Annotated in this window: 42 protein-coding genes (2 of these 42 cut by a window edge); 18 read left to right on the top strand and 24 right to left on the bottom strand. The window is 52.6% G+C overall.

Features of this window, described 5'->3' with window-relative positions; translation table 11 throughout:
* Nucleotides 1-1,493, bottom strand: partial view of a matrixin family metalloprotease gene (locus P8N76_07435; protein ID MDG2381489.1) — the 5' portion only. Its footprint begins 1,429 nt before the window's first position; the window shows 1,493 of its 2,922 coding nt (coding positions 1-1,493); it begins with the start codon at nt 1,491-1,493; its stop codon lies beyond the left edge, outside the window.
* Nucleotides 1,494-1,831: 338 nt separating this feature from the next.
* Here P8N76_07435 and P8N76_07430 point away from each other — a divergent pair, with 338 nt between their 5' ends.
* Together P8N76_07430 and nagB are read left to right on the top strand one after the other, a co-directional pair.
* Complete coding sequence (locus P8N76_07430) at nt 1,832-4,549, top strand: c-type cytochrome (GenBank protein ID MDG2381488.1); 2,718 nt, start codon at nt 1,832-1,834, stop codon at nt 4,547-4,549.
* Between the two features lie 52 nt (nt 4,550-4,601).
* Complete coding sequence (nagB, locus tag P8N76_07425; protein MDG2381487.1) at nt 4,602-5,438, top strand: glucosamine-6-phosphate deaminase; 837 nt, start codon at nt 4,602-4,604, stop codon at nt 5,436-5,438.
* Between the two features lie 97 nt (nt 5,439-5,535).
* Here the strand turns inward: nagB and P8N76_07420 are convergent, their stop codons facing one another.
* Complete coding sequence (locus P8N76_07420; GenBank protein MDG2381486.1) at nt 5,536-6,738, bottom strand: VCBS repeat-containing protein; 1,203 nt, start codon at nt 6,736-6,738, stop codon at nt 5,536-5,538.
* Between the two features lie 142 nt (nt 6,739-6,880).
* Here P8N76_07420 and P8N76_07415 point away from each other — a divergent pair, with 142 nt between their 5' ends.
* Both P8N76_07415 and P8N76_07410 read left to right on the top strand, forming a co-directional pair.
* On the top strand, nt 6,881-8,578 hold the full coding sequence (locus tag P8N76_07415; protein MDG2381485.1) for an arylsulfatase: 1,698 nt from the start codon (nt 6,881-6,883) through the stop codon (nt 8,576-8,578).
* Nucleotides 8,562-10,049, top strand: a complete 1,488-nt coding sequence (locus P8N76_07410; protein ID MDG2381484.1) for a sulfatase — start codon at nt 8,562-8,564, stop codon at nt 10,047-10,049. Before P8N76_07415 ends, P8N76_07410 begins: the two co-directional genes overlap by 17 nt.
* A gap of 73 nt (nt 10,050-10,122) precedes the next feature.
* Here P8N76_07410 and P8N76_07405 read toward each other — a convergent pair whose 3' ends face one another.
* Nucleotides 10,123-11,304 carry an HlyD family efflux transporter periplasmic adaptor subunit gene (locus P8N76_07405; GenBank protein MDG2381483.1) on the bottom strand — a complete coding sequence of 394 codons (1,182 nt, stop codon included), beginning with the start codon at nt 11,302-11,304 and terminating at the stop codon, nt 10,123-10,125.
* Between the two features lie 119 nt (nt 11,305-11,423).
* On the opposite strand from P8N76_07405, the gene P8N76_07400 reads away from it, so the two are divergent.
* A complete protein-coding gene (locus tag P8N76_07400; protein ID MDG2381482.1) occupies nt 11,424-11,948 on the top strand; it encodes a GNAT family N-acetyltransferase in 525 nt (174 codons plus the stop codon).
* 23 nt (nt 11,949-11,971) lie between these two features.
* On the opposite strand, the gene P8N76_07395 is transcribed toward P8N76_07400, so the two are convergent.
* From P8N76_07395 to P8N76_07370, 6 genes are all read right to left on the bottom strand, one after another.
* Nucleotides 11,972-13,198, bottom strand: coding sequence for a glycosyl transferase (locus P8N76_07395; GenBank protein ID MDG2381481.1), 1,227 nt, complete (start codon nt 13,196-13,198; stop codon nt 11,972-11,974).
* Nucleotides 13,199-13,310: 112 nt separating this feature from the next.
* Nucleotides 13,311-15,011, bottom strand: a complete 1,701-nt coding sequence (locus tag P8N76_07390; GenBank protein MDG2381480.1) for an alpha-amylase family glycosyl hydrolase — start codon at nt 15,009-15,011, stop codon at nt 13,311-13,313.
* A gap of 26 nt (nt 15,012-15,037) precedes the next feature.
* Nucleotides 15,038-16,318, bottom strand: coding sequence for a glycosyltransferase family 4 protein (locus P8N76_07385; protein ID MDG2381479.1), 1,281 nt, complete (start codon nt 16,316-16,318; stop codon nt 15,038-15,040).
* Nucleotides 16,319-16,333: 15 nt separating this feature from the next.
* A complete protein-coding gene (locus P8N76_07380; GenBank protein MDG2381478.1) occupies nt 16,334-17,215 on the bottom strand; it encodes an HAD family hydrolase in 882 nt (293 codons plus the stop codon).
* Complete coding sequence (locus P8N76_07375; protein ID MDG2381477.1) at nt 17,212-18,756, bottom strand: glycosyltransferase family 4 protein; 1,545 nt, start codon at nt 18,754-18,756, stop codon at nt 17,212-17,214. Before P8N76_07375 ends, P8N76_07380 begins: the two co-directional genes overlap by 4 nt.
* A 163-nt stretch (nt 18,757-18,919) precedes the next feature.
* On the bottom strand, nt 18,920-19,087 hold the full coding sequence (locus P8N76_07370; protein MDG2381476.1) for a hypothetical protein: 168 nt from the start codon (nt 19,085-19,087) through the stop codon (nt 18,920-18,922).
* 32 nt (nt 19,088-19,119) lie between these two features.
* Between P8N76_07370 and P8N76_07365 the strand changes: the two genes are divergently transcribed.
* On the top strand, nt 19,120-20,565 hold the full coding sequence (locus P8N76_07365) for a tetratricopeptide repeat protein (GenBank protein ID MDG2381475.1): 1,446 nt from the start codon (nt 19,120-19,122) through the stop codon (nt 20,563-20,565).
* Between the two features lie 136 nt (nt 20,566-20,701).
* On the opposite strand, the gene P8N76_07360 is transcribed toward P8N76_07365, so the two are convergent.
* The gene (locus P8N76_07360; protein ID MDG2381474.1) at nt 20,702-21,385 is read right to left on the bottom strand and encodes a DUF1080 domain-containing protein; all 684 of its coding nucleotides are present in this window, start codon (nt 21,383-21,385) and stop codon (nt 20,702-20,704) included.
* Nucleotides 21,386-21,589: 204 nt separating this feature from the next.
* Between P8N76_07360 and nrdR the strand changes: the two genes are divergently transcribed.
* Nucleotides 21,590-22,066 (top strand): transcriptional regulator NrdR, encoded by a 477-nt coding sequence (gene nrdR, locus P8N76_07355; protein ID MDG2381473.1) that lies wholly within the window; start codon nt 21,590-21,592, stop codon nt 22,064-22,066.
* A gap of 14 nt (nt 22,067-22,080) precedes the next feature.
* On the opposite strand, the gene P8N76_07350 is transcribed toward nrdR, so the two are convergent.
* The 9 genes from P8N76_07350 to rnpA all read right to left on the bottom strand — a co-directional run bounded on the left by P8N76_07350 (nt 22,081) and on the right by rnpA (nt 35,443).
* On the bottom strand, nt 22,081-23,958 hold the full coding sequence (locus P8N76_07350) for a hypothetical protein (protein ID MDG2381472.1): 1,878 nt from the start codon (nt 23,956-23,958) through the stop codon (nt 22,081-22,083).
* A 491-nt stretch (nt 23,959-24,449) separates the two neighbouring features.
* A complete protein-coding gene (locus P8N76_07345; GenBank protein ID MDG2381471.1) occupies nt 24,450-25,073 on the bottom strand; it encodes a PEP-CTERM sorting domain-containing protein in 624 nt (207 codons plus the stop codon).
* Between the two features lie 882 nt (nt 25,074-25,955).
* Nucleotides 25,956-26,948 (bottom strand): polyprenyl synthetase family protein, encoded by a 993-nt coding sequence (locus P8N76_07340; protein ID MDG2381470.1) that lies wholly within the window; start codon nt 26,946-26,948, stop codon nt 25,956-25,958.
* Nucleotides 26,949-26,999: 51 nt separating this feature from the next.
* Nucleotides 27,000-27,503, bottom strand: a complete 504-nt coding sequence (moaC, locus tag P8N76_07335) for a cyclic pyranopterin monophosphate synthase MoaC (protein ID MDG2381469.1) — start codon at nt 27,501-27,503, stop codon at nt 27,000-27,002.
* 304 nt (nt 27,504-27,807) lie between these two features.
* Nucleotides 27,808-28,380, bottom strand: coding sequence for a response regulator (locus P8N76_07330; GenBank protein MDG2381468.1), 573 nt, complete (start codon nt 28,378-28,380; stop codon nt 27,808-27,810).
* A 760-nt stretch (nt 28,381-29,140) separates the two neighbouring features.
* Entirely contained in the window at nt 29,141-32,815 is a 3,675-nt protein-coding gene (gene smc / locus P8N76_07325; protein MDG2381467.1) for a chromosome segregation protein SMC, read from the bottom strand.
* Nucleotides 32,816-32,966: 151 nt separating this feature from the next.
* Complete coding sequence (locus tag P8N76_07320; protein MDG2381466.1) at nt 32,967-34,697, bottom strand: flagellar basal body P-ring protein FlgI; 1,731 nt, start codon at nt 34,695-34,697, stop codon at nt 32,967-32,969.
* 114 nt (nt 34,698-34,811) lie between these two features.
* Nucleotides 34,812-35,003, bottom strand: coding sequence for a membrane protein insertion efficiency factor YidD (gene yidD, locus P8N76_07315; protein MDG2381465.1), 192 nt, complete (start codon nt 35,001-35,003; stop codon nt 34,812-34,814).
* A 44-nt stretch (nt 35,004-35,047) separates the two neighbouring features.
* Nucleotides 35,048-35,443, bottom strand: a complete 396-nt coding sequence (gene rnpA, locus P8N76_07310; GenBank protein MDG2381464.1) for a ribonuclease P protein component — start codon at nt 35,441-35,443, stop codon at nt 35,048-35,050.
* Between the two features lie 786 nt (nt 35,444-36,229).
* Here rnpA and P8N76_07305 point away from each other — a divergent pair.
* The gene (locus tag P8N76_07305) at nt 36,230-39,148 is read left to right on the top strand and encodes a glycoside hydrolase family 16 protein (protein ID MDG2381463.1); all 2,919 of its coding nucleotides are present in this window, start codon (nt 36,230-36,232) and stop codon (nt 39,146-39,148) included.
* A 125-nt stretch (nt 39,149-39,273) separates the two neighbouring features.
* Here the strand turns inward: P8N76_07305 and P8N76_07300 are convergent, their stop codons facing one another.
* Both P8N76_07300 and P8N76_07295 read right to left on the bottom strand, forming a co-directional pair.
* Nucleotides 39,274-42,147: a PQQ-dependent sugar dehydrogenase gene (locus P8N76_07300; protein MDG2381462.1), complete on the bottom strand. Its 2,874-nt coding sequence runs from the start codon at nt 42,145-42,147 to the stop codon at nt 39,274-39,276.
* A 250-nt stretch (nt 42,148-42,397) separates the two neighbouring features.
* Complete coding sequence (locus P8N76_07295; GenBank protein MDG2381461.1) at nt 42,398-43,357, bottom strand: J domain-containing protein; 960 nt, start codon at nt 43,355-43,357, stop codon at nt 42,398-42,400.
* A 796-nt stretch (nt 43,358-44,153) separates the two neighbouring features.
* Between P8N76_07295 and P8N76_07290 the strand changes: the two genes are divergently transcribed.
* The 5 genes from P8N76_07290 to P8N76_07270 all read left to right on the top strand — a co-directional run bounded on the left by P8N76_07290 (nt 44,154) and on the right by P8N76_07270 (nt 48,804).
* Nucleotides 44,154-45,758 (top strand): hypothetical protein, encoded by a 1,605-nt coding sequence (locus tag P8N76_07290; protein MDG2381460.1) that lies wholly within the window; start codon nt 44,154-44,156, stop codon nt 45,756-45,758.
* 111 nt (nt 45,759-45,869) lie between these two features.
* Nucleotides 45,870-46,535: a hypothetical protein gene (locus P8N76_07285; protein ID MDG2381459.1), complete on the top strand. Its 666-nt coding sequence runs from the start codon at nt 45,870-45,872 to the stop codon at nt 46,533-46,535.
* 36 nt (nt 46,536-46,571) lie between these two features.
* Nucleotides 46,572-46,958, top strand: a complete 387-nt coding sequence (locus tag P8N76_07280) for a hypothetical protein (protein MDG2381458.1) — start codon at nt 46,572-46,574, stop codon at nt 46,956-46,958.
* 109 nt (nt 46,959-47,067) lie between these two features.
* On the top strand, nt 47,068-48,030 hold the full coding sequence (locus tag P8N76_07275) for a HAMP domain-containing sensor histidine kinase (protein MDG2381457.1): 963 nt from the start codon (nt 47,068-47,070) through the stop codon (nt 48,028-48,030).
* Between the two features lie 33 nt (nt 48,031-48,063).
* Complete coding sequence (locus P8N76_07270) at nt 48,064-48,804, top strand: response regulator transcription factor (GenBank protein MDG2381456.1); 741 nt, start codon at nt 48,064-48,066, stop codon at nt 48,802-48,804.
* Between the two features lie 112 nt (nt 48,805-48,916).
* On the opposite strand, the gene P8N76_07265 is transcribed toward P8N76_07270, so the two are convergent.
* Nucleotides 48,917-49,912, bottom strand: a complete 996-nt coding sequence (locus P8N76_07265) for a fatty acid desaturase (GenBank protein ID MDG2381455.1) — start codon at nt 49,910-49,912, stop codon at nt 48,917-48,919.
* A 426-nt stretch (nt 49,913-50,338) separates the two neighbouring features.
* Between P8N76_07265 and P8N76_07260 the strand changes: the two genes are divergently transcribed.
* Complete coding sequence (locus P8N76_07260) at nt 50,339-50,755, top strand: hypothetical protein (GenBank protein MDG2381454.1); 417 nt, start codon at nt 50,339-50,341, stop codon at nt 50,753-50,755.
* Nucleotides 50,756-50,764: 9 nt separating this feature from the next.
* Here the strand turns inward: P8N76_07260 and P8N76_07255 are convergent, their stop codons facing one another.
* A complete protein-coding gene (locus P8N76_07255) occupies nt 50,765-51,508 on the bottom strand; it encodes a hypothetical protein (GenBank protein ID MDG2381453.1) in 744 nt (247 codons plus the stop codon).
* 170 nt (nt 51,509-51,678) lie between these two features.
* On the opposite strand from P8N76_07255, the gene P8N76_07250 reads away from it, so the two are divergent.
* Nucleotides 51,679-52,206, top strand: coding sequence for an MGMT family protein (locus P8N76_07250; GenBank protein ID MDG2381452.1), 528 nt, complete (start codon nt 51,679-51,681; stop codon nt 52,204-52,206).
* A gap of 89 nt (nt 52,207-52,295) precedes the next feature.
* Here P8N76_07250 and P8N76_07245 read toward each other — a convergent pair whose 3' ends face one another.
* On the bottom strand, nt 52,296-54,404 hold the full coding sequence (locus P8N76_07245) for a prolyl oligopeptidase family serine peptidase (GenBank protein MDG2381451.1): 2,109 nt from the start codon (nt 54,402-54,404) through the stop codon (nt 52,296-52,298).
* Nucleotides 54,405-54,786: 382 nt separating this feature from the next.
* Between P8N76_07245 and P8N76_07240 the strand changes: the two genes are divergently transcribed.
* The 3 genes from P8N76_07240 to P8N76_07230 all read left to right on the top strand — a co-directional run.
* On the top strand, nt 54,787-55,101 hold the full coding sequence (locus P8N76_07240; GenBank protein ID MDG2381450.1) for a hypothetical protein: 315 nt from the start codon (nt 54,787-54,789) through the stop codon (nt 55,099-55,101).
* 513 nt (nt 55,102-55,614) lie between these two features.
* Nucleotides 55,615-56,784: an alpha-hydroxy acid oxidase gene (locus P8N76_07235; GenBank protein MDG2381449.1), complete on the top strand. Its 1,170-nt coding sequence runs from the start codon at nt 55,615-55,617 to the stop codon at nt 56,782-56,784.
* Nucleotides 56,785-57,119: 335 nt separating this feature from the next.
* Nucleotides 57,120-57,671 carry the 5' portion of a hypothetical protein gene (locus tag P8N76_07230; protein MDG2381448.1) on the top strand. Its footprint extends 480 nt past the window's final position, so 552 of the gene's 1,032 nt are visible here — the first part of the coding sequence; the start codon lies at nt 57,120-57,122; its stop codon lies off the right edge, out of view.

Here is a 57,671-nt window from a genome sequence, read left to right as displayed (position 1 = left end):
GCCGACGCGTCAGACAGGACCAGATCTCCCGAAATGTCCAACGTACCGCGGTCGATTAGCACCTCGTGATCGATGACTCCGCTCACGATTTGAGGTGAAACGAGCAGGTCTGAGCTGCTTCTCGATACATTGAGTCCCTGGATTGCGAGTAGATTTCGACCCTCCACAAGTAGCGGCAACGCGTCCGAGATTTCGAAGAGTTGCGGAATGATGGCATCCTCGTCATCACGCTGGCCATCCGCCTCCGAATTCCAGGCGAGTTGATCGGGCGCGTTGGCAGCAGCAATCTCGACACCGTTCAGGTAGGCGACGAAGCCGTCATCATACCGCATGAAAAGTCCCAAATACTCGAGATCTCCTTTGTCCTCGACGTCAAAGCCGATCCGAGTGTAGAAACTTGATCTGCGATATTGCATGGAGGTTCGCACGTCTGTTCCAATGAAAGGGCGGAAATCTCGTTGATTGTCATAACCAACGCCCGTGCTGCCCTGGTCCCAGGCTGAATCGTCAAAGTTCGGATCGAACCACTCGTTCTCAAGGCTGGAGTTGGTTGCGACTCGAACGCGAGCTGTGTCGCCCTCCGAGACGAGTTCGTCTCCTCCAATCAACGAACCCAGGAGCATGTCATCACGCACGCTCAATTTGCCATTGCGATTGATTTCAAGCTTTGTTTTGCCCCCTCCCACGGTCAACGAACGAATCGTTTCCTCTTTCGATAGTCGCAGATCGGCGGAATTTTGGATCGTGACAGCGGAGGTGGCGGTAGGTCGCCATCCTTGATCCCAATTTTCGTGGGTGCTCCAATTCGTCGAGTTTCCGCCGGTCCAGACCCGTTTGGTGACGACTTGCCCCGCTCCGACGCCCCAGATTGCCTGGGCGGCATCAATGTCGGCTTGGAACAAGTAGCCGTCGCCAATTCCGGGCAGCAGGTTCCCGTTGGCCGAGCCCAGCGTCGTGTTCATGATCGCCGTTTTTTGATCAATATGATCGATCCCAATCGTATGCCCCAACTCGTGGGTGACGACGGTAAGGAAAAATTGCTCAGTCCACCGTCGGTCGGAACTGTCCATGTGAACGTCGTACGACAGGCCGTTTCCGCCCGGAGAATAGGCGTGTGCAAGCGTGTTCCCATCGATTCCGTGGTGTCCGATGCGAATCTGAGGAAGGCCGTTGTCGAGATAGGGTGCGTCGTTGATCTCGTCGTTTCCCCCGTCCGGCTGCTCAATGAAGTCGAGCGGGATGTAGTTTGCCCACAGACCTAAACCCTCTTCCACGGCTAAAACCATCTCGAAGGGTTCGAATTGGCTCGCCAGTTCGAGATTTCCATCGAGTAAATTGCTGTAACTGTAAGTTAACGACTCATTTTGAGCGGCGCTTTGCTTTGGCAAGCCAGTTAGGAATGCCAGAGCAAGGAATACCGACACGAATGACCAGTCGTGGATCGGTGAAAGTCGTCGGATGCGGGAGCCATCGTTTGCTCGAGAAAAAAACATGGTGTTCCTACACAATCACAATTCAAGCGAAGCAAACTCGGGAAAAGCCTACCGCCGCGATGTTAGCCTCTTCGTCTAAGTTTAGCTGCTTCACGCAGATCACGATACCAAAACGGCCCAATCGCCCTGCGGAAAGCGAGTGAACAACTCTTTGTTCACCTTGAAGAACCGCAAGTTGTTCCGATCACTTCACGCATGTTTCGGCGAATGAGCAAATTCTCGGCTTTTAAATCGTGTAGGAATGCCCTTAAAATTATGGACCAACAACCTAGCCCACCAATTGCATCCCCGTGCTCGCGTAGCGAGAATCACTGACTCAACGAAGGAGAGCCTGCCCGATGAATTCGAGTACGTTGCATTCGTATACGATTCGATCTTGTGTTTGTTGTGTTGTTTTGCTGCTAATCCCGACTCTTTCGCGCTTGCTCTCAGCAACGGAATCGGATGGTTGGAGCGAACAAATGCCCACCGTGGCCGATTCGCAGGTGATTGGTGAGTCTCCGGCGACCGACAGCAAGCCCTTTGTGCTGCAGCCGGGGTTTCAAGTGGAATTGCTTTACAGCGTGCCAAAAGACAAGCAAGGTTCCTGGGTGAGTTTAACGAAGGATGACCAGGGGCGATTGCTTGCCAGCGACCAGGGGGACAAAGGGATTTATCGCATCATGCCGGCACCGATTGGAAGCGATCAGCCAACCCGAGTCGAAAAGCTGGACGTGGCAATGACGTCGGCTCAGGGCATGTTGCATGCCTTCGACAGTCTTTTCTTTTGCGTGAACGGTGGCCCGGGAAGTGGTCTCTACCGTGCGAAAGATACCAACAACGATGATCAATTCGACGAAGTTGTGAAGCTCAAGCAGTTAAAAGGCGGTGGAGAACATGGTCCACACGCGATTCGTTTGTCTCCTGACGGCAAATCGATCTATGTGATCTGCGGGAACCATACCGATCCTCCTGCGGATTTCGACGCCAGCCGAGTGTTGTCGAATTGGGGTGAGGATCTTCTGTTGCCGAGGCAGTGGGATGCTAATGGGCATGCTCGAAATAAACTGGCTCCGGGGGGCTGGATTGCCAAAACGGATCCCGATGGAAAACATTGGGAAATTGTCAGTGTTGGCTATCGCAATGCGTACGATTTGGATTTCAATCCTGAGGGTGAATTGTTTGCCTACGACGCGGATATGGAGTGGGATCTGGGAACACCCTGGTACCGGCCCACGCGCGCGATGCACGCGGTCAGCGGCAGTGATTTTGGCTGGCGCAGCGGAACGGGCAAATGGCCCAGCTACAATGTCGATAGTTTGCCTGCAGCTGTGGACATCGGTCCGGGCTCGCCGGTCGGTGTGGCTTTTGGAACAGGAGCTAAGTTTCCTGCCAACTATCAACGAGCTCTCTACCTACTCGACTGGACTTTCGGCACGATGTACGCTGTGCACTTGAAACCCGAGGGAGCCAGCTATGTCGGTCAGAAAGAAGAGTTCGTCGCTCGTGTTGCGTTGCCCTTAACGGATGCGGTGATCGGTGATGATGGAGCGATGTATTTCACCGTGGGTGGACGAGGAACGCAATCAGCTCTTTATCGAGTGACTTATCAGGGCGATGAAAAAACGACTTTAACAAGCGGGCATGATCAGGTGGGAGCCGATTTACGTAAGCTTCGTCGAGAGCTTGAACAGTATCATCATTCCAACAGTGTCAAGCCGACGGATGCGGCGACCATGGATCTCATTTGGAAAAACCTTTCTCACTCGGATCGTCATATTCGTTACGCCGCCAGTGTTGCACTCGAACACCAAACGCTCGATCAATGGCGAGATCGAGTCGGGAATATGTCAGATGCCAACGGTCGTATTCAATCAGTCGTTGCACTCGCTCGAGCAGGGAGCCGAGCTCTCGCCGGCTCAGCGGAGGAATTGGCTTCGGCTCGTGCTGATGCGTTGGCTGTCTTGAATCAGATTAATTTTGAGAAGCTCACGGAAGCTGAGCGACTGGATGTCTTACGTGCCTACGCGTTGGTATTTATTCGTCTGGGCAAGCCGGATGTGAAACAGTCGGCCGCGTTGGTCGAGAAAATCAACCCACACTTTCCTGGTGAAAGCCACGATGTGAATATCGAGTTGGCGAGAATCTTGATTTATCTCAATGCGCCTGCGGTCGTGCAGAAGTCATTGAAATTGATGGATGAACCGTATGCGTTGCAGGCCGAGCAAATGAAAAAACTTCTTGCTCGTAACCCAGGTTATGGCGGCACGATTGCCAATATGATGGCGAATCATCCGGAGTTGCAGAAGCTGCAGTATGTATTTATGCTGCGGAATATGCGTTACGGATGGACGCTTGAGGAACGTAAACAATATTTTGATTGGCTTGAAAGGGCCAAGAAAAAGAGCGGTGGTGCCAGCTACGGCGGCTTCATCGAAAACATTCGCAAGGAAGCGATGGCAAATCTTTCCGAAGACGAAAAAGCGGCCTTGGTCGCTAAGTCGCCACCTAAGCCACTCCCCGTGGAAGAGCTGCCGAAAGCTCAAGGCCCCGGGAAACCCTGGACGATTTCCGATGTCGTCACCGCAGCGACCACTCAAGGCGAACGGCCAACAACGACCGGATTGAGAAAACGTGATTTTGAGAATGGTCGCAAGATGTTCGCAGCGGCAAAGTGCATGACTTGTCACCGATTTGATGGGCGCGGAGGTGCCACAGGACCTGATCTGACCAGCGTGAATGGTCGCTTCAGTGTTCGGGATTTGGCCGAGGCAATGGTCGATCCGAGCAAGGTGATCTCTGACCAGTATCGGGCGAGCGTGATTGAAACGTCGCAAGGCAAGGTGATATCAGGACGTGTGGTTGCTGAGAACGATGACGAATTGACCGTCCAGACGAACGCCGAAGATGCTAACCAAGTGGAAGTCGTTCGTAAGGGCGACATCGAAGAACAAACCCCTTCGCGCACGTCGCTTATGCCTGATAAACTTTTGGATACATTGAATCAGGAGGAAGTCTTGGACTTAATTGCTTATCTGTTGTCCCGAGGAAATCCGAACGATCTGATGTTCCAATAGCGGGTGCAAGTAGTGGTGAATTAGGATTTGTGAGTTTGGGCAAGGAGTGTAAATGGAAGTTGTAATTAATGATTCCTATGAAAGCATGGGAAAAGCTGCCGCACGTGTGGTTGCCAAAACACTGAACTCGAAACCGAATGCCGTCTTGGGGCTTGCGACGGGAAGTACGCCCCTTTCGCTTTATCAAGAGCTCGTGCGGCTACATCGAGAAGAAGGGTTGGATTTTTCTCAGGCCACCACTTTTAACCTGGATGAGTATGTGGGTCTCACGCGAAATAATCCGCAGAGTTACCACTATTTCATGCACCGTAATTTGTTTCAGTATATCAATATTCCACCGCAAAATACCTACATCCCATCGGGAACTACCGATAATTACCAGGCGTTTTGTCAATGGTATGAAAAAAGGATTGTCGAGTGCGGTGGGATCGATCTGCAAATTCTGGGAATTGGAACGGATGGTCACATCGCCTTCAACGAACCCTCCAGTTCGCTCGGGTCACGCACTCGCATTAAGACCCTTGCGAGGTCGACCATCGAAGATAATTCTCGCTTCTTCGAAAAGGCGGAAGACGTCCCAGCCTATGCGATTACGATGGGGGTCGGGACGATCCTGGAATCGCGGCGGATTTTGCTGATGGCGGCCGGACAAAATAAGGCCTCGGCGGTTGCCGCAGCGATTGAAGGTCCAGTCACCAGTATGGTCACCGCAAGCGCCTTGCAGTTGCACGAGGACATAATCTGTTTTCTTGATCAGGCGGCTGCCGCAGATCTTAAGATGAGTGAGTATTATCAGTGGATTCAGGAAAAACAGCCTGGAGCGCCCCAGACTGTTCCTCGCCCGCATTTCCGTAGAGCCTCGGTGATCGATCGTTATCTTGGATCCTAGACGGATCGACCGATCTTTTCCTTCTATTGGAATGAGGCGTTGGTCAGGAAGCCGTCGGACCCTCCATCCGACAGCCGGGGAATTCAACGCCGTCAGGCTATTTCTTTTGTGAATCATTCCAATAGATGACTAAGTTGTTCGTCGCACGACCGGCTGCGATGATTTCAGCTTGACCATCGTCATCCAGATCGGCAAGGCGTAGATCTTCGCACGCCATTTGATTGTCATCCACCGTGTGCTTGGTCCATTGCGACCCATCTTCGTTCGGAACGTAAAGGCGAATTCCTACGCGGTTTTGGGCGTCGGGTGAACGCCAGCCTGCCACGACTTGATCTTGTCCTAAGTTCAACAGATCGCCTGCCGCTAGTGCATGTCCCTGGTTGAGGCCGCTGTCAATCACGACTCGTTTGAATTCAAGTCCTTCGAGTTGTTGGTAGAAGACCACTTCGCTACCGTGCATGGGTTCGATCGAGATCGCTTCATGCTTGTCCGGCTTCACATCGAGGCGTCGGACTTCACCAGCGCCGCGACTCAGCGGTTGGGGTGCAAACAGCGTCGCCCCATTGGGGGAGATATACTTGAGGCCTTCGCTGCCAGCGACAAAGAGGCCTTCGGCGTCCGACGAATTCGGAAGGACATCGAAATTGTGGGTCATATGCATGCTCTCATCGATCGTTACTACTTCACGTTTTTCTGGTGTATCCAGGTCGATCCGATACGCCAGCAGGCGAACTGGATCACCTTTTCCAGCGCGATTATTCCGACCGTGTAATGGTAAAACGGCAAGCGCATAAACGTCTTCAGCTTGTTGGATCCAATGCATGCGGTGCACGGTTGGGTCGTGCGGTGCGATGGTGACGGGAGTCCACGATTGAGTAGGATCATTAGGGCGTTTGAGGTAGAAGATCGCACCACTCTGCTCGGGGTCCCCTGTTTCCCCAGGATTCCAGTTCGCCCCGACGGCGACTTCGACGAGGCCGTCATTGTCCAGATCACGGGCAGCAATGCACACATTATCCTTCGGTGTAAGATTGCGGGCCATCACGTAACGTGGCCAAGCGATGCCGCGTTTCCCGGGGTTTTTATACCAAGCAATTTCTGTCTTGTCGGCGATGAGCAGATCAGGTTTCTGGTCACCATCCACATGGCCGATTGTGATTCCGTAGCCAATTTTCACGTCGTTGTCGACCACTTGTCGCTCAAAGACAGGGTCGGTCGCAAATAGGTTGCTGAGCGGAAAGATCACAAATGCTGCGGTGATCAGGCATGGAAATCCTCGGTGGCGACTGGTTCGAGACATGGTTTTCCTCGATTTGAACAAGGGGGTGGCAGCCTTGCGGCCGGTGTTTTTGCTGCGTAATTATATCAGTCAGAAACATCTGTATCAGTCAGAAACATCCGCTAATATATTGAGGGTACTACCTAACCTGGAGAACAACGTGATGCAACCGATTCCTTCACGACTTGCCACGCTGTGGCTGCTGACTTGTGCGTGCAATGTTCTGGTAGCCGCGCCGCCATCGGACAGACCCAACGTGATCGTGATCATTACCGATGATCAAGGATACGGTGACCTGTCGGCGCATGGAAACCCGTTGCTGAAGACGCCCAATCTTGATGCGTTATATGCGGATTCGATCCGCTTGACGAATTATCATGTGGATCCCACTTGTTCGCCCACGCGATCCGCTCTGATGAGCGGCCGCTATTCGACCAAGACAGGCGTTTGGCACACGATCTGTGGCCGATCGTTGATGGATACGAACGAAGTGACGATCGCCGAGCGTTTGCGATCTGCTGGGTATCGGACTGCCATGTTTGGTAAATGGCATTTAGGGGATGCCTATCCGTTACGACCCCAGGATCAGGGATTTGATCATGTGGTGGCACACGGTGGCGGCGGTGTCGGACAGACTCCCGATTTTTTCGGGAATGATTATTTCGACGATACCTATTGGCGACAAGGTCGTGTTGAGCCGTTTCGTGGATACTGCACGGATGTCTGGTTTCGAGAAGCGGAGAAGTTTATTCAGCAACCATCGGACCAGCCGTTCTTCGTTTATTTGGCTACGAATGCACCTCATGGTCCTTTCCTAGTGGATGAAAAATACAGTCGTCCCTACCAGGAGGCCGGGGAGGGACCCAGTCGTTTCTTGGGCATGATCGCCAATATTGACGAAAACGTGGGCAAGCTGGTTGCCTATCTGAAAAAGTCATCTCAGTGGGACAATACGATATTTATTTTCACCACGGACAATGGCACAGCCGCTGGTGAGAAAGTTTTCAATGCGGGCATGCGAGGTAAAAAGGGATCGGAGTATGACGGTGGTCATCGGGTTCCGATGTTGATTCATTGGCCAAAAGGCGATTTGATCGGCGGCAGGGATGTGGATCAGTTGGCCGCACATATTGACATGTTGCCGACGCTGATCGAGTTTTGCGGTGTCGACACATCCGACGAAATCGTATCCGATGGAACGAGCTTGGCGACCGCATTGCATGGCGATGGGAAAACCCTTCGCGATCGAGAGTTGGTGGTTCACTCGCAACGTATTTTGCATCCGAAAAAATGGCGCCAATCTGCGGTGATGACGGATCGATGGCGGTTGGTCAATGGAAAGGAACTTTATGATATTCGTCTCGATCCGGGCCAAATCAAAGATTTGGCGGAAACTCATCCGGACGTCGTCAAGAAGCTGCGGTCGACTTACGACGGTTGGTGGGATTCCTTGCAGCCAGCGATTGGGCGGACGGTCCATGTTCAGGTTGGCTCGGATGACGAGCCAAGAACTCGATTAACAGCCCATGATTGGCTCATCGACAGTGGAACTCCTTGGCATCAAAATATGGTGAAATCAGGCATGATGAAAAACGGGCCATGGGCCGTCGAAGTCTTGCAGCCAGGTGAGTATGAAGTTGTGATTAGCCGTTGGGCGGACCACCTGCAACGACCGATAGAGGCAAAGTATGCCCGTCTTACCATTCAAGGCCAGGAGCTTGAGCAAGAACTGGATCCGAACTCGTCGGTTGCGACTTTCCGAGTGTCGTTACAGCCCGGCAAGACGGAACTGAAGACCTTTTTAACACTCCCGAATGACAAAGTACGAGGAGCTTATTACGCTTATGTTCGACGTCTTTAATTCGAGGCGCAGGTGTATCCTGGCTGTGTGGGGCTTGTTCGTATTTGCTGTTGTTATCGTGGGTGCTTGGGAGCCAGTACGTGCAGAACGCCCCAATATCCTGTTTGCCATTGCCGATGATTGGGGGTGGCAGGCCGGTGCGTATGGCGATCCGGTTGTCAAAACGCCTACCTTCGATCAACTTGCCACGGACGGAGTTCTTTTCACCCACGCATTCGTATCGTCGCCTTCCTGTACGCCCTCTCGAGCGGCGATTGTCACTGGACAGTATCATTGGCGGCTCAAGCAAAGCGCGAATCTGTATGGACCGTTGCAGAATGACTTTCCCGTTTATCCCGATTTGCTCAAGCAGGCGGGGTACCATGTGGGTGCCACTCGCAAGGGCTGGGGGCCGGGACAATTTGCGGCTGGCGGTCGTGACATCAATCCGGCAGGTAAGAACTACAAAAACCTCAAGCAGTTTCTCGATCAACGTCCGGCCGATGTTCCCTTTTGCTTTTGGTTTGGTAGTCAGGACCCGCATCGTGGATATCAAGCAGGTGTTGGAAAAGCCAGCGGAATTCAAATTGACAAAATTGAGTTGCCGGCATGCTTTCCCAATAGCGACGCCGTGCGCAGCGATGTGGCGGACTATTATTGGGAAGTACAGCGATTCGATCGCGAAGTGGGTGAGCTGATCGAACAGTTGCGAGATCGCCAGTTGCTGGATAATACCATTATTGTGATGACCGGTGATCACGGCATGCCATTTCCGCGTTGTAAAGGCAACCTCTATGACAGTGGGGTTCGAGTGCCTTTGGTGATTCGTTGCCCCGATCGGTTCTCACCCGGTCGTCGAAGCTCGGACTTCGTTAGTTTGGTCGATTTGGCACCGACGTTTCTGGAAGTTGCCGGAGTGCCTGTGCCGCCCGAGATGACCGGTCGCAGTCTTGCCGGTCGATTGCTTGATAATGCGGGATATCAAGCACGTGAATTTGTCATTACTGGAAAAGAACGGCATGTGCCCGGGCAGGAGGGAACGGATTCGGGGGGGACGCCCATGCGATCGATTCGTGAGCAAGACTATCTTTTGATTAAGAATTTCCGTCCCGATCGTTGGCCGGCGGGCACGCCTAATCATCAAGTGGCTTTTTTGTCAGGCGCCTGGTATTCGGATGTTGATAATGGTCCCACAAAAAACTACATGATCGATAATCGAAATCTTGATGATACTCATCAAGCTCTGTTCAATGCGGCTTTTGCAAAGCGCCCTGCGATGGAGCTGTATGACTTGAAGAAGGATCCCGACCAACTGCGAAATGTGGCACAAGAGGCAGCCTATGCAGATGTAGTTCAGCGGCTCGAGGAACAGCTGATGGGGCAACTGACTGCCACGCAGGATCCACGCGTTTCCGGAAACGGTGAACTATTTGACTCGTATCCCTATACCGGTGGGGCGCCAAAGTTTCGCAAATCGATTCGGCGTCCCTAACGCGGACACGGCTGAGTCTCTCAAGTGACTCAGCAACAGTTGAGTTTCCTGGCGCAGCGGGCAGCCGAGTTCGCTATGGACGGGGCTGAAGGTCAACCGTTGCGGTCATTCCGACACGCAGACTCGGGCTGGGGGAATCGACCGACACACGTACGTTATAAGTGCCCTGATTGGTCGCTTGGGCGCCCTGAGGGCGGCGATAGATGCGGTCGACTCGACCTGAAAAGGAGCTGCCTGGAGCTGCTTCGAATTGGATGGTGGCCGGTTGGTCAACGTGGACTTGAGCGAGGGTTCCCTCGTTAATTTGTAGTTCAACCTCAAAGCTGTCCGCTTTGACCAGTTGAAGGATTGGACGGCCGGGCCTGACGGCAGTGCCCGGGCCGATAGCAGGCAGGGCTGCGTTCTTAGCAGCGTTGTCTGGCCATTGAACAATTGCATCAAAGGGAGCAAAAATCTGACACTGAGCCAGGTATTCTTCATATTGCTCCAAACGCTTCGTCGCTGATTGAAGCGCTCGTTCTCGGCTCACCAACGTCTTGCTGACCTGCTGAATTGCCTCACGCTGTTTTCGTGAAATGGCAATGCGTTCGATCTTGGCTTGGAGTAGGCTCAGTTCGAGGGTGGTTCTCAGGAGGTCCAGCCCAGCCCCTTGTAAATGCTGCAGATTTTGCGTCGCGACTTGAAGCGATGTGTTTGCTTGGGTTGCCTCACGACGTGCCTTGAGCCATTCGACCGAGTCTGCTTCGGTCTGACCCTTCAGTTGTTCAAGCGTTCGATTAACTAGCTGTACCATTAAAAGTGATTCCTGATATTTGCCTTCGGCAAGAGTCAATGCCTGCTGATGATGTCCGTTCTCACCCAGTGCGTGGCTCCGTTCAAGTTCAGCGACTTCGATTGCTTTGTCAGCGATCTTAATTTCGAGTTGATGTTCGGCTGTCAACGATTCGACTTCCATTCTCGCGTCGGCGAGTGACTTCGCATAGTTCTTGGTGTTGACTTGCTGTTTGTCGAGTTGCTTATTGATGTCCGTGTCGTCAAGCGTTACGAGGAGATCCCCTCGTTTGACCACCGTACCCTCGGGTACAATAGTGCGTATCTTGGCTGCCAAGGTACTGGCGATGGGAGCGATTTGAGAACCAAGCAACACACCTTGATGCCTGAGTGCCTGCCGTTCATTTGCGGTCACGGCGGCAGTTACGAGGAAGACAGCCGAGAATGAAATGAGGTAGGCAATCCTAATTAATTGACCTGGCATGGGATTCTCCGATTGGGCATAGCGTACCCAATGCATTGTGAACAACCAGGTGATCCTGTGCAATGATCGAATTAAGTTTCGTGTCCTCGATCGTATGCGGAAGGCAAAAGGGAGAGGAAATGGCACCGGTTTCGACGAAGACAACCTACCTTGAGATGCTGCAATCGCCATGTCTTACGATTCCGTCATCGAACCAAGAATCGGTGGCGATTGAACGATCGGGAAAACTGTCGGCGACAGCTTACAGGTCACTGTATAACTCAGTTGGCAGTGACTATCATTGGACGGATCGGAACCTGCTTCGAGATGATGAGCTCGAGGCGATTGTTCAACATTCTTTGGTTGAGATATTTTTGTTGACCGTTAAGGGACGACAGGCTGGTTTTGCGGAACTCGATCGGCGATGTGCGGGGCAGATCGAACTGGCCTATTTTGGGCTCTTGCCAAACTACATTGGGTTGGGACTGGGCAAGTACTTTTTATCTTGGATCGTAAAGCAAGCTTGGTCCTATGCACCCGATCGATTATGGGTCCACACTTGTGATCTCGATCATAGGGCAGCTCTGTCGAATTATGAGAGAGTTGGATTTCGGGTTTATGACGAGCAGGTGCTCCCGCAGCATGTTGAGGATGAGCAAGCTTAGCGGGTTGTCAATCGCTGGCATGTTCAATCGCTGGCATGTTCAATCGCATCTTCGGTCGCAGCCGTTCGCAATCGTTGCGGAAAGTCAGGGAAGGCGGACAGCACGCGCGTCCAGGTCGGCATCGCTTCCGATCCAGCTGGGTCTTGGTGGAATTCCACTCCTGACGCCATAATTTGCTCGGAGAAACCTTCGATGGCCGCCTCCTCGGAATGCCGTTCATAATTGAGTGAGTTCATGAGGGAATCGGCATGATACTGCCGAATGGCGTCTTGAGCGGTACGCAGATAAGCGGAACGAATTGAGACGAAGTGACCCGGTTCGAATACGATACCGCGACTAGCCAAAGTACGGAAAATGCTGCTGAGGATGTCGGCGGTCATTTTCATGAGACCTTTTGTTGGGTCGTCCAATGATAACGCCTGATGTTTGTGTTCGTAGAGTCTGCCCAGGTCAACCTGGCAGCAGCGTTTGGGTGAAGTGTTTCGGAAGACTTCAGCAAGTGTACCAACTTCAAGGCCCCAATCACTTGGGATGCGGTTGGATCGGGCCAAGGTTGAGGTGACTGCGAATTCACCGGCAAGCGGATATCGGTAGCTATTTAAGAAGAGCAAGAAATCGTCGTTGCCAAGCACTGATATCAAGGCGCGTAAGAGTGGTGCAATCAGTAGTCGGACGACGCGGCCGTGCATTTTGTCGGTGCAGCGTGCGTAGTAGGCTTTGCAGAAATCAAAATCCAGTCCCGGGTGTGCCATCGGCAAACACAAACGAACCAGGATTTCTCGCTCGTAATTCACGATGTCGCAATCATGAAGCACAAACGCCTTCAGTCGTGGATCGGCCAACAAGTAGCCGAATGCCATCCAAACCGCCCGCCCCTTGCCAGGGATCGATAAATTGAAACCGGTGGAATTCAATTCTTCAATCAAGGCGGAACCACGTGGACCGTCTGTCCAAAGAATGTGTCCCTTGTTACCAAGGGGGCGAAGTAATCGCTGCATTTCTCGGTAGTCCGCCAATTCAGTGGCTCGATTGAGCACGACGACGATCGTGTCAATGAACTGTGCGCGAATCAGTTGGTCAACGATGGTGCCGAAAGGCTGGGCTCGCATGTCCGCGGCGGTGATCGGTAGCACAAGTCCAATGGGATAGTTCTGTGCGGCGATTGTGAGATCGCGTTCAAGGTCGCTACCGCGAACCGTGCCGAGATCGTGAATGGTTGTGATGGCACCTGTCTGGTCAAAGTCTGGCACGTTTGTCGTTCCTTCAGGTAATTCGCTGGAGACTTTTCCGAATCGATTATCGGATTTGTTATGTCGTAAAAAGGACGTCAATGCGATGCTTTAGCATCATTCCGCCTCGTACTTAGGTCAGCCATGCTGTTGTGCCTGGAGGTAGTGAATAAACCCCTTCCTGGGTTGCTGTTCGAGAAATCAGGTCTTTGCTGAACGCTTGCCTGGATAAAAGAGTCAGGTCGATCGATATCGGCGCCTCTCCGAAATTTGTAATGCAGAGAATTAAATCGCTCTCGTCAACACTGGTTCGTGTGAACGCCAACAATTCGGGATGGTTGGAATCGATCACCGACTGCTGCGCGTCTGGATGAAAGGCCGTGTGTTGCTGACGTAAACCAAGTAATTCTTGATAGCCCTCAAAGATGTGATGTTGAAGCATGTCGTTGCTAAGTCGCTGTTGGAGGTCCGGCAATGCGTACTTGTGTCGATTGATCCGCCGCGGTTGATTTGATTCTTTCATGCCCTCGAGGTCATTGCGAGATCCGACGAGACTATGAAAGTAAATGCCGGGTATTCCCTGTAAAGCAAGCATCACTGCTTGGCAGGCGAGGAATCGATGTGCGTGGCTCTCGTCGCTGAGTCCTGCCTCACCGATGGCGTCCACATAAGCGATGTTAAGTTCATACGGCGAATTTGCACCATCTGAATTTGCCTTTGTACTGACTTGTCCGCCGCGGCGATGGACATGGTCGACCAAAGTTTGAAGTCGTTGCGGCTCAATAAGTCCTTCGAGTGGGCGGACTCCGATACCGTCGTGTGAAGCAGTGAAATTGAAGTAGGTTGTTCCGGGGCAAGGCGGTTCAAGTTGGCTTAGCCAAGACCGAAGAGGCGTTGGATCCTTATTCACAAATGCGTCGAGCAATAGCGGCGGTAAACTGAATTGATAGACCATCTGTGCTTCATCACCGTCGCCAAAATAACTGACGTTTTCACGGTGAGGAACATTGGTTTCGGTTAGTATCAAGACATTCGGATGGGTCGCCTCTAAAACATCTCGCATCAGCTTAACCAGCTCATGCGTTTGCTCTAGATGGATGCAGTTGGTGCCAACCGACTTCCAGAGGTAGGCGATTGCATCCAAGCGGACGATGCGTGCACCCCGGCTGGCATACAACAGTAACACATCAAGCATCTCGATCAGGACATCGGGATTGGAGAAATTGAGGTCAATTTGATCGGCGCTAAAGGTGGTCCAAACAAAACGCTCGCCTCGATCGGTTTGAAACCGGGTGAGCAGCGGCAAACTGCGCGGCCGTATGACGGCGGATAAGTCGGCATCAGGCTCGCATTCAATGAAAAAACGCGAGTATGGCTCCTCTCCCTTGAGATAACTCTGAAACCAATCGCTTTGACTGGAAATGTGGTTGAGCACTAAGTCGAACATGAGGCCGCAATCAGTCCCGAGCCGTTCGATGTCGTCCCAACCACCGAGGTTCGGGTCGACCTGTCGATAGTCGATGACCGAAAAGCCATCGTCGGAGGAATAAGGGCAAAATGGGAGCAAATGAACGGTGTTGATCAGCGGATCTAAATGATTTTCGGTCAGAAAACGGTGTAGTGTTGCCAGTGGAGGCTCCGAGTCAGCTTGGACTTGGTCACCGTACGTGATCAAAACCACGTCGTTTTGACTCCAACCGAGTCCGGCGGGAGCGTCTGCGGAGTGCTTTTGAATCAAATCAACGATTTTAGAAAGATAAAGCTCCGCCAAAGAACCATATAAACGTTCCAGGCGTCTAAAAAGTTGCGACAGATCGAGTATCCGAGAAGTCATGACGCATTTATCCATCCGTGCCTCAGTTAAAGATCGTCCGTTCCCGTGAAGTTTGTGATCAGGGCGCGAAGTTTACGACGCAAAACCGAGTAGCTGAAAAACCGTTTCCCGAGTTCGTAATTATGGTTAACGATGTCCTCGCGGTAAACCGGGTCCTCCATCACGCGTCGAACTTGGGAGACCACATCACGGGTCATGTAGCCGTTCATGGTGATCACTTGAAACCCCATCGGTTCGATGTCTGTGACAAAAATGGAGTAACGGTTCACCAAGACGGGTTTTCGGTAATAAAAGGCCTCGATCAATGCGTTTCCAAACCCTTCGTAGAGACTTGGATAGGTGATGAAATCCGCTTGGGCGTATGAATCGGCGAGGTCGTATATTTTTTTACCGTCTTCGCTGATTCCTCGAATGTCCCCAACTCGCTCGGATACGAAACGTAAGTCGACGTTATGATTTTCTGCCATCTCGGTAAGGACATGCAGGTAGTCGTCTCCTTCATCTCCGGACTGGTGAGTCACAATTAATTTGCATTTTGGGTTCTTCAAAGCTGAGATGAGAGAGATGGAGTGTTCGATTCCCTTGCGTGGTACCACGCGTGTGGGTTGCAGGAACATAATGTCATCGGGTTCGAGGCCGATGTCCTCCCGGAAATTCTTGGTGTATTCATCCGATTCACTTGGTGGATTTTCGAAGTTAAGAACATTGGGGACGAGCACAGACGATTCGCCGCGGCGGTGGGATAAGGCTCGTTGGGCTTCGGAATTAATCGTGACGTGTTGGATCGATGGCATGCAAGGAGGAAATGACATTTGCAGTAAATCGCCGATTGCATTCACTGAAAAGCGGTCCCGTTCCCAATAGAAATCGTGGTGGTGGGCGATGGTTGGAAAACCGGTTTCCGCAATGAACGATGTAATGGCGACGCCGAGAGGTACATTCATCGGAATGCATAATGCATTTTGCACAATCAGGATTTCGATGTCGAACCGCCGCGTGAAATCGTAGAGTGTCCGTTTGAGATGGTCAGCCAAAGCGTTGACTCGTCGAGTGACTTCGGGTTCACGTGTTGTCTTTCCAAACACACGATTGTTGATCCATTGAATGTCTGGGTTGCCGAAATAGGCATGTGGGACCAGCATGCTGATGTCGGGGTGGGTGTCCAGTTTCCCACCGAACCAATAGCTGACATGTCGATGGTCCCAGAGGATTTGAGCCCATTTCGAAGCTTCCAAGGAAACGCCGTCGGTTCCGGCGAACCGTGTTCCGACGAAGCCGATGTTATGCCCCACTTGATTGTCGCTCATAGTCAAGAGTGCTCTTTAGTTGCAGAGAATGCAGGTTGGTAGTTGATTTAAATCGGTTACGACGAGGTTTGGCGAATGGCCCAAGATTCGCGGATCTTCCTCCCGTAAACGCAGGCTTCGTGCATCGCCTGCAAACAGAGCAGTTTTCATGCCGGTGCGAGAGGCAGTTGCAACATCGTTCAGCATATCATTCCCCACATAGAGCGTTTCTGCAGCTGATATCTGGTTTTTGCCAAGTTGATCGATGGCCGATTTAAACATCGCGTCCGACGGTTTTGCGAGACCGAAATTGTAGGAGAAATACAACATGTTGCGATTAAACCCCAAATCTTCCAGGGACCGCATCATCAGGGCGGGGAAGAGCAGGGGAGTGAAAAACTGGGCATTGCTAACGATTCCTAATTCGACTCGCCCGCGGAAAGCATCTAAGCAATTCTCGAGATTAGGCATCGGCCAGACGGGATTGACGCGTGTTTCATACTCGACGGCGACGCGGGATAAGTCGAGCTCGTCTGGATGCATTGGGATCTGGTCAGTCGTTGCAAGTTCGGCCAGTGTGTCGTGCCACACTTTGAGAATGTCAACTTCAGGAGATTCGTTTCCCCCTGCTCGAGACCGTTCGTGGTGACGTTTTATGATTGAATCCAGGCAGATGGGCTTAGATAGTTGGTCTGTCCCCACGCCGAGTTCCTTCAGCGTTTCGACGACGGCATTGGGCAAGTCGATCTCTGATGCAGTTCCCACTTCACCACTGCCGCTTATCAACATTGTCCCATAGATGTCAAAAAGAACCGCTCTGATGCCGGCGAGAGGCTTGAGTCGTGGCGATACTTCTGTGGCGACAGGGCGCATTGGTGCGGAACGCTGACGGATGATTTGAAGCAATTGGTCATTCATGTTTTGAGTCGAATTAGTTTGAGACGTTCGGGTGCGAGCAGATTTGCAAGTATGGAATCCGCGCCCGGTAACGTTGTTACTTCGTCAGCTCTGGTACGCCAAAGTTTTTCGTAGATCTGCCATAAACGCTGGCCGGAATTTTCGAAGGAATAGTCGATCGCTTGCTTCGCATTTTCCTCAATCATACCTCGACATTGAAGTCGGTCGTAATTGGTTGAATTGTCGATTACTGGATTTCGCTTGAGAAACTGCTTCCGTTGTTCAGCGGATTGTTGGACTTGTGTGATGATTCGAATCTGACGGTCAGGATCCAGGCAGGCGAAGTCGATACAATCGCTTTGAATGAATTGGGAAAACGCTGCCGTCGTTTGTTTTAGCGATAACTCAGGGCAGGCAAAAGAATTCAAAACTCGATTAACGGCCGTGCGGTAGTCTGCCTGTAATTTATCGAAATCATCGAGCCAACTGAGTGGGATATCGATTCGTTTCGCCATCGCATCAAATCGCATCCCCGCTTCGTGAAAGTCGGCCGTGATTTCGGGCAAGTCGCGTCCGATCAGAGGACAGCCTGCCAGCCAACTCTCAAGGAATACCATGCCAAAACCTTCCGTGACGCTTGTGGTGATGAACGCGTCAGCTGCTGCAACGTTTTCTAAAAACGGCAGTCCGTTGGCTTCGCCCAAGCCAGTGATCACTGGGAGTTGCAAGCGGTCAATTAAATCACGCCATACTTTGAAAAGAGGAGTCTCCATTGGATTCAGGGGGTCTAGCGTCACGCCGTAGGTGGTTGATGGGGTGGCTGCGGACCAAAGGAGTAATTCTCCCAAGTTTTTGCGACGAATTGCGCGCACCGGATAAAGCACGAAACGTCGGTCGGTGGGCACGCCAAAAACCTGCTTCAGCTGCTCGCGTGAGCGGCCGCGAGGTGGAAGTTCCGGGAACTTGCTCACCGGATTCGGTAAGTAATGCACGCGGCTCAAATCAATTCCCGCTTGAGTGAGTAGTTGGTGGTCTCGTCGATTTAAGGTGGCGTAATGGATTTGAGGGGCTTGCGGGTACATGGCCTCGTTCACCGAGGAGCTATTCGAGGAAAGGGTCTCCACCAGACGCTGATAATCTTGGGGACGAAAATCCTCCGCAAAGTCGTGGATCTGCAATAGTTGGCGGTAGCCGAGCGTTGCGAGAGCGGTGATGGCCGAGGGCAGTTGGCCGTTTTTTCCCAGGGCGTGATTGTGGACGTGCACAAGGCAGTTTTCGGCTGTCAGCGATTCGCGTTGCAGGGCGACTTGTAATTCTGATACCAGATCACCTGAAACACGCTGATTGTCGTACTCCAATGCTGGAACCTCGACGAGCGAGAGTCGCATCGGTCCCAGTTGAGCTGGGAGTTCATCCGACCAGCCCGTGCGTCGGCCCCCGTAGAAAATCGTGACTTCGGTCAGTTTGGAATTGGCCGCTAACGCAAGGGCTCGCAGCTGGTTGGCCACGACTTGGGTCACTCCTCCACGGTTCAAGTGATAGTGCAGAATAGCGAGTTTCATGCGTTTCGTCGCGGGATCTGGAAGTTCACGGAGTTGCCGGTAAAAGAGCAACTTATGAAAGTACTTTTTTTTTAACTGGTAAAACAGCCCAAACTGTCCGTGCAATCGAGTTCGAGCAGGAACCGAGAGGTTCGGCCTTAACATGCTGGAGAGACGGACTAAACTAATCATGGAGGGGATGGGTAAAGCCGCCGTTGGCGGGAATCGCCGTTGGCAATTCGCTTCGTTGACCCCACCCGTCGCCTCGGGTTTCGTTGACCCCACCCGTCGCCTCGGGTAACAATAACTGCTGAGTGATCCGATTCGGTCTTTCTCGGCACTTCCAACGCATTGCTACTCTCGGGTGTCAAAAAGGAGCCAGATTTGGCTGAAGCCAGTGTCCAATCTCAGTCAAAATCAACAGACTCCGCTTCGGGAAAGTCGGGCGGCTCGATCTGGATTTTGGGACCTCAAGCTGATTTGGCTCTGATTATTGGTGCCCCGGTCATTATTTTTGTCGGCATCATGGCCGCAAAGGGCATTTGGAACGCTGCGGCAATTTCGTCCTTCATCATGATTTGGGCGATTGGGCACCATCTACCCGGGATGATGCGGGCCTACGGGGACCCGAGCTTGTTTCGACGGTTTTGGGTTCGGTTTACGGTTGCCCCGCTGTTTTTACTTGCCATCTGCGGCTTCACCTTTTGGACAACGGTCAACAGCGGTGTGATTGCGATTGCGGCTGTCTGGGGCTGGTGGCACTATATGATGCAAGCCTACGGTTTCGTGCGAATCTACGATTCTAAGGTGGGATCCTTCGCAGCCACGACCCGCTGGCTCGATCATGGGATGTGCCTGACTTGGTTTCTGGCTGCTGTGGTTCTTAACGACAATGCGCTTTACGAATTCATTGAGAATTTTTATAGCAGTGGATTTCCCGTGCCATCGCCTACTGTCGTTTCGGCGCTCAAATCAATTGTGTCCGGTGCGACTGCGGCGGTCACTACTCTGTTCGTCGTCAACATGGTCGTTCGCTATCGCCGAGGTGAACGACCGAATCCCATCAAACCTTTGTTGATGCTCGCGACCTTCGGCGCGTTCTGGTATTCCGCTGCAACTGTCACGAACATCATTGTCGCCTATGCTTTTTTTGAGCTCTTCCACGACGTCCAGTACTTGACGATCGTTTGGGCCTTCAATCGGAGTCGTGTGGCCAAAGACCGAACCTTGACCGGTTTTACCAAGTTCTTGTTTCAACCGAGGTTTTGGTTTGTGATACTCTATGTGTTCTTGGTGTTTGCTTACGGTTCTCTGAAATGGGGGAGCCAGTATGTGAACCGAGTTGAACTGGAGAAAATACTGGCAGCCGTATTCCTGGCATCCACTCTGCTGCATTATTATTTTGATGGGTTTATTTGGAAGTTGCGTGAGTCGAGTAACCAAAGTTCGTTGAATCTCACAACCCAACAGCGTGGCAAACGTCCCTTCGCGGTTCCGATTTGGTTGAGGCACTCGGTCTTGTGGATGCTCTTTGTATTGCCGTTGGGGTATCTGACGGTTTCACAAGTACAAGACGCGATTGTTCGGAGCAAGCTTCCCGTTGGCACGCAGCGTCAGCAGATCTTGGAAGAAAGTCGCAAGCTTGCGGAATGTGCGCCGCACAGTATCAATGCCAATTTTACCTTGGGCTTGGCCTATGAAGCGAACGAACTCTTTGACGAAGCTGCCAGTGCCTATCAGACAGCTCTGAAGATCTTTCCTGATCACATCGCTTCGAAAACTAGACTGCGGGTCGTGACGGCCAAGGCTTCAAGCCAGCCCGATGAGTGATCTTTGGAGACGCTCCAGATCTGGATTCTAGCAAGCCAGACGGGCGATTTCCGGGGAGTTGGATAATCCATCGATGTTTGGGGTCACAAGGCAGCAGCACGGATCTTTGCTGACACAACTTCTCGAGGATCATCGATTACTTGAGGCCGGTTTTGGTCACACGTTTAATCTTGAGGTCCTTGATACTTCCCGCCGTATTCCAAGTCACAATTCCCAGTGGCGTGACTGGATCCTGCTCCCACCAAATTGAGAACTTATGATTGGTGTCGATGTCGATGACCTTTTTTTTATTGATATGAATCGTAATTCGATCGTCTCTGACCAGTAATCGAATCGGATACCATTTGTCTTTTTCAAACTCAACCACCTGCGTTGTTTCGTTTTCGATTGCAGAAAAGTCATCAAGGTTTGAAAGTCCGACGACTTGTCCTCCCCAGCCACCCACGATAAGTGAGCAGTATTCTTTCTTGATTGGAAAAGTGAGCCCGCAAAAGAAGTCGTCGCCTGCGGTTCGTTTGGCCTGCAGAGAGACCTCGTAGTTGGAACGCGGAAACTCGCCTTTCCAGGAAATTCCCGTTGCTGGTTTTCCCTTGCCAAGTGTGATAATTCCATTTTTTACTTGGACGGGACCGTGATCCTTAAAATCGAAGGTCTTGATGATGCGCCATCCTTTGAGTGATTTACCGTCGAATAGGACGAGGTTGTCGACGGGGGCCGCTGCGGTTGGCGCGGCGGCGATATTTGTCTTGGCTTCATCATCAGCGACTGCAACAGCGGAGACGTAAAGGACGAGCAAGAGAGAGAGAACATAGCGATTCATGGCGAAGATCTCGGATCGTGGAGATGACGAAGGTTGGTTGAACTTGCATGATAACCTGTTGGCGTTTTGGGGGCGATGGATATCGATCTGGAGAGAGAAAAGTGTTCGGAGAATGGACGGTTCCAGCATTTGCCGGTTTCGACCGCCGTAAATGACGGCTATCATACGTTTTGTTGCGAAGTCCCAGGAAAGGCGCCCTAGTCCATGAAATGCCCATTCTGTCAGGTTGACAACGACCGAGTGATTGATTCTCGGGCGAGCCAAGACGGTTTTTCCATCCGTCGCCGCCGGGAATGCGCGGGCTGCAAAAGACGCTACACGACCTACGAGCGATTAGAAGAGTTGGATCTTAAAATCGTGAAAAAGGATAAGGTTCGCGAACTGTACGACCGTGAAAAAATCCGTTTTGGTTTAGCCAAGGCTTGCTGGAAACGTCCGGTCAGCGATGAACAGATCATGGCCATCGTGTCGGATGTGGAGCAAGGGATCTACGATCGGGATGAAAATGAGATCGGCAGTCAGGAAATTGGCGAGCTGCTGATGCAGAAATTACGGCTGATCGACCAGGTGGCCTTTGTGCGTTTTGCGAGCGTCTATCGAGAATTTAAAGACGTCCGTGATTTCGTAGAAGAATTAACGCCCATGTTGGATTCACAAAAGTCAAGTGATCGCGAAGAGTGAGGGATTGGCTGCGACTAGTGATTTGCGTTAAATCTCGCCCGATGGGAACTGGCCAACTCCTGCTCGCCTAATTCGTCATAGCAGCGGGCCAACGCTTCGTGGATTTCGATCGAGGATGGCAGGCCGTTCAGCGCAAACTCAAGGTCTTCGGCTGCCGCTTCCCAACGCTTCAATTTGAGCAACAGTTGTCCGCGAGTCTCGCGAGTGGATGCATGAGTTTCGTCAAGAGCGACGGCTTGATTGGCAAATTCGAGTGCTGAGTCTAAATCGATCGGTTTCGAATTGCCGGCCAACCATGCCAAGTTATTAAGAATCCTCTGGTTCTTCGGGTCTGACTGTAAGATTACGAGATACTCGTCGCGAGCAGCCTGGAAATCGCCCGATGAGAGGGCGAGGTCGGCTGCCAAGCGTCTCGTTCGTGAGGAAACTGTCTCAATCGTTTCTTCGGACGAGAAGAGCGATCTTACTTCAGCAGCCAAATCGGGATCGTTGAAGGCACGCATGATCAATTTCGTCTGAACATCGGCTCGTAAGGGCGCGGCTTTCATGGCCACTTTCGATGAGTTCAGCCACGTCTGACGATCTCCTATTTCCCAGAGTTGATCGAGGATGTGATTGACGAGCCGAGGTCCGTTTTCGTTGAGCGTTTTCCAATCGCTTTCATCTGTGTAAGCGTAGGCATCGGCCATGATCGTCACCGCCTCATTCGGATGCCCCACGAGTTTTTCTGCCAAACTCCACATCACCCATTCCTGGGCCGTCATCGTGTTTTCGTTGGCAAACTCATCCGAGAATTGAACGATGGCCATGTTGGCTAATTCAATTGCCTTTTCTTTCTTTTCCAGCTTCATATAAGTCTCGGCAAGGCGAACCCGGTCAACGGCATCGGAACGACCCGTTCTCAATGAATTAATCAGATTTTGACCTTCTTCGATTCGTCCTGATTCGCGATAAACTCGAGCGAGTAGTTGGGTAGCCAGGGGATGATTGGGGTATTGTTTGAGCGTGTGTTTTAAATGCGTTTCGATCAACTCGAATCGCTCATTTTCGGGCAACTGAAGCTGCCTCGTAAAAGCCGAATTCGCGATCCAGAAATGGGCGTTTGCATAGTGATTTGTATCGAGCGGGGCAATGCTCCTCATTTTTTCGTAGGCAGCTTCTACGTTGCCTGACGTGGCCAGCATCCGAGCCTGATCAAAAATCACGCTGGGTCGATCGACGCCAAGTTGGGCTAACTTTCGATAATACAACTCTGCGACATTCGGTTGGTTGTTTTGGGATGCCTCGGTGGCTGCGTTTTGATAGTGACGAGCTTTTGCATGCACACTGTGAAGTGGAATTCGAATTAGGCAAAGTAGCACCAAAATCATCAGCAGCATGGCTGGAATACCCATGATCAATGAACGGTAGTTGCGCGTGCTTAGCCATGCGGTCATGAATTCCACCAGAGAAGCGACAAAACGAAACACGAGGCGAAGAGGCGCAAAGAGAATGCGAAGTCGTGGGTCGTTAGAAATCTTGACGCTTAAGTCTTCCGCGATGAGTCCCAAGCGTTGGATCAGTCGGTCAGCGGGGGCCAACACGGTTGAAAAAACCGCTCTGAATGTCTCACGCAACTTGCCGAAAAGAAACAGTAGCTTCCTGCCAGCCTTGCTCTGTTCCGGATTTGTGCGACGACGAACGGTCGTCGAGATTCTCAGGGATATCTCGTCCCAGGACGTCACCACTAGGTGTTTCAACAAGCCAAGGGTGTTGTCGATTCGACGAACCCACGATAAACCAATCGTCCAAGAATGGAGTTGGTGAACGAGTTCTGCGGACAGTCGATGGAATCTCTGAGTGACACTCGAGATGAATCTCGCGAGTGAAGACCGGCGGTAGGGCGACGGCATATGGCGATTTATCCCTTGCAAATCAATCCAAAGTTGAACTCTCTCTTAATGAATCGTAATTCAAATAACCGGTGGTAACCATCAGTAAGTCTCAACTCTTAAATCCAAAATGGGCTCTAGCCGGTATTGGTCGACACATATTCGGGTGGTAGCTGTTTTGAGTTTTATAGGTCTTAAAGCTTGAGGTTGATTCAGTCGCTTTGAGTTCGGCAAAAGCGCTGTTGGGGCCGGAAAGCTGGCCGCCTACTCGGCGGGGCATTTGGACTTTTGTCTGGTTGATTGCTGTCAGAGTGCTGCGTCTTACTGGGACCGGAAGATCTAATAAAACTAGAGTGAGGTCCTGCGGAGGCCACATCGTGATGGCCAAACTGCCTGAAATGCCGAACTGGCGGCGGGTGAAAAGGAGCAGATGGTTTGTAGGAAGAAAAAACAGGCAAAAAAAAACGGCCCGTCACTAAACGGGCCGTTCAATTCAAATTTTACTGTTTCACTTATTCGACCGTATTGCGACGGCGGAACCAGTTGACGCCACCTGCGATCATGCCAACAAGACCGATCAGCAAAAAGGCGGAAGGTTCGGGCACAGCCGCAATCGTCGTCGATCCACTTTGCGTTCCTGCGTTTGTTCCAGAATTACCTGAGATGGAGGTTGAGTCGTAGCTGTTGGGGTTGCTGAACGAAACGTCGAAGGACGATCCGGCTGTGAAACCACCAGCCACGTCGATGTCGACTTTGATCAAATCCGTCGCCGCACCACCGACAGCATGAAGGCCTGGTAGGTTAATTGCGGAAAAGGTGATTTGGTTTCCGCTGACGATGTTTGCCGGATTGGGCGTCGTCGCGGTGGGATCTTCCACTGTGTTTGGGTCGAGCATGGAAGTGTCGAAGTCATAGTCAAACGATGCCAGACCACCTTGGAAGTTCGTGAATTGGAGCGATGTGTTGTATTGAAAGAAATTGAGAGATATGTCAGGTGTTGCAAAGACGACGAATGACGCACCAGACGGGGTCACGTTCACGTCCCCAATCTCGTATTGCACACCAGCTTTGGCCTGTATCGCACAGATGAGGAGCAGGCAGGGACCTAACAGGTATTTTGCTTTTTGAAATCTCATGTCCAAATTTCTCTTCTCAGAATCCAGAATGTTAATCTAGCCACTGTAGGTTGCCTAATATAACCATCAGCAGCGATCGATGCAATCATCCCTCGCAATTTTTCTAGATTTTCCAGACCCACCCCTTTACTGTGATCGTTAATCTCCTTTGTGCGGGGTCGCCTTCTGTTCTGACAAACGGTCGTGGAAGGCAGGTTACGGATTAAGGTTTGTGTCTTAAGATACATGAAGATAATGACTTAGGAGCGGTTGAACTGGGCGATTTTTGCAGGCGCGGGTTGCTTCGATGCAAGCCCGAGCGAAAACTAGGCCTGTCAGATTGTCTTAACACAGCTTCAAGTTTTCCACGTTTTATAAGTCTACTTTTGGCGCATCTCATCACCAGGGACCGCGCTGGACGCAGCATTGGGCGACAGCTCGACAGCATCACAATTGGTGCTCGCCCAGCTTACTCCGAAGACGGATGGCTGCCAGAAGTAACCGTTCGGTGGGTGAGCGACGAGATCGTCACCCTGGGAGATTCAAGAGCTTGGGAGATTCAAGACACGACGGTGGGCCGGTCCCATGCCCCCGTGATTAGGCAGTTCGTTCGGATCACTCAGCCGGTGCGTTGATGACTGTCAACGAAGGTCATCCCGCCCAGCAGAGGAGCGCGGGTAAATCGGTCCTTTCTTCGAGTGCCGGGCGAGATGCCCGTTTTTTCTTGCGAGTCAGTGGCTTGCGGGAACTTCGATAGGTTGTTTCTCGCCCAAAACTCGTTCAAAGCCCGGAACCGAGCGATTCTATGAGTGGCAAGAACAAGCCATTCCCCTGCAGGCTGGCTGGAATACCAACGAACTCTCATCCCAAGAACGCGCCTGGTGTTACGCGCGAGATCCGAGTCTAACTTTTGCGGTTTACGACGTAGCTTGCGATCTCATTGAGCACGGTTTGAGCAAGCGAAGGCGGCAATTGTTCCAACTCCTTACTCGCTTTGGTGGCAAACTGGTCGGCAGTTTGACGAGCTTCGTCGAGTACGCCGCTCTGATCCAACCAGCTTCGTAGGTTGGCACGGTGCTCGGTTTTGCTCGATTCGAGCAACGAAACGAGCCGATCTCGGTCGGAGCCGGTCAGCCTCGCGTAGAGCCGAATGATCGGCAGAGTCGGCTTTTGCTTTTCTAAATCGGTTCCCAAAGACTTCCCGGTGTCGCCTTCGTCGCCGGTCAGATCAAGCAGATCGTCCGATATTTGGAAGGCCATGCCCAGATGCCTACCGAATCGCTCCATCCCTTCAACCAGTGCTGTACTCGCCAACGCGTATCTCGCTCCCAGGTGGCAGGCGCAAGCACACAATTCGGCCGTTTTTCCGTTGATGATCGCGTAGTACTCCTCCTCGCTGAGCGCGTGGTTGCCCCGATTCCCGATTTGGCGGAGTTCTCCCTCGCAGACAATGTTCGTGCTGCGTCCGATGCGACGGCAGGCGTAAGTACTGTCGAGGGTACTTGCCAAGAAAAAGGCGTGACTAAAAAGATAATCGCCCAACAGAACGCTCGATTCATTGTTCCAGCGAGCGTTCACGGTCGCGAGATGCCGTCTCATATCGGCCTCGTCCAGCACGTCGTCGTGTACCAACGTGGCGGTATGGATCATCTCTAACACGGCGGCCAAGGTGTGATGATCGGACGTCACATCACCGGTGGCCGTCGCTGTCAGTAGTAACAGCGCGGGTCTCAGTCGTTTACCGCCGAGTTTTCCGCCATACTGCAGCAAGTCATCGACAAAGGGTGATTTGCTGTGGAGTTCTCTTTTTAGCACCGACTCGGTGGCGTCCAGATGGTCTTGGATCGGGGCGTAAAGCATTTGGACTGCTGTCGGTACGGCGTTGTCGTTAATCACCTGGCTCACGTCTCCATCCCCTTTAAAAATCTCTGTTGCCGAAGAAGCAACCTAAGTCGCCTTTTTGTCAGCTTTTGTAGGGTCAATTCGTCGATAGTGGCCGCTTTTGCCGCCTTGCTTCTCTTCCAGCCGAATGGCCTCAATGCTCATCGCTCGATCCACCGATTTGCACATATCGTAAATGGTGAGGGCAGCGACTGAGGCCGCAGTCAATGCCTCCATCTCGACGCCCGTACGAGCTTTTGTTTGCACAATGGCCATGATTCCCAGGGTTTCGTCTGATTCGTACTCAAAATCGATGCTCACTGCGGTGATTGGGAGCGAATGACAGAGGGGAATCAATTCATCCGTCCGTTTGGCCGCCATGATCGCAGCAAGCCGCGCGACCCCAAGAACATCACCCTTTTGGGCTCGACGATCGCGGATCATCGCCAGCGTGTTCCGATCCATACGGATCCGAGCGTAGGCCCGGGCGGACCGGTCGGTTTCGGGCTTGCCACCCACATCGACCATGTGGGTGGACCCGTCGTTATCAAAATGACTAAATGTGGACATACCCATCAATTTGCACCAAATGGGGAAAAATTGCACCTGGGGACGACCGAGCGGATACCCCGGAAAGGGGTAGCGCTGGTTACCCGTTACCACCAGAAAACCGCAGCAATGCGGCTTTGGTAACGCAAAAAGAAAAAAAAGAGAAATGCCTGGGAAGGACGTCGGGCCGGGATCCCTCCGTCCAGTGACTGAGTCGTTCAATCACCCCATGCATTGATATTGAAAAAATTATCCGCCGCAGGGGTCTAGCTGCAACGGGTTAATCAGGGTCGGCGAAGTCGTATCTAAAACGCCAAAGGCGATTCTAGACAAGCTCCTTTTTCGCACCAATCAGTGTGCGCAGTCTTTCCGCCAATAATGCCGCATCAAACGGCTTCTTGAACGTCTCGTTGATACTCGAACGATCGAAACTCATCGAACTACCATCATCCGGTAGCAAAGCGATCAAGATCGTCTTTGCAAAGTCGCTATTGCGACGAAGATTCTGGCAGATTTGAAGTGCTTCGACTTTACCGATCGAGAAGTCAACGATTATGCAATCGGGGTGGAAGCTTTCGGCTTGAATGCCTGCTTCGAAACCGCTTGCTGCGACTGCGACACGGAATGACTTTTCGGGCGGAAGCTCCCGTCGCAGGTTCTCAATGAGTACCTGATCTTGAGCGACGATAAGTACCTTGGCCATAGCCTCATCTTCGAGGTCACCAAGGGGCATGCCGTGCTCTTTCAGAAATTTGATCAAATACTCGCGCGGGATGCGTCGGTCTTGGGATCCTGGGATCCGGTAACCCTTTAACCGGCCCGAGTCGAACCATTTACTGACAGTGCGCGGGGCCACTTTGCAGATCTTTGCGACCTGACCAGTAGTGAAGACCTTCATTACAGGTTCTCCATTGCTCCACGTTGACTTAACAGGCCGTGAAACTGGCAAAAGCCAACATCACGACATAGAGCCCCCCACTCTTGAACAAACCGTTTTCGCCGTTGCGATCCATCGCCGCGACAATCCCGATTGTTTTCCGAATGTCTGGGTCGGGGCAGTACGCTACACAAAGTTCGCTTCCTAAGTGACAAGGTTCAGATCCGTCTGATCCTGACACAACTTTCGAGCCGCATTCAGCCTCACCCTCCACGAGCAGCAATCCGTCGCAGCTTGCAAAAGTGACACTTGACTGGAATAAGCTCTAAAAGCGAATGCAACGAAAGGTGGGAAATAGCGCAGCAGGTTCATCGTTGAGTTGTTGCGATCTCACGTAATGAACCCGCTCAGGCTGGAAGCCGTCGGCAGATGTCCCCCCCTGGAAAACGTCCCACTGAACCGTCACCAACCGAAGCCGGTGTTGGTCGGCAGTATGCTCTCCGCAAGTATGTTTCGATTCGAGAAGGGGTATTACTTTAGAAACTTTCATCAGTCGCGTCGGACTGACCGCCTGAAACGTCAGTAGGAAAGCTTATGAGAAGCCCAGATGTGACGTTCGCAGCGGCGCAAATCCTTAGTTAATCACCACTTGTGGAACTTGCCCGCATAGTCGCACCGTTTCGGCAGATTTTCTCAAACATTCGTGTCGTCACTGCATGCGGAACTGGTTCGAATGACGGTGGGTCGTCTAGTTGAGACGGTTTTATGGCTTTGCGGTCCATCAAGCGGCTTGCTCGTCGTCACCGCTGCCGTCATCGGGGGGGGCTGGATCGGTCGGATCGGATTGCCGCTGGAGTGCTTCGGTACGAATGTGTCCGTCCTCGGTGACATCTTCAAACTGGACGGATACGCGTTTTGAGATGCCCGATTCTTGCATGGTGACCCCGTAGAGGGTCGTGGCTGCAGTCATGGTCTTTTTCGAATGGGTCACCACCACAAACTTGGTCCATTCGAGGAACTCTCTGAGTACGTCGATGAAGCGACCGATGTTCGCTTCGTCGAGTGGGCCATCGACTTCGTCGAGTACACAGAAGGGGCTGGGGCGGTATTGAAAGATTGCCAGCAGGAGGGTGACAGCCGTTAATGCTCTCTCACCCCCGCTTAGCAGCGAGATCCCCAATGATTGTTTTCCCGGAGGAGTAGCGACGATATCAATGCCAGCCTCGAGGATGTCGACATCTTTCTCCAGCACAATATCGGCGTGACCACCGCCGAACACGCGGCGAAACATCGCTTGGAAATTGGTGCGAATGATCTCCAGGCTTTCGGTGAATAGTCGACGGCTGTCGGCGTTGATTTTGTGGATGATGCGAGCCAGCGAGTTTTTCGCGTCAGACAAATCCTGATATTGTGCGGCGAGTGTTTCGTGTCGCTGTTCCAGAGATTCAATTTCTTCGAGTGCGGCCATATTCACCGCCCCAATGTTACTGATCTTTCGGCGAAGTTCAGCGATTTCGCGGTCGACCTCTTCACGCTCGATCTGCTCCTCGGCTGATTCTTCGGGCAGATCTTCGATCTTCGCGAGTTCAATACCGTAATCATCTTGGACTCGCTGGGCTAAGCCATCGCGTTCTAATTGAGCCTGGTTGGCTTCGAGTTCTGCGGTGTGTTGAATCTGCTCCTGCTGACGTTGTCGTTCCCGAGTCTCCCGCAAGCTTCGCTCCAGTTCGCCGCGTCGATGTTGAACTTGGGCTCGCGTCTCGTGTAGGGTCGATATTTCGCGCTGCCAGTGTTCGTCGGCCAGATAGAGTTCTGCCAAAGCGCTGGTGGCATCGAGGATCAGGCGGCTAGCTTGGCAATGTCGATCTTGGGCTCGATGGAGGTGCGAGCGGATCTCATCCAGGGCGCGAGTTCGCTCTTTTTGATCTTCCTGAAAGCGAATGAGTTGTCCGCGCAGATCATCCAGCCGCTGTTCGCTCTTTGCCAATTCAACTTTGACAGCGGTGACTTTGGAGGATTCTTCCTGTCGTTGGCTCTCGGTTTGTTGAATCTTTTGCCGATTTTGCTGAGATTTGTTTTCCAGTTGTCCGACTCGCTCGTTCATTTTGGCCTGTTGATCGGCTTTTCCGGCGTGACGTTGTTCAGCGATCGTCAATTTTTCCTGGGCAACAACGATCTCGCTTTGAACGGTTTCCAATTGGCTCGCGAGTGTTTTGTGGCGATTGCCGGCTGCTTGACGCTGAATTCTCGCTTCGGTTAATTCGGCCGACACTTGATTGTGAGCGGTTGCTTGGGTTTCGACCAACTGTTCCGCTTCACCAATCTCATTTTTTAAGTGTTGGAGTTTGTGTTCTGTCTGTTGGAGAGTTTGATTGAGCTGAAGGATTTCTTGCTGAAGCGACCGCAACTCACTGCGACGAGAGACAAGTCCGAGTCCCGATTGTCGTGGGCCGGCCAGAAGTCGACCATTACTTTCTAAAAGTTCGCCGGCACGTGTCACGTAGCGGAGTGCGGTGTGCTCCTGCTGAAAGCCGATTGCGTCGGCGAGTGTCTCGACACACCAAGTTGATCCTAGTAATTGACGAACCAGCGGTTGGAACGCGGCCCCGACTTCAATGAATGAATCAGCTCGGCCAAGCACCGCTCGATGAGTCAATTGCGGCAGCGACCGCTCCTCGCCACGATGGGGCAATTCCAGGTCGATTAATCCAACACGGCCTTTGGGTTGAATTTCGCCAGTTGCAATGGCCTGGGCCAAGGAGCTGCCATCGACCACGATGAATTGAGTAAGATCTCCCAACGCGACGTCGATCAGAGGGGCCATTCCGACGTCGACACGGATCAAGTCAGCGACTAGTCCGCGGACGGTGGTAAGCGGTCCCATCAGACTGTCTTGTGAGTCGAGCAGAATCTGCTTCACCCCAGGGCTCAGACCTTCCTTCCGCCGCTCAAGATCCTCGAGAACGCTGGCACGTTCGCTGGCTACTGCGTGACGTCGTTGTAAGTCAATCAATTCTTGCTGTGTGAGGGAAAGTCGTTGTTCACGTTTCTGCAGTGATTGGCGAGCTGTGCTGAGTTTCTCGCGGCTTTTTCGCTCCTGCTGGTCGAGTCGATTTTCGTCCGCTTCTTTTTCTGCCAGCTCTGCAAAGGCGTTGGTCAGTTGGCTTGTTAATGATTTGTGCTGCTGTTGGCACCGTTCGAGCGTTTCTTGAGTGCTGTGGATTTCGGCAGCTAAACCGCTGATTTCTCGGCCCAGGTCGCCGCTCTCACGCAAGAGATTTGCGTGTTGTTCACGTTGTTGATCCAGTTCTCGCCGGCGCGAATTTAATTCAACCGTGGTCGTTTGCAGTTCTGCTTCATGCCCCAGCAGCCGCTCGCGAATCTCGTGATCAACACTTTCGGCCGATTCTAGATGCTGTTCGATTTCCTCGACTTGCTCACCCAAGTCACCGGCCCGGGTGGTCATCGCCAGCCATTGGCGTCGATAGCGTTGGATCTCGTGTTCCAGGTCAGCAAGACGCTCTCGCTCGTGATCCGCGGCTGAGCGATGATGTGCCAACCGTTGTCGAACGTCCGCAATCGAACTCTCGGCGGTCTGCAGGGCGGTTCCGACTTGTTCCGCCTGTTGATTCAAATCCCGTTGAGTTGACTCGTCGTCAGACAAAATTGTCTGCAGTTCAACGAGTTGACCACGAGTTTCCGAGAGCCGTTGATTTAACTCGTCAAGTTGGGAGGTGAATCTCCGCCAGTCGGCTCGACCAACGTTGGTCCGCAATTGTTTTAGTCGGTCGTTGTATTCTTTGTAACGACGCGCTTTAGAAGCCTGATTCCGCACGTTTCGTAAGCGGCTCTCTACCTCTTCGACGATGTCTGCCAGACGTGTCAGATTCTGTTCGACTCGCTCGAGCCGACGCTGAGTTTCAACTTTCTTCGCCTTGAATCGGCTGATTCCTGCGGCTTCTTCAAAGATCGCCCGACGCTCTCGAGCGGAAGCTTGCAGGAGGGTGTCGACTTTTCCTTGCTCAATCAGGCTGTAGGCGTCGGTGCCAACGCCCGTGCCGCGGCAAAGATCACGCACATCCCGCAAGCGACACGGGTTGCCATTAATCAAATACTCGGCTTCGCCGCTCCGATACACCCGACGAGTAATTAAGACCTCATCGGTATCGACCGGTAGTAGTCGGTCGGCGTTTTCAAAAAAGATGGTCGCCTCGGCCGTATTCGCGGGGCGACGAGTCGCTGAGGCGCCACCCGAACCCTTGAAAATTACGTCGGCCATTTCCTTGCCACGCAGACTTTTGGCACTCTGTTCACCGAGCACCCATTTGATCGCGTCTACGATGTTGGACTTGCCAGATCCATTGGGACCGACAACTACCGTGATTCCCTCGGGAAACTCAAAACGTGTCTTGTCCGCGAAACTTTTAAAGCCGCAGAGTTCAAGTGCTTTGAGCATGGTTCACCGAAGACAAACGAAGGACGATCAGGTTTAGCGAAAGCCCCGTCGTACATGATTTTATCGAGCAGGCAACAGCCCGTCGTTGAAACGATCGGAGTGTGCCGCTAGACCCAGGGCAGGAAGGGCCAATGCCCCAGGACGTATTTTATCACACACCCGACTGATCGTGCACCTTGCCGGAGGGTAAACCGTTTCCAACTGACAAGGAATCGTCTTTTTTGTCGGCCGGGATCCGCTCGCCCGGTTCTTTGGCCGACTCATCTTCCAAATTGTACTCGCGTCCCGGTTTGGGGAGTGCATCAAACTTAACGCGAGCCGATAAGCTCCCGTTTTGTTTTGCATGATTAATAGCTGCTACCACGTCGGTGTAAGAGCCGTCCAGTTTGACAATTGTGCGGATCAAATCACTCAGGTTATTCGAGCAGTAAATTACAGTGTCATTTTTGCCTAATTCAAAACGGCTCACTTTGAAGCGATCCGAGCCATCCGACTTGGCCATGATCTTTTTACCCGCGAAAATTGCGACAGGCGTGGTGACTGTGATATCTTGTCCGAACAAGACGATCTCCGGACGATTCGTCTTGCGAATATGCACCAAAGGAGCCCGGTCCGATGGGATTTCGTGGATTGATAGCGTGTCGTCGATGATCTCACCCTTCACCACCGGATCGCGTGGGTTGGCGTCCATGATGGCGTAGAACGCTCCATAGCGAGCTTCGTCGCTTTCGATCTGCATGAGGTCGGCGAGCGCCTCGCGGGAATCCGAGCTCACCATAGAACCGAGGGCGGTAATCGCATGCCAACGCAAAGCCGGCTCATGGATGGCCGCGTTTTTTAGATGAGGAATCGCTTCGCTGCGATCCAAATAGGCCAATGATTCGGCCGCTGCGAAACGTACGATTTGGCTATCTGAGTCTAAGACGCTGAGCAGCGTTGGCACGGCCTCTTTACCAAGCGCCTCCAGCTTCACGGCCGTCGAAAGAGCTTCTTTCGGATTTCTGAGATCACCCTCAAGGGAAATCATGCGTTCAATCATCTTGTGGGGCGATTCGCTGATCGGAATCGACTGGATCACACGAAAGTATCGAACTAAATTGTTGCGATAACGGGAATGAACTGTGATTTCCACGAACGAGTCTCTTTTTGGAATGGCGACTCCTCGCTTCGTGCCACGGTCAAAGGTGTGAAAGCGTCGATTGACCACGTCGCCAATACGAGCACTTGCACGAACGCTCTGATGGTCCGGCTTGAGAATCAGCCCTAATTCGCGACTCTTTGTCGAGAGTGCTCCCCCTAATATTCTGCCGCGTGTTTCCGATACCCGGTCGCCTTCTCCCTCCATCAGGGCGTCGACAACGACGGCACCGGCTGCGAGTGCGAGTGGCTCTCCGGTCCGGATTTTGTTTCCCAATACGGCCATTTCTTGGAGCCGCGATTGCATCAACCATCCATTGCGGAGACTCTCCGTCTCACTACGAGAAGGAGTGAGTACTTCGACGTCCAGGCGATCGCCTTTGCGCAGCCCTGGCGGAATCTTTGCGCGAATGATCACCAGCGATGTCGAGGGCAGAGAAAGCAATGTGTTCGGCTTATCTACACCACGTCGCTTCATGTCGTCGACCAATATGCGACGTTGGCTGTTGGCCGGTGGGTCGCTGCCGGTGTTGTCTAGGTTGGTGGTCAGGGCCAAGCCCTCGATCATCATGGGACGCATGCCCCAAATCTGTGCCATGTCACCGACCGTCGTGGTGGTTCTTTCTTCGATAATCGGCTCGGTATCCGGTGTCTGTGAACGCACCACGGGCGATGTACACCCGACCGTCAGACTAAGAAGTACCAACAGAGTGCTGACTACTGTCCGTTCAGGCATCGTGCCCATGACAACTCCCGTTTCAAACCAAAATCGACAAAATAATGAGGCAGAACCGTAGTCGTTTGCTGAAAGCGGGTCAATAGAGAGGCTTGCAAAACAATTGGCGATCGAGAAATGTCACTATGGAGGATCGTAGCCGCCCCGATTGAACGGATGGCAACGTAGAATTCGCCCCACGCCTCGCAAGCTGCCTTTGATCGCACCATATTTTTTCACGGCTTCGATGAAGTAGCAGCTGCAGCTGGGTGTGAAGCGGCAGTTTTGACCGAGAAGTGGGCTGATAGCTAGCTGATAGCCTCGGATGGCTAGCATGATTGACCGCGCCGGAAGTTCGCGGATTGTTGTCCATAGCCGATTCATGTCTGGGTTCGACGCAGTTTTTTTTCCACTCGTCGCATCAATTGAGGTAGCGAACGATGGATCCGAGTGAAGTCGGCGGTCGCGCCTTTGCGGGGAATGACAACGAAGTCAAATCCGGGGCTTCGATCGCGAGATACTCGGCGAAACGTTTCACGGATTAGACGTTTCCAGTAGTTTCTGGTCGGAGCGGCCCCAACCTTTCTCGACACTGAGAGGCCGAGGCGAGAAACATTTAGTTGATTTTCGCAGCCGTACACGATCAACACGTCGTCCGCGACACTTTGTCGGCGAGCGAAAGCACGTTTGAAATGCTTGCCGTGCCGTACGCGGTGGGCCGGAGTAAAGGTCTGGTCGACCGCGCCGCTTGGATCGACTTGTCTCGATTTTTCCATCAACAGTTATCCTGTCTGCCTTCGAGCCGATAAAAATGTATCTGCTTTGTCTACCTCAGCTAGCCAGACGGCAAAGCGATGGCATGGAACCCGTGATTCGATTAAGGATCAAATGACCGACCCTGTTTTTCCAGTCCCATTCCTTCGTTGGTCTTGGCCAGCCGAACTTGTTCATTATCTATCTGTCGCTCAGGGGGCGAACAAGTTGCCCGGTAAGAAATAAGATACATCAGATGGGGAGACACGGCACCTGCAGTGCTCCGCTCGGAAGTTGGGTTTTTTGCTGAACGACGATTTCGACAGGCTGCTGGTGGCTTTGGAACGCCGATTCACTTTCAGCGGAAGCTTGGACAATTGGTCAGCAAGCGAATGGCTCACCTCTGTTTGGGCGGACTGCCATCGCCAGCCTGTCCCTGAAGGGGGATTTGCCCGTTGAGCAACTCGGTTGGGCACCAGATTTGGCTGCAGAAAAGCCGAGTAAGTTGAAGCAAAGCAGCACCCTTTTCCCGGCAGTGCTCGGGTTGCTCAGCCACTCACCCTGGGTGGGAAGCTTGTCTTTGGATTTATCTAGCAAAGAATTCAGTTCGAACGGCCGCTGTTGGCTTCGCTGTTGGCTTCGCTGTTGGCTTCGCGAGTAGGCAGGCTCCTTTTCCTGCCCGGAATTTGTCCACGGCAGTGGAGTTCAGATATCCCTTGATGGCTCTCACTTAGGTGAGACAACAAACAAATTGAACGATTTCTGCGGCCGGTGGCGGTTCCTCTCGCGACCCTGGATGGAGATGATTGATGCGACTTCCCTTTTTGAAAAATGGGTCAAGGAAGATACGATCAATTCGAGGCTTGCAGGTTGAATCGCTTGAGTTGCGGCAGTTACTTGCGGTCGACGTGATCGCGAACGGCGATTTCTCTGACGACTTGTCCCAATGGGTTAACGAAAGTAGTCTGCCAGCCACCGTGTCGGTCGAGCAGGTCGGTGGTGATTCTCGAGCAATTCTGCGACCCGCCCAGGAAGCCACCGCGCGTATTTCCCAGCAGATCTCCGTCGATGGCGGCACCGATTATCAGCTCACCGGCCAGATTTTTTCTGAGGAAGGTGCGTACGGATACCTTGGGGTAAAAGGTTTTGACGGTAAGTGGTCGGATGTGAATGTCGGAGACAGACATTCGGGTTCCTATACGGTTAGCTTTACCACCGCCACCGATGCGCAGTTTGTGACTGTTTATGCCCAGGCCTACAAGCAGCAGACCGGATTGATCGGAGTCGATACGTTACGACTTCTCCGACCTGTTAATGATCCACCTGTTAATGATCCTGTTGACAATGCTGTGAGCAACGGTGATTTTTCACAGGATCTTATCGGTTGGGTTGACGATAGTAGTCTGTCAGCCAGTGCATCGATTACGGAAGTCAGCGGCAATCCACAGCTGCGACTGCAGCCGACTTCCGAAGGCACCGCTTCTATTTCTCAACGGGTTTCTGTCGAAGGATCTACTGATTATCGACTGAGCGGTCAGATCTTCTCCGAAGAGGGTGTCTACGGTTATTTTGGGGTAAAAGGTTTTGATGGTAAGTGGTCTGAAGTGACGGTGGGAGACAATGTTTCAGGCGAGTACAGCCTCAGCTTTACCACCGCCGCCGACACTCAGTTTGTTACCCTTTTCGCCCAGGCGTACAAGCAGCAGATTGGCTCGGTGGGAGTTGATGCGATCTACCTGGTGCCTGCAGAGTTGGCGCCGCCAACCGATCCGCCCGTCAGTGATCCGCCCGTCAGTGATCCGCCCGTATTGGGTCCTGATTCAGCCGGCAATTGGGTGCAAGGAGGAACATTTACGGGTTCTATTCACTCGGCTTGGTCGACAGTTGGCAGCGTGGCAGTTGTCTCCGGCATGGATGGAGAAAGCTCGCTCGAATTACTGCCTGCTGCTACCGAATCGAGTCGTGCGATACAGATCATAGAAGGTTTGCGACCTCAAACGCTCTACACGTTTAGTGCCCGAGTTCGTACGGAGGGTGAAAGCGTTTGGGCATCGTTTGGAGTTGATCAGGGTACGCAGCTTCCAAAAACTAATGCTGCCCAAGGTGATCAGTGGCAGGAAAAGCGGTTTGTCTTTTACACTGCGACCGACAGTACCGAGGTGCGACTCTTCCTGGAGGCCTATCAGGGGCAAACTGGAAATGTTTATTTTGACGATCTACGGATTGTCGAGGGTGTTTTACCGCTGCCTGTCCCGTCGGAAGGCGGTGAATGGCCGATCCCCCCCGCGCTTCCCGTACTGGTGTCGGCGGGTGACGAAATGGTTGCGAACGCCGATTTTGCAGCGGGCCTCGAGCAGTGGGTCAGCGATCATGCCGTCTGGCAGACGGATGATGGAAATACCACTGTGACATTGACGGCCACCGCAGAAGAATCTGCTCGTGCTGTTCAAGATATTCCCTACGCACTCGCACCCAATACAACCTACACGCTCACAGCGATGGCAAGCGTTGAGGGGAGTGGTGCGACGATCGCGGTACGAGACCGGGCGGATTTGAACGCCGACTTACAGCTTTTCTCGGGCAGCGACGAGCATGTTTCGATCTCTTTTACCACGGGCGGTAGCTATCGTCATGTGCGGGTTGTTCTTGAGCAGTACAAAGGATCCGACGGGAGTCTCTCGGTGCAGAATGTTTCGCTGCGGGCTCAGGGAGGGGAGTGGCTCGATACGCCTCAACCCGACCAGGAACCAACCACCGAGATCCTTTACGATGATTTTGGCGACGGACTTGATCTCGAATCATGGTTGGTCGTCGATAAAGCGTGGGGCGGCGATAATGGGGGACTCGTTCCTGAGAATGTCGAGATCAAGGATGGCCTGCTTCTGTTGCATGCTCATGGGGATGATTACGAAGGCGAGGTGGTTGGTCACAATGATCGGACGACTCGCGTCGGGGCAGGGATCGCGACCCGCGATTATTATGCATCCGGTCGTTACGAAGTCCGCGCTCGGATTCCCGAAGTGACGGGTGCCGCTTCCGCGTTTTGGACCTTTCACTACGTCGAACACTTCCCCAGCGAAGAAGCCTATTGGGAGGAGCCGAGTCGTGTCCGTAACTCCGAAATCGATTGGGAGTTTCCCACGTCGCTGCAAAATGGATCATCCCATGATCCGATCAGTTTCGATAACGCCCGGGTCAATAGTTGGGGTGGAAAACTTGGCGGTGAAGGTGCCCATCATCCGGGGCGAGTTGAGGTTGTTAACGATGGTCAATTCCACACTTATGGGATTGATTGGCACAGCGGTGGCGACGGGGAGTTGCCCCGAGTCATTTGGACGATTGACGGCGACGAGGTGTACCGACATGAGGGAGCGCTGTTTGGCCAAGACAATATTCCGACTCAGGCCTCGCGGTTCTGGCTCGGAATCTGGTTTCCCTCCGCGGGATACAAAGAACAGCTCGAAGGGGTGTACGTCGACCGGGTCGGCTGGGCTGGCGACCCCGATTTTTCCGAAGCAACGCTTGAAATTGATTGGGTTCGTATCACACCGTTCAATGAGGTAAACGATCGTTGGGAGCCGGAAACCTGGCCAAACGGTTGGTATGCTTTGCCTCACGAATATCCTGGGTGGGGTCTTTCGGATAAAGCGAATGCTGATGAAGACGATCTGTTGGCAACCGACCATGCGTTGGCTGACTGGTCTGCCGATGGTCCGCTTGTTGATTGAATGTCACGGATCGCTGCGTCAGACATTGGGTCAAAGGACTGCCGTTGAGCACCGACGTGTTTGCCCTCGGCGAGTCGTGACGCTCGTGGCGTCCACCGCTGGCGTTTTGGAGGCCGTCATCAGGCTCATTCGCTGGTATGAAATGAGCGGATGTATGCAAGGAGGTCGGCCGCTTCTTGGGCAGTTAAATCACTAAGGATTTGGTCGGGCATCAGTGATTTCGAACTCTTTCGCAACTCTTCGATCTCGACTGTTGGGATGCGAATCTGTTTTTGTTCCGCCGTCTTGAGCACCACTTCAGTGTCGGTTTTCTTTTCGATCAGGCCCGTGACTGTTTTGCCTCGGTTCGTCAGGATCAGGTAACTGGCCAACGACTCATCAATCCGCAGGGAAGGGTTTAACACCTGCTGCAATATTTCAGCCGGTTCTTTGTATTTCACATTGATGTCGACGAGCGTGGTACCGATCGATTTTGACTTGTCGCGTGGATCGTGACAAGCTTTGCAGCGAGCACCATCGCTGTGGAAAATCAGTTTTCCACGTGTGGCATCGCCAGGGAGTTCTAGAATTAAACGCGGGTCAATGTTAGCACCGAGCCGAGAGCCGGATCTTGATTCGGGAAGGAAGGTCTCGAAGAGACCGCTGATGTTCTTGTTGGTGACTTCGCTTCCGATTGCGATGGTTGACGCTTTGTCTGGCTCAGAAAGAGCGTTGCTGTGCAGTTGTGCGAGCAGAGCCAACGATCCTTCCGTGGATTGCAGCAGAGTTTGAATTGCCGCGTCTCGCGACTCGCGAGTTTCAGCAGTATTTTTGACGAGTCTCGCCAGTGCTCGGGCTTCAAGCGAATCTGATTGGGTTGGCGGAGAAGCTCCGACCGTCGATGTTGAAGGTAATGAGCTAATCCATTTTGACACGAGAGCGACCCCTGCGCTATCGACAAGTTGTGAGCCGATGTAGGGCATGCGCGCATAACCGAGTTTTGACATGCGGTACATCAAAACCGATCGATAAGGGTCGCCGGGTGCGATTAACTTGGCGTTTCGCATACCGAAGGTGCCGATGCCGGTACCTTTGTTCGTGTTGAGTTTTTCGAACGGCAAATCACGCTTCAAATAAAAAGAGACGATTGCGTTGCCACTCGGATGATGGCACATGCTGCAATTGGCATGCAGGTATGACCTCGCTCGGTCGTCCAGACGCTGCTGTTGGTCATGTGGATCGACGAGCTGTAGTTCTGGCGGCACAGTCGGAGCATTTTGAAGAATTGTTTGAGACGTCAAGTGAGATAGTTGATCTTCAAGTTGATTGGCGGCAAAGCCAAGTACAAATCGTGAGCCCGCGTTGTGACACAATTTACATTCGTTACTGGCGCTTACACGCCACGTGCGCTCGTGTCTAACGCCGGCTTTATCAGTGACTTGCAGTGATCGGTTGGCACCAATTGAGTTGACGAGAGTCGCATCGGTGCCCTCGTCGTTCCATAGATAGCTGTAGGGTCGCCAGCTGCCCTTTTCGAAATGAAGCAGTTGTGTTTCCAAGCGTATCGGCTCTTTAAGACCTGCGTCGTCGAGACTCAAATGTTTGACGAGGACCGTCCCATTTGGATAAATCGTCCCTTCGCCGTTAGACGTTAGCTTCACCGAATCGTCATTAGGAATGGCGATCCATCGTTTTGCTGATGCTCCGTCCATCCAGCGTGGCACGCGAACATTGTAAGGCACTACGCCCGCTGCCGGTTTTAGATCGGTGAGCGAGTTAAAGAGTCCGGTTTCGCTTAGTAGTCTGGGGAAGTCGGCCGATCTGTCGGGCAATCCAGAAGGTGATAACTCATAGATTTTTCCCGTGTAGTCAAAATCAATCAGGTACAACTCTCCCTGACTGCCTTCCGTGAAACTGGTGATGCGTTGATCGGTGTCGATCAGCGTTTGATGCGAAAAGGTTTCATTTCCCTCGGATCGCAACGCCCAAATTGTTCCGGTGATATAATCGCCGTAGATGAATGCGCCGACGAGATCGGGCAGTTTAGCGCCGCGGTAGACGGGGCCACCGATTACTGAGTTGGCTTCGGAATGGTGGTGATCTTTGATCGGTGGGCGAATTGGGGTCGGCCCTACCTTGACGTCACTTCGCAGGATGGCTCGTCCTTCCATGACGGGCCAGCCGCAATTTCCGCCGCTTGCGAGACGATGCACCATTTCCCATGTTTCCCAGCCGTTGTCGGCTGCGAAGACCTCGCCGGTTAAATGATCGATGCCGAATTTCCACGGATTGCGTAATCCGTAAGCCCAGATTTCAGGTCGGGCTCCTTCCGTATTGATAAACGGATTATCGGGTGGAATCGCGTATGCTCGATCGTGTTCGGTGTCGTCGACATCGATTCGCAGCACGGCTCCGAGTAGGTCAGACAGGTCCTGTCCCGTCGTCAATCCGTCGGGCGGATTCGGGCCAGAGCCGTCCCCGGTCGATATGTAAAGGTATCCATCCTTGCCGAACTCGAGGCAACCGCCGTTATGTCCGCCACGTGGCCAGGAGAGGATGACTTGTTCGCTGGCAGGATCGATCGTGGGCGGAGAAGTGGCGGACATGACGAAACGCGAAACGTGGGTGCAGCGTTGCTTGGGGTGCACGTAACAGAGGAAAAGTTGGCGATTCTGCAGGAACTGCGGATGGAAATCGGCATCAAAAACCGACACCCCGTTTCCAATTGTCTTGGCGAGATCAAGGACGACATCGGCTTTTCGAACCTTCGGGTTTTTGACAAGGCTGAGAAGCTTGCCACCAATCTCCGTGATGAGCAAGCGATTCGCACCCGGGATCTCTTCGATGCAACTGGGCTTCGAAAAGTGAATGTTTGGAAAGGCAGGTGTGATCCGGTAACTTTCGGGTGCGTAGGGAGAGCCGTTGATCTGGGAAGCCGTCCAAGGCGGTCGGGGTTCGGCGGAAAGCAAGGTCGCTGGCAAGAGCGCCAGCAAGAGAGCGATGGACCTGATCGCGCGCATGTTTCATCCTCGGTTAAGATTTGGAAGATTCTTTCCAGCGCTTGGAGTGTGCTGAATAGCAATCGTCAAGGGCGATAAGCAATTTGGCAAATCGAAGTGCCCTCAAATTGTGCAATGCCTGGTCGCACTTCGCAATCAACATTTGGCGAATTTTGAGCGGTTGAGGTTGTTCGATGGGGTGGCCAGCATTTTTTTTGGAACGATGGCCGGCCATCGTTCCCCCTCCAGCGATATGGATGTTAGCTGAAACTTACCAAATTAACTCGCTGCGAGGATCCGACGCATAGGCGTCTTCAACTCGGGACAAAGCCTCTTTGGTCTCATCGTCCAACTGATCAATCGACTCGGGGAGTACGATTTGCAGTTCGGCGTACAGATCGCCGGTCGCGTTTTTCGATGCAATCCCATGCCCTCTGACGCGCAGACGCTTTCCGCTCGAGCTACCGGCCGGAACCGTCAGTGTGATGATGCCCTTGGGCGTCGGAACATCCACTTTGCCACCTAGAACTGCTTCGGACAGCTTCACGGGAACTCGAGCAATCAGATCGTTGCCGTTTCTTTGATAAAACGGGTGGGGTGCCACATTCACGGTGATTAGCAAATCACCCGGTGTGCCACCGCCGGCAGCTGGCTCTCCTTGGCCACGCAAGCGAATCGTTTTCCCGTGTTCGATACCCGCCGGAATCTTCACCTGGAGCGTTTCGATTTTTCCCGATTGTCGGCGGATCGACAGTTGTGCGTCGCCCCCCGAAGCAGCCGTTCGAAAGGGAACTTGTAATTCATGCCGAATGTTCGCTCCATGCTCTGGTTGCCTCTGACGTTCACTCGGTTTTCCCGTGAACTGGCGAAACATATCTGCGAAGCCTCCGCCCGCTCTACCGCCAGCTTGCTCACCGAAAAACTGACTCAGATCGATGTCTTCAAAGGAAGGTCCCCCGCGGCTCGATCGCGAACCTCTTCCCGGATGGCCTGCTTGTCCACCACTGAATTGTTCGTAGTCGCTCCCGTAGTGATCGTACATTTCCCGTTTCTTGGGATCGCTCAGCACTTCATACGCATTTTGGATCGCCTGGAATTTCTCCTTGGCCGAATTATCATCGGGGTTCAAATCAGGATGGTATTTCCTGGCCTGGTCGCGATAGGCTTTTTGAATTTCATCGACGGACGCACCGCGTCGTAAACCCAGTGTTGAGTAATAATCCTCGGCCATAAGATCAATTCAAATAAAAAATACAAAGCGAGTGGTGAATGCGGTGGATCTCCCGGTCGGGACTGCCAGAGCCGTCAGCCGGCTGTGCGCGAGATTTTGCCGATCGGTTGACCGGTTGCTCAGGAGGACCGGTCGGTAATTTCACCCTGATTTTACACGTCGGGCGAGTTGAAGAACACTAGACCCCGCGCGACATCCAATTACTTCTTCGTCAGTTATTGGTCGCCATTTGCCTGACGTGCTCATCAGCATGACAATCCACCGGAAATGGCTTTCAGGGGTCGGTTTCGACAGCCTTTCTGAAGGTGGACCCGGGATCGTTACCACCAAAATAATCGATCGCCGCCCAATTCGGAGTTAATATCAAATGCGGCAGATGAAAATTGGCCCGATTGGCGTCCGGGGCGACGGTCAGATGTCATGGAGACGATTGGGCTGAAACAAGCGATTTTGACGATTGGCGGTCGGCGTATCTTTTTCGCTTCTATTTTTCGTTCGCCAGCTAGGACCGTACACTTTGATATCCAGGAACCCTTTCAACTGCGCGTCGAGGTTGATGTCTCCGCGGGATTTTCGCGATGGTGGCTCGATCGATTGGCATGTCTGCAATTGACGGATCTACGACCGGGCAAGTTTGGAACGGTTTTCGTCGTCTTGTTTCAAGGGGAGTTGATCGACTCGATTTGCGCACGCAGATGGGGATACTGTTCACGTTTTGCTTAACATTGACGACAATGTTCTTGTCGGAGGTTTCCGCAGGTTGGTCGATGTCGGAGTCTATTTTTGGGTGGATTGAATGTTTGATTGTTTGCTGCGGTTTGCGGAGTTCTGTCTCGGTGGTTGTCACCGGCAAGTTCAAATCCATTCCCGTTCGCAGTATGCGATGGTTGGTTGTTCCGTCTTTACCTTTATTTCGATGTTTGCGACGTCTTTAACGGCGCACGGTGCGCGTGGATCACTCGAATTACGAGCGATCGACAGCAAGAGCCAGGAACCGACGGCCATTTATTTGGTGTTACGAAATTCGAAGGGTCGGCCGATCTTTGCCCCCCAACAGCCTCGAATTGGAGACGGCTTCGTCTTTGACGGCCAAGTTGTGTTGGATCTAAATCCGGGAACGTACACGTTCGAGGCGGACAGAGGACCCGAATACCGTCAACTCACCGGACATTTTGTGATCAAGTCCGGCGCAACTGACAATCAAGAAATCAATATGCAGCGTTTCGTTGACATGTCGCTCGAGGGTTGGTGGTCGGGCGATTTGCATGTGGAACGACCTTTGCGAGAGTTGCCTTTGCTGATGTTGGCGAGTGACCTCCATTTTGCAAATGTCGTGACCTGGAGCAATCAAAAAAACGTTTGGGAACGCAAGCCACGGCCAAAGGTGATTACAGAAAAGGTCGGACGCCATCGTTTTTATCAGGTGATGGGTGGGCGCGAGCTGAGGGCGGGTAGCGAAATGGTTTTTGGGAGACTGCAGCAACCTTTGCAACTTGACGGCAATCAGATGGGCGAGTATCCCGCTCCGTTCGAATCCTTACGGCAAGTGCCTAAGCAGGAACAACTCCACGCGCATCTCAATCGAATGGATTGTCGAGATCTTCCTGTGTGGCTGGCGAGTGGAAAGGTTGATTCCGTTGGTTTGTTGCATCCGGGTTTGCTGCCGAATGGGAGCGTTGATGCGCCGTTTTCTCAGCAACGCGATCGCGTCTTGTTTCCGGAGCCCCATGGAGTAGGCCGCTGGTCGCAGCAGATCTATTTCCGGCTGCTTAATGCGGGCTTTAAGATTCCACCTGCGGCTGGGAGTGGAGCCGGTATGAATGCGAGTCCCCTCGGATACAACCGCGTCTACGTTCATTGTGAGCAACCGTTTACTCCCCAAAGCTGGTGGGATGGGCTGCGCGCCGGTCGCGTTTTACTGACCAATGGTCCGTTATTGCGACCTCGGGCCAATGGTCGGCTTCCCGGCCACGTCTTCTGGGCGACAGGAGAACGGTTGGAATTGGAAATCGAGGCAAAACTTGGGACTCGTGAAAAGATTGATTACTTTGAGGTCATCAAAAATGGTCGATCGGAAATGCAGGTCCGACTGGAGGATTGGGTTAGCCATGAGGGGCGTTTGCCGCCGGTGATCTTCGAACAGAGTGGCTGGATGATGATTCGTGTGGTCACTCGTAATCAGCAGACTTACCGTTGTGCTTGTAGCGGACCATTTTACGTGAACTTTCAGGACCAACCGCGGATCAGTCGCCAGTCGTGCCAATTCTTCGTCGATTGGTTGTACGCGCGAGCACGAGAAATCCGCCTTGAAGATCGGCAGCAACAGTCAGAGCTCATGCGGTATTATCGTGCCGCTCGTAATTTCTGGGAAAAACGGCTGGCGAAAGCGAATGTCGATTGACTTGCGCACCGTCGCCTAGTCGAGGGCTTGCCGATCGCGTAGCCTGTTAGAAGGTTCTTGCAAAGCTCATGGTTGGTCCTTTTTTTCCTCTTGCAATGAAGAGTTTGTCTGATGCGCGGACATTCGTCTCCGTCTCAAGGCCCCGTCGATCGACGCCGAAATCCAACGGTCCGGTTCATCCGGTTGGGAATTGTGTTGTCGATTGTGGCTTACGTTTGCATCCAGCCGTGGTTGGAGCACCGATTTGGCTGGTCTTTACCGTCGTTTATCGAACGCCAGGATGAGTTGCCAGAAAGGGATGAGCCCACGGCTGCGGTCGATGATCAGGAAATCAAGACGGCACCTCGCCAGTCATCAACGGATGTTTCCACGGTCGTTGGCCAGCTGAAGGAAATTCAGCCCAATGTTTTTGAATCACCTGCCGGCTTGATTTACACACCGGGCAGCCAGCAGGGGCATCGATTGAAGCATGTGCTCGCACATGCACAGGATCAGCCTAATCGTCCCGGACAGCACGGTGTGTTTCGTGATTCGAGCCAGGATAGCATTGTCGGCTTGATCGATGAGGCCTACCGAGAGGCTCAAAAGGGGAATGCCGATCGTTCGGGAACCGATTCGGAGCGACAGGTTTGGACTGTCCACATGGGTCGCGAAATCGGCTTTGTCGGCGGCCAGGTCGGGCGACAACGAGGCCATCCGAAATGCCGCTACCTGAGAATCGTGCTGGATGGAAAGCGAGTGATTACGGCTTATCCCATTCAACGACGAAATCATTAAAAAACAGTTTGAGGCGGTTGGCAGGGCCAGATCATCATGACCAAAGAGATTCTCTATTATGTGGGCTTTTGCTCTCGTTGTGGGACCGGGCCGCTTGGCATTCGCATCTGCGGCGGATGCCAACGACCGTGGATTGTTTGCGACGAATGTGATGCGGTTTGGGCCGCACCTGATTGTCGTGGCGAGCCGATGACGCTTTCCGATCTCCAGCTGCCCTGCCCGGACTGTCAAGCATCTTTACGGCATCTGCCGTCTCGATGGGCGAAGGCAGAGGATCTTGCGCGAATTGGCTGGAAGGGCGATGTGGTGGGAAAGGGGGAGTCGCTTACCGGCAATTCCTCAGGAGCGGGGCTGGATGCGGGCGATCATTGTGCGGAGAAGAATGATACAAATAATTCTTCGGACTACGGCGCTGAAAGCTGATCGGAAGTTGTCTGTCGATAGAGTCCAGGGCTGAATCTGTTAGGATAGAGCGAAGCCTGTTGTGATAACGGCAGGCCGATTTGGCCCCCACTTCTTTGGATTGATTGAAATGCAATCAAGACGTTCCATTCGTTTGCCGGTGGCTCTTGCCGTCGTAATGATCGTAATGCTCGTTGCCCTGACGGTGGGATGGGTTGCATTAGCAATCCGATCGGCGATGAAGGACTCGGGGTTTTCCAATCTCTATTGGGCGATGCTGACGGTCGGATCAGTGTTTTTCGCCTTGATCGTCGCCGGGGTTGTGATTTATTTGATCCTTTCGATTAAGGCGATCAATATTTCGCGTCGCCAATCAAATTTTATCGACAGTGTGACCCATGAGCTGAAATCGCCGATTGCGTCGTTGAAGCTGTATCTGCAGACGCTTACCCGCAGGCAAGTTTCAGAGGAGGAGCAAAGCGAATTCTATCGATCCATGTTAGAGGATGTCGAACGACTGGATCAGCTCATTAATCATGTCTTGGATGCCGCTCGTCTGGAGAAACCACGCAGCGAGAGTCTCAAGCAACAGGTGCCCTTAGATAAGTTGCTCATTCGCTGTGCGGCCGATGTGTGTAGCCGCCATCGGATGCCAACGGGGACGATTGCACTTGATGTGCAGCCCTGCTTTGTGAAGGCGTTTGAGGTCGATTTGGAACTTGTTTTTCGCAATCTACTGGATAATGCTGTCAAATATTCTGGAGACCCACCCCAAGTGCATGTCAGTTTGGCACAAGAAGCGGATCGTGAGCGAATTTGTGTTCGCGTGACTGACAACGGTCGTGGCATACCCAGCAAACAACGCTCAAAAGTATTCGGCCGGTTCGTCCGGCTTGGTACCGAATTGGAACGCGAGCAGCCGGGCTTGGGGTTGGGACTTTATATCGTTCGTACTCTGGTTGCGCGATTGCGAGGTCGAATTCGAATTCGGGAGCATGGGGCCGAAGCGGGCACCACTTTTGAAATCACGCTGCCGGGAAAAATCGGCTCAAAACCATCGTCCAATCCGCAGGCCGTAGTTACGAATCTCTAATGATGGAATCGCGAGGGCACTGCCCCTAAAACCATGGCTCATATTATCGTTGTCGAAGACGAAGAACATCTGGCGAAGGGTATTAAGTTCAACCTGCAGGCCGAGGGCTACCAGGTGACGACCGTCAGTAATGGTCGTGATGCACTCCAGTGTATCGAAGAGAATCCAGATCATTTTGAGCTGGTGATTCTGGACTTGATGCTACCCGAAATGAGTGGCTATGCCGTTTGCCAAGAATTGCGAGAGTCGGGCGAGGTGATGCCGATCTTAATCCTGAGTGCCCGCACTCTAACGGAGGATCGCACCCGTGGCTTCGATGCGGGGGCGGACCAGTACCTGACAAAACCATTCGAGTTGGATGAGTTGCTTTCGCGAGTGAAAGGGCTTTTGGTGCGGCATGGCCGCCAAAAACTATCTCCCGCGAACCCTCGTTCCGAAGTCGCGATCGGGTCGGCGGTGGTTAACTTTGAAACTTTTGAAGTGGTTCGGGGTGAATCGGTTAAACGAATGACTCCGCTGGAAATCAAGTTGCTGCAGTTTCTTATTGAAACGGAAGGCCGCATCGTTTCGCGACAGGAGTTGATGAAACGTGTTTGGGATCAACCGGGACATTTTCAGACTCGGGCGCCCGATCAGTTCATTCGCAGATTGCGTAAATCATTCGAAATCGATCCGTCTCAACCCAAACACTTCTTGACGATCCGAGACGCCGGTTATCGGTTCGTTTTGGAACCCGAAGATGATGTTGAGCTCGTCGATGATGTGGTTGAATAGCGGCGGTGATGTGGTTGAATAGCGGCGGTGATGGAAATCAACGATCCTCGCTAATGCTTGCCCGCATCCGGGCCGCTCGATCCCGTTTTCTCGCGGCCAGCCGGCACCGTCATTAAGAGGTTGGACTGCTGCGGTTGGTGTCAAGCTTCTCACTGCCACGCTTGTAGTCAACCACATCCCATGCCAAACCAAGGCATTGCAACAGACGAATGGTCGTGAATGTGGCGTCGAATTCCCACCAACGATGACCATGGGCCGCCATCCGTGGAAACGCGTGATGGTTGTTGTGCCAACCCTCACCGTAGGTGATGATCGCAACCCACCAGTTATTCCGACTCTGGTCAGTCGTGGTGTAGTTGCGATAACCCCAGATGTGGCTCGCCGAGTTAACAAACCATGTAGCGTGCAACACAAGGCAAAGCCGCAAGAACATTCCCCAGACCACAAGTGAACAGGCCATCTGCAGGCCACTGAAGGCGTAGCCAAGGCCGAAGATGATAACGGCTAACACGATATGCCACAGAATAAAAGTCTTGCCAATAAATTGCAAAACAGGGTCTCGAGCTAGATCAGGTGCCCACCGTTGGTGATGCTTTCGCAATTCCTCTCCAGGATATTGCCAAGCGAGCCAAAACACGTGGCTCCACCACGCTCCATCAAGTGGACTGTGTGGGTCACCTTCCAGATCACTGTATGCGTGATGCTTACGGTGATTCGCTACCCAGTCCATCGCAGCACCTTCGCCCGCTAAGCCTCCGATGAACGCGATTGTCCAACGCACCGGTTTGTAAGTCTGAAAACTGCTGTGCGTTAAAAGTCGATGGAAACCCAAGCAAATCCCCACACCCCCTGTTAGCCAGTGAAGTCCAAATAACAGAGCGACACCTTGCCAAGAAAAGAAGTAAGGAAAAAACGCTAATAACGCGCCCGTATGAAGAATGGCCAGCCATCCGACGACGCCCCAAGCCAGCTCTTTTCGGGCTGGGTCGCCGACGCCTGCCGGCTGTTGGGATTCGTTCGCTGTGCTCTGATTTGTCTCGGTAGCGGAGGGACTAGGCGAAAGTTTCTTGGTTGCCTCGGTCCCCTGGGATGGCGTCGCGGTAGACATGAGTTGGTTATGTCCTTGTTTCCATACGTTTCTTTAGTTTGATGTTGCTTCAGCGGAGGAAGAGAAGACCGTTTCTCAACACTGGAATTTTAGGTTGGCTGTCTGTTTAGCGTGTCACGAACGTGTTGCAATCTTGTAAAAGTTATGTAACGAACACAAGTCGTGGCACACACTCAGTTTGAGAGGAGTTTTGCCCGACCGGCGGGCTCAACATCGATTCATTCTGGCTTGGTCATTTAAGTGGCCAGAGGGTGTCTTCTGACAACCAAGAATCTTCTCCTAGTTTCCGTAAAGAGGCTGCATTCCGATAGGGGGGGAGTGGCTGCTAGCGTTCGTTTCGCCACTTTTCCTATTTTGTCGATCATCGTCTTGCCGATATCTCTTATTGCCCTGCCCGGGTTGTGCTCTAACCGAAAGGAAGCAGCCATGGGTGTTCTCTTTTTCGCCGCGGCCACTGTGCTCGGTACAGTGGCGCAAGATTCTCTCGACTTGGTTGTTCGTGACCAGGTCGACTTGATCGAGGTGAATCATTTCTTCGACGAACACGGCAATCGGATTTTGGATCAAGTCATTTTTTATGAATGGTCGGGCCCGGATGGTCGGTTTCACGTTCGTGATTGGCGTTTGCTCAAGAAAGCGGGCCAATGGCCAGTTCGCTGTTGGCATTCGGGACGTTATCGTTCCGTTTGGCGAGACGGAAATATTCTGCGACAGGTTGAGGCACCGGATATTCGGGAGACCTGGACGCAGCATGATCCGGAGGTGACGAATCGGAAGTTCCTACCTAGATCGTTTCGGCATACTTTTCGCCGCGATAACAATCTCGGACTGTTGGGGGATTAGCGACCTTTGTTAGCGAAGCGCGATCGCTTGTTGCAGCGGTCGCAGCACATGATCAACGATGTGGTCGTCCACGATCTCACGACCGAGATTCGCCATTCGTGCCGTTGTTTCCGCGAGTTTATCGCCAGCGTTGAAACTACCGTAGCGACGGATCGTGAGATACACGCTGATCTGTTCCTCTGGGAACTCACCCGTACGAACATGATAGGCGCTGGTTCGTGACTCAATACTCATTCGGCATTGCATCTTGCAATCGTCATCTAACGCGATTTGGAAGGTTGGTTCCCACGCGACAACGCTGGAACCTGGGATTTCTAGCAATCGTTCCATTGCGGGTGTGACGCCCAGGGCATCTGCCACAAGTTGGTTGTGATTACCGCGATAGGTGAAGTCAAACCCGAACATCACATTCAGTGATTCGCAGTCCAGCGGACTAACGCTCAAGGCAAAGGGAAGCGTATCCATGATCAAGCTGTGCAGGCTCATGGCACTTTCGACCGATTCCGGATTGACATGGCCAGCGCAAACGCGGCGTGGTTCGACCGTTGTCCACCGATAGTGACCTCGCTCTTTTTCTTCTTCGAGGACGTATTCTGATCGCTCACGGCAGTAGAAATTACACATCGACGGAAAGTGTTTTTGAACTTGTTCGAAATAGTGCAGCAATGTTTCTCGGTTGCTGGGCAAATCCATTTCGGTGTTCAAATTCACGTTGATGTAGAAATCATCGCTGTACGTGCTGTAGCGACTCATGCAAGCCTTCCCTAATGGTGCAAATCGCTCCGTTTAAACAAGGTAGAGCGCTGGTCGCCTGTCGGGCGTCCGTCCATTCAGTATAAAATGAGGAATATTAAAGTGTCAAAGCCGTGAGCATTTTCTTTTTCTGGCTCTGTTAACACCCTCTGGCGTTTTGCGAGAAGCTCATGATGGCCATCGGTCCTTCAGTGGGGCGAACTGTATTTTTGACCCCTTTAGGTTGGTTTGGTCTGCAATGGAGTGAAAAAGGGGTTCAGCGTACGACGATTGGGCATCGATCGGCTGCGGTGGCTGAGCAAGCGATGGGGGGGGCGGCTGCTAGCTTCGGGGGGGCGCCATGGGGTGATTTAGAGGAGCAGATGCGGGATTTTGCCTCGGGTGTAAGGCATGATTTTCACGGGGTACCGCTTGATCTGCCGTCGATGACCGACTTCAGAACGTGTGTTTTGACGGCCTGTCAGGGAATCGGTTACGGCGAGACCCTTTCGTACGGCCAGTTGGCAAGACTGGCGGGCTCTCCTCGAGCTGCCCGCGCCGTGGGACGTGTGATGGCCGACAATCCGTTGCCGTTGATTATCCCGTGCCATCGTGTGGTGGGTGCCAATCGCAAGCTCGGCGGTTTTTCTGCGCCCAACGGTTTGTCGCTGAAACAACGTTTGCTTCGTCTCGAAGGTGTCGACCCGTTGCGAAGCTGATCAGCAGGGTTCCGCACCATCATCGAGCCTTTCGCGCAGAGCGAGTGGGCGCTCCATCGTGGCAATCTTTTCAGTGGGGGCTTGGATCTTTAAGGTTGGGGGATTTTCACGTTCAACACGTGAACAAGGAATGCCCAATGGTCGGCAATGTTGTCAATTCGTTTTGAGGTGGGTTTACCGGCTCCGTGTCCGGCCCGTGTTTCGATACGAATCAAGATTGGAGCGGGCCCGGCTTGAGCTTGCTGCAAGGCAGCTGCAAATTTGAAACTGTGCATTGGTACGACACGATCGTCTGTGTCAGCCGTCGAGATCATCGTTGCGGGGTAGTCCACTCCAGCCTGGATGTTGTGGTAAGGAGAATAACGAAGAAGCGCCTTGAATTCGGCTTCCTCATCCGGAGTTCCATATTCATCGACCCAGAATCTGCCGGCCGTGAAATGTTGATACCGCAGCATGTCCATCACACCCACTGCAGGTAGACAAGCACCGAACAGATCGGGACGTTGTGTCATCGCAGCGCCAACGAGTAAGCCTCCATTGCTTCCGCCTTGGATCGCCAGCTTGTCTGGACGCGTGTATTTTTCGGCGATGAGCCATTCGGCGGCTGCCAAGAAATCATCAAACACATTTTGTTTGTTGACGGTTTTGCCAGCCGCATGCCATTGTTCGCCGTACTCACCACCCCCTCGCAGATTGGGAATCGCAACGACGCCGCCCATCTCCATCCAAGCGACGTAGGAGACCGAGAAGCCGGGGGTCAACGAAATATTGAATCCTCCGTAGCCGTACAGCAATGTCGGATTGTCACCGCTGAGTTGGAGGTCTCGGCGATGGGCGATGAACATCGGGACACGTGTGCCGTCTTTGCTCTTGTAAAAGATCTGCTTGACTTGAAATTGTTGTGGATCAAAATCGACCTCGGATCGACGCCACAAACGACTTTTTCCAGTTCGCATGTCATACTGAAAGATGCTGGAGGGCGTGTCATAGCTGGAAAAAGAATAAAATGTTTCGTAATCGCTTGGACGTCCTCGGAAGCCGCCTGCTGTTCCAATGCCAGGGAACTCAACGTCACGAACAAATTCTCCGTCAAGCGACAGGATTTTGACACGAGTCGTTGCATCTTTGAGATAGGAAGCGACAAATTGTTCGTTGAGGATCGTGGCAGAACGCAAGGTTTCGGTTTCGGCTGGAATAATCTCCTTCAAATGGCTTCGCCCCGGCTGTGTCAGTGATATGGAGACGACGCGTTTGGTGGGTGCATCGAGATCGGTCAAAAAGTAAAACGTTGCATCTTGATTGCCCACGAACCAGAACTGATTATCAAAATCGCCAATGAGCTCAATCCAGGGCGCCGTCGGATTGTCTGCTTTGCGATACAGCACCATGTTTTGATCGTCAGTGCTCTTGGTGATCGAAATCACTTGATACTGGTCGTCGTCGGTTAGCGTCAGGTCAAAGGTCCAGTCGGGATGATCTTCGCGACGATAGACCAGTTGGTCATCGGACTGTTGGCTGCCGATCTGATGGAAATAGATCATTTGATTCAGAGCAAGTGCTTGATACTGTTCACCTGCTTCTGGTTTTGGATAGCGGGCGTAGTAGAATCCCGACCCATCCGGCAACCAGTTGACGCCGCCCCAGCGGATCCACTTCAATTCATCTTCGAGTAATTTTCCTGACTCAATATTCATCACACGAAGCGTTTTCCAGTCCGATCCCCCTTCACTAGCCGTGTAGGCTAATAGTCGAGCGTCGTCACTCGGTACCGCACTCGACAAGGCAACCGTGCCGTCCTTGGTCCATGTATTCGGATTGAGTAACACTCGGGCTTCACCATCGGCGGAATTGGCCACATAGAGAACGGCTTGATTTTGAAGTCCGTCATTCTTGCGGAAGAAGTATTTGCCACCTCTTTGGAATGGTGCCGAATATTTTGGATAGTTCCAGAGCTTGGTGAGACGTTTGCGGATTTGATCGCGTTCTGGAATCGCGCTGAGATAGGCTTGCGTGACTTTGTTTTCCGCCTCGACCCATTTCTGCACTTCTTTTGATTCACGCACGTCTTGCTCAAGCCACCGATAGGGGTCAGCTACTTTTACGCCGTGAAAGGTGTCGTGGATCGCCTCTCGACGCGCTTCTGGATATTGGTTTTTGCGGGGTGAGTTGGATGAAGGGGTAGCGTCCATGGGGCCCATAGTTACTGTTACGATCAGAAGTGCTGTGAAAGACATGGTGATGACCAAGCGAAAGGATAGGGGTGACCGGTTCCAGTCGTTACCGGGGGGATTGGATTTGGCCTTTTGATCGGTTGCAAGTTTTGAAGGGTTGTTCGCGATTGGTAGCCGATTCGAGCCCTGTTTTCATCGTTTGAACCGATTCTTCTAACTCAGTGTTTTACTCATTGTCCGCCGACCTGGACAGTACGTTGAGATGGCTTTCCGTTTCGCGGCAAACATGTCCTACGTTTACCGGATTGATGAGGGAGGATCGCCTCGTTCGACCGATTGCGTGGCGGCAATCCCTCGTTCGACTCGCTATCGCCGGTCTTAAGCGTTGGGGGAGTTGCTTGGCGTACACATGATTGAACAAAACAAAACGCAATTTTCTGTTCGCATCATGTTGGCATTGACCGCAGCCAATGCCCTGTGGCTTTGGGTTTTCCAGGTTATTACGCTGCTTGATTTGGCGATTGTCACGGGCGCTGTCGTGACTGCCGGAATTGTAGCCCCTGTTGTTTACACCGTTTGGCTGCCCTGGCGATTTACCCGCATCGCCGTTGTGATCCTGCTCTGGAACGCGATGATTAGGGTCCCTGCAGTGCTGGGATTGGTTCTGTCGCCCAATAATAATTTCTGGGATCCGTGGCGTAACCGATTCATGTTTACTTGCTGAAATTCAGATTTATCCGTTCGAGCTCATCCGAGAGGCCAAGCCATCGCGAGAGTGGCTGCATTTCCTCGTGATTGTCGCTGGTGCTGTGCTGTGTACTCCCTCGCATTGGATCCGCCCCAGTTTGCCCACGTCGCTTATCACCGCGTTGGGCCCGGATCCGTGGTATGGAAGTGGGACCATGTCGTGGGTTTATGCTGGTTGAAATCTAAGCGGCCGAAACTTATACCATTAGGCACTGTAGGAGTGATTGTCGGTGAGGGTTCGTTTTGCGAACAACGATTCGTTCACTCGTGGGTGCGTGGGAAGGCATCGGACCAACCTGTTGGAAACGGTTCGATCTCCCGACAGTCAGTTGCCGCGGGCACTACACGAAACAGCTTCACACCGATGTCAACATGAGCGGGAAGTGAGTTCCTGTCTATTGAAGAAAGATTGTTTGTTGATAATCTGAATTGAAATAAGATTGGGTTTGTGCTTAGTCAACGGACGTTGTGAAGAAATTAAGGATTGACGATGGAATCTGCCTTTAATTCCAAATACCCCTCGATCGATCACTTGCGTGAAAAAGCTCGCAAGCGGATGCCAGGATTTGCCTTTGACTATTTGGAAGGCGGCTGCAATTCGAATATCAATCTAAGGCGGAACACCGAGGACATTCGAAAAGTGCAGTTGCGACCGTATTACATCGGGCAGTATGCCGGATCGGATCTTCGCACAGAATTGTTTGGTGAAACCTACGATGCGCCGTTTGGGATCGCACCGGTTGGACTTCAGGGACTGATGTGGCCGGGATCATGTGAGATTTTGGCGAAGGCTGCGGCGACCCACAACATTCCATTTTGCCTCTCGACGGTGAGTACTGCCAGCATTGAAACGATTGCTGAAATCACCGGTGGACGGGCCTGGTTCCAGCTGTACCATCCGGCCGAAGACGAGTTGCGAGACAAGCTTATCGCCCGTGTCTCTGAAGCCGGTTTGCCGGTGCTGGTGATTTTGGCTGATACGCCAACGTTTGGTTACCGGCCCAAAGAAATTCGTAATGGTCTTTCGATTCCGCCTCAAATGACCTTACGGAACATCGGTCAGATGCTGACTCACCCTGCCTGGTGCGCCGGCCAACTCGCAGCAGGAAAACCCGAGTTCAAGACGATGAAGCCTTACATTCCGAAGGGCCTCAATATGAAACATTTGGGTCTCTTCATGAATAAGACTTTCTCGGGTCGTTTAAATGAAGACCGAATCAAGGCGCTGCGCGACTTGTGGAAAGGAAAACTTGTCGTTAAGGGAATTGTGACTGAAGAGGACGCGGAAAAAGTGATTGCCTTGGGCGCCGATGGATTTATTTCATCCAATCATGGTGGTCGACAGCTTGATGCGGGGCAGTCGACGATTAAGCCGATGACGGAGCTGGCGAAAAAGTTTGGTGACAAGATTACCGTGATGCTCGATTCGGGGATTCGAGGAGGGCCGGACATCGCCTGTGCACTGGCTAGTGGCGCTCGGTTTACCTTCCTGGGACGCTCCTTCATGTACGGCGTGGGGGCTCTGGGACACAACGGTGGGTTGCACACTGCTTTCATGCTCAAACGCCAGGTGCAGCAGGTGATGGAACAATTGGCGTGTGAACGAGTCTCTGACTTTCCCAAGCACTTGATCACGGAGTCATCGACTTCGGCATGCTAGCGAGTTGAGCAGGCGTCGCCGTCGGCCGAATCGAATAGCCTTGGCGGAAAAGTTTTCCTAATCGGATTGCTCGCATCGCTGGTCGGTTGGCGATCCACTGTCTTCAGTTCGATGTCAGGGTGTTGTCACAAATAATACGCTGCGCGGAGACATGGCCCGAAATCTTCGGATTCGGATATCGCATCGCAAACGCTTGCTTTCTGAATAGGCCGTGCTGCGAAGCTGCTGGCAGTGATCCGATTTGGCCGATCAAGCAAGTTGCTTTCAATTGGCACGTCTTATGCATCAAACGGTCAAGCGTCCTCAACCGCTCGACCTTCGCAAGGATGTGAACCATGTTTTCTTCGAACCCAATCCGCGCATTATTCTGCCTGATCGTGGTACTTTCGGCCGCTCAGCCCTTGGCTGCTGGCAAGCTTCGAGCAGCCGGCAAACAAGCACATTCCCACACGCCTTCAAAGTCAAAATCAAACTCCACCGAATCGCGGAGGAAAGAGGATGACGATCATGATCACGAAGCTAAAAAAGAAAAGAGCAGGAGTGCACCGTCGGGGCGTTTAGCGAGTGCTGCAAAACAGACACGACAACACGGCCCTCGAAAGAAAAGAGTTTCGCGAGAAGGTCGACATCGCCACAATCAACGCCATCACCACCATCATCATTATCCCAGGCGATCCCCCGGTTCGCTTGGACTTTATTTCAGTAGTGCACCCATTGTTCCGGCGCCGATTTTGGTGGAAGAGTATCGTCTTTACGATCAGCCGGTGGAGGTGATCCCGAGTCCTGGCATTCCTGCTCCACCCGAGCGTATGCCATCGATGGGGCGGATGCACCCGGGAAGCCCCCAACTGTCTTCGGAGCCGATTAAATTTCATGCTCCCTGGCAA

It is taken from the genome of Pirellulaceae bacterium (assembly GCA_029243025.1).
Taxonomy (GTDB): domain Bacteria; phylum Planctomycetota; class Planctomycetia; order Pirellulales; family Pirellulaceae.
The sequence above is the reverse complement of the archived record's forward strand: the minus strand, read 5'-3'. Positions and strand labels throughout refer to the sequence as shown.

Coding starts and splice junctions, on each gene's coding strand:
- P8N76_07430 (MDG2381488.1), top strand. CDS start 1,832: ATGAATTCGAGTACGTTGCATTCGTATACGATTCGATCTTGTGTTTGT.
- nagB (MDG2381487.1), top strand. CDS start 4,602: ATGGAAGTTGTAATTAATGATTCCTATGAAAGCATGGGAAAAGCTGCC.
- P8N76_07420 (MDG2381486.1), bottom strand. CDS start 6,738: ATGTCTCGAACCAGTCGCCACCGAGGATTTCCATGCCTGATCACCGCA.
- P8N76_07415 (MDG2381485.1), top strand. CDS start 6,881: ATGCAACCGATTCCTTCACGACTTGCCACGCTGTGGCTGCTGACTTGT.
- P8N76_07410 (MDG2381484.1), top strand. CDS start 8,562: ATGTTCGACGTCTTTAATTCGAGGCGCAGGTGTATCCTGGCTGTGTGG.
- P8N76_07405 (MDG2381483.1), bottom strand. CDS start 11,304: ATGCCAGGTCAATTAATTAGGATTGCCTACCTCATTTCATTCTCGGCT.
- P8N76_07400 (MDG2381482.1), top strand. CDS start 11,424: ATGGCACCGGTTTCGACGAAGACAACCTACCTTGAGATGCTGCAATCG.
- P8N76_07390 (MDG2381480.1), bottom strand. CDS start 15,011: ATGACTTCTCGGATACTCGATCTGTCGCAACTTTTTAGACGCCTGGAA.
- P8N76_07385 (MDG2381479.1), bottom strand. CDS start 16,318: ATGAGCGACAATCAAGTGGGGCATAACATCGGCTTCGTCGGAACACGG.
- P8N76_07380 (MDG2381478.1), bottom strand. CDS start 17,215: ATGAATGACCAATTGCTTCAAATCATCCGTCAGCGTTCCGCACCAATG.
- P8N76_07375 (MDG2381477.1), bottom strand. CDS start 18,756: ATGAAACTCGCTATTCTGCACTATCACTTGAACCGTGGAGGAGTGACC.
- P8N76_07370 (MDG2381476.1), bottom strand. CDS start 19,087: ATGCGTTGGAAGTGCCGAGAAAGACCGAATCGGATCACTCAGCAGTTA.
- P8N76_07360 (MDG2381474.1), bottom strand. CDS start 21,385: ATGAATCGCTATGTTCTCTCTCTCTTGCTCGTCCTTTACGTCTCCGCT.
- nrdR (MDG2381473.1), top strand. CDS start 21,590: ATGAAATGCCCATTCTGTCAGGTTGACAACGACCGAGTGATTGATTCT.
- P8N76_07350 (MDG2381472.1), bottom strand. CDS start 23,958: ATGCCGTCGCCCTACCGCCGGTCTTCACTCGCGAGATTCATCTCGAGT.
- P8N76_07345 (MDG2381471.1), bottom strand. CDS start 25,073: ATGAGATTTCAAAAAGCAAAATACCTGTTAGGTCCCTGCCTGCTCCTC.
- moaC (MDG2381469.1), bottom strand. CDS start 27,503: ATGTCCACATTTAGTCATTTTGATAACGACGGGTCCACCCACATGGTC.
- P8N76_07330 (MDG2381468.1), bottom strand. CDS start 28,380: ATGAAGGTCTTCACTACTGGTCAGGTCGCAAAGATCTGCAAAGTGGCC.
- smc (MDG2381467.1), bottom strand. CDS start 32,815: ATGCTCAAAGCACTTGAACTCTGCGGCTTTAAAAGTTTCGCGGACAAG.
- P8N76_07320 (MDG2381466.1), bottom strand. CDS start 34,697: ATGGGCACGATGCCTGAACGGACAGTAGTCAGCACTCTGTTGGTACTT.
- yidD (MDG2381465.1), bottom strand. CDS start 35,003: ATGCTAGCCATCCGAGGCTATCAGCTAGCTATCAGCCCACTTCTCGGT.
- rnpA (MDG2381464.1), bottom strand. CDS start 35,443: ATGGAAAAATCGAGACAAGTCGATCCAAGCGGCGCGGTCGACCAGACC.
- P8N76_07305 (MDG2381463.1), top strand. CDS start 36,230: ATGCGACTTCCCTTTTTGAAAAATGGGTCAAGGAAGATACGATCAATT.
- P8N76_07300 (MDG2381462.1), bottom strand. CDS start 42,147: ATGCGCGCGATCAGGTCCATCGCTCTCTTGCTGGCGCTCTTGCCAGCG.
- P8N76_07295 (MDG2381461.1), bottom strand. CDS start 43,357: ATGGCCGAGGATTATTACTCAACACTGGGTTTACGACGCGGTGCGTCC.
- P8N76_07290 (MDG2381460.1), top strand. CDS start 44,154: ATGTTTGATTGTTTGCTGCGGTTTGCGGAGTTCTGTCTCGGTGGTTGT.
- P8N76_07285 (MDG2381459.1), top strand. CDS start 45,870: ATGCGCGGACATTCGTCTCCGTCTCAAGGCCCCGTCGATCGACGCCGA.
- P8N76_07280 (MDG2381458.1), top strand. CDS start 46,572: ATGACCAAAGAGATTCTCTATTATGTGGGCTTTTGCTCTCGTTGTGGG.
- P8N76_07275 (MDG2381457.1), top strand. CDS start 47,068: ATGCAATCAAGACGTTCCATTCGTTTGCCGGTGGCTCTTGCCGTCGTA.
- P8N76_07270 (MDG2381456.1), top strand. CDS start 48,064: ATGGCTCATATTATCGTTGTCGAAGACGAAGAACATCTGGCGAAGGGT.
- P8N76_07265 (MDG2381455.1), bottom strand. CDS start 49,912: ATGTCTACCGCGACGCCATCCCAGGGGACCGAGGCAACCAAGAAACTT.
- P8N76_07260 (MDG2381454.1), top strand. CDS start 50,339: ATGGGTGTTCTCTTTTTCGCCGCGGCCACTGTGCTCGGTACAGTGGCG.
- P8N76_07255 (MDG2381453.1), bottom strand. CDS start 51,508: ATGAGTCGCTACAGCACGTACAGCGATGATTTCTACATCAACGTGAAT.
- P8N76_07250 (MDG2381452.1), top strand. CDS start 51,679: ATGATGGCCATCGGTCCTTCAGTGGGGCGAACTGTATTTTTGACCCCT.
- P8N76_07245 (MDG2381451.1), bottom strand. CDS start 54,404: ATGGGCCCCATGGACGCTACCCCTTCATCCAACTCACCCCGCAAAAAC.
- P8N76_07240 (MDG2381450.1), top strand. CDS start 54,787: ATGATTGAACAAAACAAAACGCAATTTTCTGTTCGCATCATGTTGGCA.
- P8N76_07235 (MDG2381449.1), top strand. CDS start 55,615: ATGGAATCTGCCTTTAATTCCAAATACCCCTCGATCGATCACTTGCGT.